The sequence below is a fragment of the Streptomyces sp. NPDC058326 genome (assembly GCF_042879855.1).
Taxonomy (GTDB): Bacteria; Actinomycetota; Actinomycetes; order Streptomycetales; family Streptomycetaceae; genus Streptomyces.
The window spans coordinates 1-54,812 of sequence record NZ_JBHVZO010000023.1 but is presented as its reverse complement, the minus strand read 5'-3'; the positions used below and the strand labels follow the sequence as shown (position 1 = coordinate 54,812).

The window sequence follows — 54,812 nt, the reverse complement described above, 5'->3', positions numbered from 1 at the left end:
CACCCGCAGATCAAGATCGGCCGGGAGCTCCGACCGCCCCTGCTGCGTCTGTCGACCACCCACGACCGTCAGCCGGGCACCAGCAGTAGCGACGCCGTCTGCCTGCTCCTGCTCGTCGCCCGGTGCCTCCTTCGGCTTTTCACCGCGAAGCGGGTCGGCCTTGGCCACCGAGCTCCCGGCCTCGGCAACGCCGGTCTCGCCGTCGGCGGCCTGGTCCTCGCGCACGCACGCGCGTCCCGGCCGACGGCCGTCAGCTTCACGGCCTTCGCCGGAAAAGCCACCAGCGAGCGAGAGATCAACGACGGGAGTAACCACAGAAGCGTGGTCGGCGTGGAGCTCTGCACCATCGGGACGCTCCTGAACCACAGCATCCCCGGCCCCCTCAGCACCCCCGACCCCAGACGTACCAAGGGCAGCAGCATCATCGACCGGACCAAGATCTCCGAACGCACCATCGGGACGCACCGAAAATGAGGGCTTGGGCTCCTGAACGGCCTCCAGGAAACGGGGGCGGCGGCCGTAGGCGCGGGCGACCGGCAGGAGCATGACCCTGCCCTTGCCGCGCATCCACGTCACCGTGTCCCGGTGCTGCCGCGCCACGACCCCGGCCTCCGTCAGCCGCGCCAACACCTTCCGGGCCCCGGACGGCGAGCAGCCCAGCAGGCGCGCCAGCGTCGCCGCCCCGCGCCCCTCCTTCGCCTTCACCGACCCGCCGCACAGCTGCAGCCAGCCCGACGCCGGGGTGGACAGCACCATCAACAGCAGCCCGAGCCGGTCAGTCGCCGCGCCCTTGCCCCTACGGCCGGCCAGCAGCCCCGGCGGCGTCGGCTCCTTGCCCTCCGGCGTCCAGCCGTGCCCGAACAGCGCCTCGATGAGGCGCAGCAGCGTCGCCAGCTCCGCCTTCGACAGGGCCAGAGGATGCGCGGGCCCGCCGTCCTTACGGGCACGCCACAGGGGCATGACCAGGCAGTCCAGGCCGGTCGGGTGACCCTGCGCGTCCGTCACCACCTTCGTGTGCAGCCCGTCCGTGGCACGCATCGGGGCCAGCACGTTGCGGTGGACAGTCGACTCGCCCACCCCCAACCAGCGGCCCAGCTCCGCGACCCAGATCGACGTCTGGTTATCGTTCTTCGCACCCTTCGGCGCCCGTGACTTCGCGTACAGCACCACGGCCGCCAGCTTCGGCGCGTCCTTCAGCCCGGCGATCGACGGGTCCGCCAGCAGCGCCTGGACCGCGGCAAGCAGCCGCCGCCGCATCGGCCGGCCCAAACGCAGCGGGTCGTCCGGGCCGCCGTCACCCGGCTGTCCGGAGGCCGGCACCGACCGCAGCGCGGCCCGCTGCCGAGGAAGAACTGCGGAACTGTCCACGGAGTCGGCAGGGTCCAGCCGCATCGCGTCGAGCGTCGCCCTCGGCATCACAGGGACACACCCCCGTCCACGCAGCACACGGGGGTGAACGGGAACCTGCCGCCGAACGAATCGTTGTGCGGGACATGGCAGCCAAGAAGAAGGGCCCCGCAGCCCGCCGAGCCCGAGAGTCCGCCCGGAGGGCAGCCGCCGCACAGCGGATCGGCCCCCGCCCAGCTCGGACTCCCCGGCCCCGTCAGCCCAAGAGCCTCTACGACATGAAGCCGCCCGGCGTCTTCTACGAGGACTGGGAACGCCCGGTCGGCTCCGACAACGAGGTGATGAGCAAAATCGCCACAGCCTTCGGGCCCGAGTCGGGCGAAGCCCGCACCATGCAGCTCCTCCTGGACTACCGCCGCATCTACGGGCCGAACATCCCGCTTGGCGCCGCAGGCCATCTCGACCTGATCCTCGAGGACACCAGCCTGGCCACTGACCTGGCCGAGTCCATGGGCTCCGCACAGACCGAGGCCCGTGACACTCTGCACTCCCTCCATGCGCAGGGACTGCTCCTGATCGCTGACGACGGCTCCCTGTGGACGACCGCGCCTCCAGGCACACCACTCTCGGCCACGGACGACCAGTGGACCTTCGTGGAGAAGAAGGCGGACGCACCCGTCGACTGAACGACGCACCGCCAGTGGCCGCGGCTGGAAACGGCGCGCGCGCCGCTGGCGCTGCCGGGCATAGGAACTGCTTGTCTGAGTCATGGGGCAGGTGTACGCGTCAGAGCGGACACCCCCTTCGGGGGCGAAGCGAGGGCTGGGTACAGCGGCGCGAGAAGTGATCACCTCGGCAGCCTGAACCGGCTGGCCTGCGGACAGAGACCGTCGAACCCCGATTGCCCCCAGCGCTCCCGCACGTCGGGCAGAAACCTCGGAGCGCGTCCCGCCACACGGGACGACCTCCTCGATGACGCCCCTGACGGAGCTGTTGCGGACGCGGGCGGGCACCAACCGGACAGACCCTGCCGGGTTGTGGCTTCCTACAGGAAAACCCTCTTCCTGGCCAAAAGTGATGAAAGGTGAGGATTCGGGCATCGATCCCGCCGCGCGGAACGCGCTAATGAGGCGAACCACAATGAAACGGTCACTGCTCGGCTTTTCAGGGGACACTAGATCGGGCACTATGAGGACGTCCGCCTCTCTGTATCACTCGGCGTATCGCCGGATGGATGTTTCAGCAGATGGGAGGGCGCGCCCCCTCCGTGAGGAGCGGGCAGACGCCGAACGGGGTGGGGGAGATTTCTCCTCTCTTCTCGGTGGAGTCGCGGAGCCCCTGTGGTGGGGGTCCCGCAGTACTGCAGTGGTCCTGGTTAGGGGGCCGTGTGGTGCGCAGCTGGTGCTGCTGCGGCTGTGGTGGCCGTGGTGAGTGGCCGGGTGTTGCGACTGATTTGGAACTGGCTCGATGAGCCGAGCTCAGGACCGGCGGAGACCGGGATCTGAGTGCCGACACGGATGGTTAGTCCGGTCGGAGCGAAGGGCCGCGCGGCCGCAGTGGGTGGTTAGTCCACTGAATGGCGCGCGCGGCCGGTGGCGGTTATGTCACCCCGACCCCCTCGATACCGAAGGCGGAGTCGGCGTACCCGAAACCGGGAGCTAGGTCAGTCCTCACGCGGACCTCCCTGGGCGACGGTCGGGTGCTCCTTGGCCAGCCTGCGGAGGAACTCCGCGTACCGCAGCCGATTGCTGCGGTGGGGCTGCGAGAGGCCGGCTTCCCACCGGACGATGGCGAGGCGCTTGACGCCGATGACCTCAGCGACTTCCGCCTGGGTCAAGTTCGCGGCGATGCGCAGCTGCTGACGGATGTGCGGCGGAGGCAGCGTGTCAGCATCCACTAGGGCATCTTCTCGACGCAGCGGATCCGACATAGCAGCCTCCATCCCATCTGATGTTCTCCGAAAACATACACCAGATGATCTCGTTTCGGGAAGCAGCCGCAGCGCGAACCCGCCTCCGCCGCAAGCCGGATAGGGTCCGTTCTCGTGGCCCACCTCGCGTTCTTCGACCTGGACAACACATTGGTCGACCGGCAGTCGGCGCTCAGCGACGCCGTGACCGCCCTGTGCCGCTCCCGCGCGCTCTCCCCGGATGCCGAGCGGTGGCTGCGTATCGAACTGGCCGACCGCGCGACCGTCAACGACTTCGCCCGGCTGCGGGACGCCTTCGGCCTGGAGGCATCGGCCACGGACCTGTGGCAGGAGTACGTCGACCTCATGTCGGCAGCCGTCACCTGCCGCCCCGAGGTCCTCGAGGGCCTGGCCCGTCTGCGCGCGGCCGCCTGGACGATCGGCATCATCACCAACGGGGCCGGCGACATCCAGCGAGCCAAACTCGCCGGGACCGGCCTCGCCCCCCTGGCCGACGGCGTCGCTGTCTCGGGCGACCTGGAGATCCGCAAGCCGGACTTGAGGCTCTTCGAGCTCGCGGCGTCCCGGTGCGGCGTCAGCCTCGCGGACGGCGGCTGGATGATCGGCGACAACCCGGCCGGAGACATCGGCGGCGGACACCAGGCCGGCCTGCGCACCATCTGGCTGCGCGGCCGACCGTGGCCCGACGGACTCCCGGCTGCGCACCACGTCGTCGACGACGTCACCGACGCCATCACCATCCTGCTCAACGAGACGGAGTAGCACCGTGGTCAAGCCGACCGTCGGCATCCTCCACCCCGGCAGCATGGGCGCCGCCGTCGCCGCCTGTGCCACGAGTAACACGGCCGCGGTCCTCTGGTGCGAGACAGGGCGCAGCACCGCGTCTGCGGCGCGCGCCGCCCGGTTCGGCCTGACACCGGTGGCCGAGCTGGCCGAACTGCTGGACCGCAGCGACATCGTCATCAGCCTCTGTCCGCCAGCGGCTGCCGAGGACTTGGCCCGCGACGTCGTCGCGCACCGCTTCGCCGGGGTGTACGTGGAGGCGAACGCCATCAATCCCGAGCGGGCACAGCGGATCGCCGCGCTGCTCGAACCGGCCGCCACCGTCGTGGACGGCGGCGTGGTCGGCTCCCCGCCGGTGCGCGGCAAGACGCCGACCTTGTACTTGTCCGGCCCGGTCGGCGAGACCGAGCGCATCGAAGCGCTGTTCGCAGACACCGCCGTCCAGACGGTGGTGCTGGGTACGAAGGTGGGGCAGGCGTCCGCGCTGAAGCTGTCGTACGCCGCGTTCCAGAAGACTTCGCGGGTGCTGGTGGCGCTCGCGGTCGGCATGGCGCGCGAGCACGGCGTCGACCAGGAGCTCATCGAGGTCGCTTCCCGGCGCACCGACTCGTACCTTGCGGAACCGGAGTACGTGGCCAAGACGGCGGCACGTGCCTGGCGCTGGGGCCCGGAGCTGGAGGAGGCCGCCGACACCCTCGCGGCCGCCGGCCTTCCGCCGGAGATGCTGCGCGCGGCCGCGTCCACGCTGGCACGGTGGGACGACGCCAAGGACGACAGCGAGCTCACGCTCACCGACGCCCTGGACCAACTCGCCCAGCCGTAGCCGACGCTCATGCCGACGCCGCTCCCGCCCGCTGCGTCAGCAACTGGTCGATGAGCCGCGCCGCATCCTGCGGGGACGCCTCCGTGGTGTCGATCGTCAGATCCCAGGCCATGCTCGGGTGTGCGTCCAGGTCCTCGCGGGTCGCGTCCCACGCCGCCAGACGCGCTGCGGTGTCACTGTCGCCGCGTCCCACCGACCGCTGCTCGGTCGCCTCGCGAGAGCACCACAGCAGCACCGCCGACCAGTCGGCCGGGTAGCCGTCGACCAGCGCGCGGACGCCATCGACCTGTCCGAGGTGCACCACGGGCACCCCGGTCGCGAACGCCGCGTCGACACCCGGCCGGTCGATCGCGTACGTGTTGCCGTATCGGGAGTTCGCGTAGACGACATCACACGCGGCCTCGAGCTCGTGCAGCTGCTCCGGTGTACCCATCCGGTAGCCGGTTGCCTTGCCGGCCCCCACCTTGAGCCGCGCGAACTGCGCGTACCTGGGGTCGAGGTCGCTGAGCGCGGCGGTGACGGTGTCCTTGCCCGAGGCCGGCGGGCCGTACAGGATCACGCCCTGCTTCTGGTTCACGCGTACATCGCCCCCATCGCCTGCCGGGCCTGGTCTGCGAGCGTCACCGCGGTGCCCAGCCGGTTGTCCACCACCAGGTGCGGCACCGCCGGGCGCAGCTCCAGGTCGATGGTCGCCATGTACTCGTCCCAGCGCGCCAGCTTCCACGCGTCGCGGGCTGCGGACCGGAAGCCGATGTACTCGCGCATCGACTCTTCGTCGCAACGCACCCACACGGGGAAGACGTCGACCCCCATTGAGCCGGCCCGGTTGGTAAGGCGCTGCATCCAGGCCGGGTCCGTCATCTCGGCAATCAACGGCGCGGTGAGCACGGTGGAGATGCCGCACTTGATGTTGGCCATCGCCGACTGCATCAGGCAGTCGTACTCCACCGGCCGGACCTGCTCGCGGTAGAGGTCGGTGTGCCGGTCGTTCGGGTCGCCGCCCAGGGCGACCAGGAGGCGTTCCACGAGCGGGCGGGTGAGCGGGTCCTTGTCGAGCAGCGGCCAGCCGGTCAACTGGACGAAAAAGCGGGCGAGCTCGGTCTTGCCGCTGCCAGCGAAGCCGCCGACCAGGATGAGCACGGGACGGTGGGGGTCGCCGCCGGTGTGCCGTCGCTTCCACGCGTCGATGATCCGCTGCTGCAGGTCGAAGTGGTCGGCCTCGTCCGAGCCCGGCGCGATGCGGTGAATAGCGCGCTCAACAGCCAGGACGTGTGATCCGTTGAGGCGGTCGTCCAGCGGCGTGAGCTTGAAGGAGGACTCCTCCCCGGGCAGGGCCGCACGGAATCCCAAGTCAGGCTCGGTGGCCCGGTAGAGGAGGCAGTAGGCCCGCCGGTAGTGGGGGCCGGGGTAGACCTCGCCCTGCTCGTGCTGCCACAGGGTCTGCGGATTCGCAGCGGGAATGCCCTTGAGCTTCGCTTGCTCGGCAACCGCCCGAAGGCGTTCGCCGGCCTTCTCCAGGGTCAGGCCGTGGGCCTCACGCTGCTCCCGCAGCCGGTCCGGCCTCCATCCTGCGCGCTGCTTCCCCACCCTCTGCCCCTCCGTCATCGTCATGGCCGCGAGCCTAGGGCTCGGGCTGCAAATCGCATGTATACGCGGATGTTGAAAACGCGTGAATGGCGGTGCGTACGAGCTTGGACAAGCCCCTGTGATGGTTCGTCCTGCCCGACCCGAGTGTGATGGCCCTCACGAGGTCAGCCGACGGGAGGGACACCATGACACGTGAGGTTCTGTCAGTTGTCGTCGTCACCATCTCCGTCGTCATCAGCGAGCCGAGCGCTCGCATGGCGTCGGATGGAGTAGCCGATCTCGAACTCCTCGGCGCTCATCCGGGTGTCGTTGAGTTCAACGACCGTGCCGTCGGGGCCTGCTGTGACTCGGACGACGCGCAGGAGCGGAACGCCGACGTCGGCCGGGAGGTTCAGCGCCTCCGCCTCTTCCGGGGAGGGCATGCGGGCGGAGACGCCTTCACTCCATCGGAGCGGGCGGTGTCCCATCTCCTCCAGGCGGTCGTAGATGCCCCCGGGTCCCGTGTCCGCTTCTGCGAGCCGGGTACCGCGGGCGATGTCGGCCGGCAGGTAGCTGGTTGCCAGCTGCTTCGGCTTCCTCGACTCGGGATCACCCATCACTCGGTCACGGATGAGCACCTCGGCGCCCGTGTCGAGACCCATGAGCCCCGCCAGGTCGACCGGGATGACGCCCCAGCGGATGGCCGGGGCCTCCAGCGCCACCCATGGCTGGGCAGTCTGGTCGAAGAAGTAGCCGATCTCGTCGCGGTAGACCTGCCGCGACCGGGTGATGCGCCTCTTCTCTGGGCGCTCGCGCACGATGGTTCCCCTGCGGCGCACCGCGACGACCAAGCCCTCCTGCTCCAGCAGGGTGATGGCGCTGCGCACCGTCTGGTAGCCGGCGCCGTACTGCTCCTGAAGCTCGGTCAGCATCGGCAGCTTGTCGCCCGGCAGGTACCGCCCCTCGCTGATCTGCTGCCGCAGGTCAGCGGCGATGTCGCGGTACGAGACGGGCATCGTAGCCACCTTTCTGAATGCTGCTCGGATCTGATTCTAGGGCTAGCTCTATCAGGCGGTGGTGAGCGAGCACAAGCGACCGACACGAATAGAGCTATCGCTATTGACTCGGGGGTGCTCCATGACCTCTACTAGGCGATAGCGATAGCCCTAACGCTCCGTTGAGCAGGGGTTACGCACCTCAGCACGACCGCAGGAAGCCCCTTCCCCTTACGGGGAGGGCCGGGGTTGATAGCTCCACCAAATCCCCCGGACCAGTCACCTGGCTGGTGTGGCTCCCGCATTGCACGTCGCAGCGCAGATGCGCTGTCCGTCCATCAGGACGCCGGGATCGACCCGTGCGGCCTGACGGGCGGAGAGAGCACCGCGACGCACCCGCCCCTCCGACCACGAGGAGTCCCCATGATCACGACGCCCGCGATGCCGAAGGCCAGCAAGCGCCGCCGCAAGACCCGCACCTCGAACGTCAACCACCGCCCGCCGGTCATCGCCTCCCAGCTCAAGGTCACCGAGATCGACCTGACCCCCGGCAAGGAGCACCTGGTCTGCCCCGACTGCTCCACGTGGGTTCCGATCACCGGCGTGCTGGGCACGCCGAAGCTGGTGCCCCACCACACCGGCCGGGCCAAGACCGCCGAGCGGCGCCGCTGCACGGCTGGCAGCAACCGCCAGGTCACCATCGACGTCCAGGCCGACGCCGTGCGTACCCGGCTGATCGAGGGGGCCCCGACCGCCGCCTCTCGGCGTGCCACCAAGGTGCTGCCGAAGCCGAAGGTGAAGCCGGCCCCGGCCGCCAGCCAGGTCAAGCCCGCCCCGCTCAGCGCGGAGCAGGTCCGCCGGGTGTTCCGTCAGCACCAGCAGCAGTGCCTGGCCTGCAAGGGCGAGGTCAAGAACCAAGACGGGCAGCTGCTGCCCTGCCCCGACGGTGAGCGCCTGGCCGTCACCTTCCTCCGGCTGCTCCGCCAGGAGCCCAAGCGTCAGGCCGTCCGCGAGTTTTTCGCCCGGGAGCGCCGGCGCTTCGACCGTCAGTACGCCGAGGCGGCCCCCGCGAAGCGGGTGTCCGAGTGGGCCGCGGTGCTGCCGAAGGTGAAGGACGCCGACACCCGACGCTCGCAGGTTCCCGTCGGCGCCAGGCCGACCGAGGCCCGCGGCGTGCCGCTCGCCCCGGGTGACGAGGAGGCGTTCGACCAGCGGCAGGCCGAGCTGGGCCGCCGGTACGCGGCGAGCATGGCGGCCGCCTGACCCGCACGAACGACCACGGCCCCGGCCACCCCTCGCGGGGGTGGCCGGGGCCGTGGCTGCTCGTACGACCAGCCGAGTTGACCTCCAGCATGAAGGGACAGCCGCATGAAGCTGCCGTTTGTACGACGCACGACCGCCGACGCGTTACGCGACAAGCTCGCCCGCGCCGAGCAGGAGGTCACCGCCCAGGCCGCGAGCGCCGAGGCGAAGGACGCCGAGGTGAAGCGCCTGACCGGCGAACTGAACGAGGCTCGCCTCGCTCGGAAGTCGGCACTGGCCGCGTACGAGATCGCCAACTCCCGGGCAAGCACTGCCGAGGAAAAGGTCGCCGGGCTGGAAGCCCGCCTTCGGGCGGTCCAGGAGCAGCCGGATGCGGGTGAGACCAGCACGGCCGAGCCCCAGGCGGAGGACAGGGACTACGCCTTGCACTTCCTCAACCTCGTGCTTCCGCAGTTCGCCGACGCCGTCGCGCAGAACGGCGGGGCCCTCCCGGAGGACCACTACGAGGCCCTGTCGAACTACGTGAACGGTGCTGCGCGGTACGGCCTCAGCGACGCGGAGGTCGAGGAGCTCCGAGCGCGGCACGGCCTTCCCGCCCCGATCTTCCAGAGGGCGAAGGACTTCGTTCCCCGCGCTCTTCCGACCGGCGCTGCCTGACCCACCTTCCGGACGAACGACCACGGCTCCGGCCACCCCGACGAAACCGGGGTGGCCGGAGCCGTGGCTGCTCGTACAGCGGCCGACTCCCCAATCGGGGAGTGAACGCGACAGCCCCAGGGATTAGGGCCCCGGGGCTGTCCAGGACCTGACTCGGAGGACCTGATGCTCAGCATGATGACACGTCCCCTTCCCGCCGCTCCGTCGGCCGGCCTCTACAGCGACATGGAGGAAGAGGACAACCAGCGCGGCCCGGAGCGGGACGAGACCGACACCTTCTACCAGCTGGTCCGCCCCCTGATGGCCGACGACCCCGCCGAGCTGAGCCGGAAGCTCGCCGAGGTCAACAAGCGCTCCTCGCAGGGCAGCGGCCGATGACCGCCCGCCCGACCGACGACCTGTACGTCCGCTACATGAAGTCCTTCGAGGACTCCACCACCCACCTCGGTGGCTGCGCGGCCTGCCAGGCCGAGGAGCAGTGCGAAGCCGGGACACCGATCCACGAGCGGTTCGCCCGCCTCCAGGACGCCTACCTCGCACGACAGAACAAGCAGCGCTGAACCCGGCCCTGCCCGTCGTCCCCGCGCCTTCCCGGCCGGGGCCGGCGGAGAGCGCCGGGAGCTCCCGCCCGCTCCGGCCGTCCGGCCGCCACGACACGCAACAGCCCCGGGGTGGCCGCCCCGGGGCTGACTTCTGCACTGGACCTTCTGGGAGGCCCTGATGAATCGCAGCTACATCGTAAACGCCAGCTACGCCCCCGCCGCCGACCTGCCGGTGAACACGAACTGGCGGGAGCGCAGCGCGTGCCGGGAGGAAGACCCCGAGCTGTTCTTCCCAATCGGCAACACCGGCCCGGCGCTGCTGCAGATCGAGGAGGCCAAGGCCGTCTGCCGTCGCTGCCCCGTGATGGAGACCTGCCTCCGGTGGGCGATGGAGCACGGCGAGGACGGCGGCGTCTGGGGCGGCCTGAGCGAGGACGAGCGCCGCGCCATGAAGCGCCGCGCCGCCCGCCAGCGGGCCCGCAACGCCTCCTGACCTGGTCTGCAGGCTGCCTGATCCGCCCGCACCGACCGCCGACCACGGCGGCCGGGACGAGCGGTGAAGGGGAGCCGGACAGCCCGGACCGCACAGTCGAGGGAGGCCCTCATGGCCACGACGATGACCCCGCTCCAGCCCGGCACGGAAGCCGCCGCCCAGGCCGCCGCATTCGCGATCTTCGGCAGCGACGTCCCCCCGATCGACCCCGAGGACTACGACGGCAGCTGGCGCACCACCCTCCACGTCATCGCGGAGGAGTGGGTGGGCGAGGGCCGCCTCGAGCGGCACGCCGCCCACACCGCGACCGCGATCAACGACCTGCTGAACACCCAGCGGCTGTTCGGCGAGGGATCGCCCGAGGCGCGCACCGCCGGCACCGCGCTCAAGCCGCTGATCGACAAGTGCCGGATCTACGGCATCACCACCGACGACCTCCGCCGCCACGGCGCGCAGCTCCACACGAGCTGACTTCGCGCCCGCCCGGCGGGAGCCGATCCCAGTTTCGAGCCCGCCCCGTGACGCTTCGCGAGTACGGCCGCCCGCCCCCCGGGCCGCCGGCCTTTTCGTGCGCACGGAGCGGGTAGAGCCGGTGTCCGGTTCGCAAGCAACCGTCCGCACCACGGGCCGTTTCGGGAACGCCTCGCCGCGTTTCGGGAGCAGCCCCCGCCGTTTCGCGCACACCCGAACAACCCCTCTCGGAGGCCCCCATGACGATCACCGACATGCCGCAGACCGCGGCTCCCGACACCCCCGCTTCGCGCCCGCCGGGCCGCGCTTCGGGCGCACCCGAGAAGGTTTCGGGTACGGCCCGAGGCGTTTCGAGCCCGGACAAGCGGAAGACGATCAAGCCCACCCGCGACCGGCTGATGACCGCGCTGTCGCTCGTCGCCGCGGTCGGCGGAACACTGGTCGGCGTCATCGGCTTCGCGATGTCCTACAGCACCCTGGCCAAGGTCGCCCTGAGCTGGGGATTCAGCCAGGAACTGGCCCCGTGGTTCCCGGTCGGCGTGGACGCGTCGATCATCGCGTTCCTCGCGCTCGACCTGTACCTGATCCGCAAGAACACCGCGTGGCCGCTCCTGCGGATGGCCGCGCACGCCATGACCGGCGCGACGATCTGGTTCAACGCCAGCTCACAGGGCCAGATCGCCGCCGACCCGGTGAAGGCCGCCAGCCACGGCGTCATGCCGGTCCTGTTCGTGATCGGCGTGGAGGCCGCCCGCCGCCTGATCATCCAAAAGGCCAGGCTGGAGGCCGGGACGGTCACCGACCGGATCCCGCTGCACCGCTGGCTCCTCTCCCCCGTCGCCACCCCGCGGTTCTACCGCCGGATGCGCCTGCACAACGTCACCTCCTACCCGGAGATGATCCAGCGCCAGCAGGAGCTCATCGCCTACGAGCAGTGGCTCAAGCGCAAGTACAAGGGCGACATCGCCAAGGCCAGCGAGGACGAGCTGCTGCCGATGAAGATGGCCCCGTACGGCTACACCGTCGCCCAGGCCCTGGCCATGCCCGACGACCAGGAGCGGGCGGCCCAGGAGCGCAAGGCGGAGGCCGAGCGGCGCCGCCTGGAGGCGGAGACCCGCAGCGAGGTCGCCAAGGCCAAGGCGGAGGCCGAGCGGCTGCGCGCCAAGGGCGAGGTCGACCTGGTCCAGGCGGAGGTCGAAGGCCAGACCGGCCAGGCCCGAGCTCATGCCCGAGCCCAGGTCAGCGCCGCAGAGCGGGCCGCTGAGCTGGAGCTGGAAGCCCTGGACAAGGCCGTGGTCGCCGAGGCCCGCGCCCGCGAGGCCGAGGCGGAGCGCCTGGAGGCCGAGGAGCGCAAGGCGGCGGCCGAGGCGGACCTGGCGAAGGCCGAGCTGGAGCGGAAGGCGGCCGAGCAGCGCAGGGTGGCGGCGGAGGCGGACAAGGTCGCGGCGGCGGAGGCCGGCGCGATCGAGACCGAGCGGATCGCCCAGGCGCGCAAGGCGGCGGCTGCCGCCGACCTGGAGGCGGCCGAGCTGGAGCGCCAGGCAGCCGCGAAGCGGAAGGAAGCGGCGGAGGCCGACCGGGTCGCCGCGGCGGAGGCTCAGGCCATCGAGACCCAGGCCATCGCCGAGGCCCGCGAGGCCGCTGCCGAAGCGGACCGGGTCGCTGCCGAAACGGAGAAGGCCGCTGCCGAAACGCGGCGCGCCGCTGCCGAAGTCGACCGCAAGAAGGCGGAGGAGGACAGCCGCCGGGAGGCCGCTCTCGCCGACGCCGCGCGCTCCCGCGAGGCCGCTGCCGAAGCGGACCGGCGTGCTGCCGAAACGCGGCGGGCCGCCGCCGAAATCGAGCGGCGCGCGGTCGAAGCCGAGGACGCCGCGAAGCTCTCCCCGCGCGAGCGGGCGGTCCGCAAGGTCGCCCGGCTGATCCTCCAGAAGGCCGGCGGCGTCGCGGTCAACCTGCCGCTCTCCGACATCCAGCGCGAGCTCGAAGTCTCGCCCGGCACGGCCTCGGAGTACCGCCAGGAGGCGGCCGAGCTGCTCGCCAGCGGCTACCGCCCCTGATCCACCGTCCGGCACACACCAGTGAGGGCCAGCCCGAAGGAAGCGGGCTGGCCCTCGCTGCGACTGCCGGAAGCAGTCACAGCCCCATCAGTACACCAGGAGGGAATCCCTGCCGTGAACAGCAACAACGACCCGAACTACTCCCCCCTGCGCGACGTCGCGCAGAGCCCGGAGGCCACCGCCCGGTACCTGGCCGACGTCCAGCGGGTCCTGCTGGACATCGGCAAGAACCTGGAGACCCTCGCCCACGAGACCCGCGTCCACCTGCGCGACACCCACGTGGAGGGCGACCGCTGGTACCACGCCAGGCTGCGCGCCATGCCCGTGGAAAAGGCCCTCGGGCAGGTGCTCAAGAACCTCAACAACCTGACCGCCGGCCTGGAAAAGAGCGCCTACAAGCGCCGGGCCCACGACGAGGCCGTGGTGAATACGGCCAAGGAAAGGAAGGAAAAGGAGCTGGAAAAGCACCGCAAGAAGAACCCGCCGGTCCTCCAGGCCGCGCCGAATCCGCCGCAGGAGGGTGCGCAGCCGCAGAATTCCGGGTACAGTGCCCCTAAGTCGATTTACGACCTCGGTCGGGAGTCGGCGTGACGCGCCCCCTCAGCAGCATCGAACGCTCCATTCAAGGGCGGAACGGCTGGCTGCAGGAAGAAGAGCGCAAGGCGATCGAAAGTCGCGGAGAGACCGGCCGGATGGAATTCTGGCTCCGAGTCACCCGGACTGAAATCACCCGGGAAGTGAAAGCCGGTCGCAGCGATGTCCTCGCCGCATTCACGCTGGTCTGCCGCCTCTTCAAGCTGGTGCTGGAGAAGCGGCAGGCGGGCAACCCGCGGCTGTTCGACCACCTCATGCAGTACGCGGACACCGTCCTGAAGCAGCACGGCCCGCGTAACTGACCGTCACCAACGAAGGCCCCGCCGGGCTCCGGCGGGGCCTCGCGCGCGTAAAGCGTGCACACGTGCACGTGCACGCGCGTGCACACGAGACCCCACTGTCTGTCAAGTCCCCAGGAGGGGAGGTGCCCCGTGTCCGACGAGTCCGACGAGACCGACGGCGGGACCTTGGTCCACGGCCCGTGGAGCGGTGATTCCACCTACGAGCTGCCGCCGATCCCGGATTTCATCGACACCATTCCGCCGCCGGAAGACGTCCCGGAGGCTCCCCCGGAAACCCCGGAGGAGACCACCATGGAACTCCCCGCAGTTCCGGCGGCTCCGGACCCCGCACTGGCGATGCGTTCCGAAGGAATCGCCCCGCCGGTAGTCGAGGAATCCGAAGGCGAATACGAGGAAGGCGAATACGAGCAGCGCCGCTCTCTCGCCGACCGCCTCGGTGACTGGCTGGAATTCCGGCTGGAAATGGCGCGGGCCAATCACGAAAGCGAAGCGCCTTTCCGTGAGGCTGAAATAGCGCGGCAGGCTGCGCTGATCGAGGGTCGCACCGCGCAGGAAGTCGCGATGATGGAGCAGAACGGAAAGCTCCACGCCGCGATGATGAGAGCGAAGGGCGACAAGGCGGCGGCGCGCGGAAAGGCCGACGCCGACCGCACGAAGGCGTCCGGCTCGGCGTCCGGCTCCGGGATGGGGACGGACAAGGGCCGCTCGAAGGCCGGCGGCGGTGGCGGCTCCTCGCGCGGCGGAGGCGGTGGCGGGCCCTCCCGCACCAATTCCGGCGCCGGGCCGAACCGGACCGGGCCGTCGCGCGGCTCCAACTCCGGCGGCCCTGGTGGCCGTTCGGGGGCCGGAGTGACCGGGGGCGGCGGAGGCGGCAAGGGCGGCGCGAAGGGCTCCGAACGGGGCTCTGGCGGCCGCGCAGCCGGTTCCGGGCGCGACGGGTCGTCCGGGGGATCGAAAGGCTCTCAGACGGGCTCTGGCGGCTCCGGTCGCAGCGGCAACTCCAAGGCCGACGGCGGCGGTCCGGCGTCCAGCCCCCGTGCCGAGCGGGCCCGCGGCCGCCAGGAGCGCGCCGGGGCCCGGCAGGCCGGGCGGCAGGAACGGCGCACCGCCGGGCACGCCGCCGACGTCGCGGACCGGTCCAAGGACCGCGACCAGGCTCGCTCCCAGAAGCAGCAGGCGTGGGAGGACCGCCGCGCCAAGAGGGCGGCGCGGGCGGATGCGCGGAAGGCGAAGCGGGAAGCTGCGGCGTCGGCCGACCCGGGCCGCACCACGCTGGGCCAGGCCCTGGGCGAGGAAGCCCAGCGCCGCTTCGACAAGCGCCGCGCCGACGCGAAGGCCGCGGCCGAAGCGAAGGACGCCAAGGCGGCCGGGGCGGAGAAGGTCAGCCTGACCAAGGAGAAGGACACCAAGGACTCCAAGGCCAAGGGCACCGACGGGAAGGACTCCAAGACGGCCAAGGACGGCCCTGACGGGGCCTCTGGCGCCGCGAAGGACGGCAAGTCGGGCGACGAGCCGGACAAGGATTCCAAGGCCGGTGACGGGGCGTCTGACGGCGCGAAGAAGCGGCGTCGGTTCCGGCGCCGGCGCACCGCCGGAACGGGCCGGGCCGGACGGCGCGGACGTACGAGCCGAGCCGGTCGCACCGGCCGGGCGGGACGCGGTCGTACGGGACGCTCCGGTCGTTCCGGCCGCAGGTCGGACAGCCCGTTCGGCGCGGAGGACTCCACGCCGACGGTGGAGTGGCCCGACCGTCCCACCCGCCCGCCGCGCACCGGCACCACGAGCGGCGAGGACGACATCGTCGACGCCGACATCGTCCCCGACGGACCCGCGGCCGTCACGACCGGCGTGCGGGGCCTGCCGCCCGCGCCGGAGCCGCACACCGCCCGGCCCGGCACCAGCCGGCCGACAGTCACGGAAGGGAGCAGCGTGAGCAGTTCGCAGGTCAGCAGGCCGTCCGGCAGCGGCGGCCTGGCCGCCCAGCACCGCACGGACATCACGTTCGACGAGTACCTGATGGAGATGGCGAACATCGCCATCCAGGCCGCCTCCGACCAGGAGCGGGCCGAAGCCCTCGCGGAGGCCCTGGACCAGGTCGCCGACGCCCTGCGGGACATGGCCACCGACCTGGTCGGCGACCACAACGTCAGCACCCAGGTCACCGAGCTGATCTCGGACCTGGCCGACTCCGCGGCCCGCATGAAGCAGCAGGCCGAACGGTGCGCGTCCGAGTGCGGGCTGGCCCTGGAGGCCGCCAAGCTCGCGGCCGGCATGGTCGCCCGCGTGTACGGCGAGGACATGGCCGCCAAGGAAGACGCGGGCCTGACGTACGCGTCGGCCGCCGCTCACCACGACTAGAAGCAAGGAGGACACCCGCCAATGAGTGATCTCGCACCCAACACCGGCGGCTCGGCGCCCGCTGTCGCCGACGGCGACAACCGCTACAAGGCCGTCCAGGCCAAGCTCGACGCCCTCGGGCGCGCGCTCGACGACGCCGGGCTCGGCCTCGAGGAGCTCGTGCGCAGCGTCCGGAGGAACGCCAAGCGGGCCGAGGACGTGGCCCGCGACATCGACAACGCCGGACTGGACGCGAAGTTCGTGGAGCTGACCAGCAACGTCGCCGTCGCCCTTGGCGGCGCCGGGGTGCAGGTCAAGAAGCTCTCCGACACCGCGCAGGAGACCGCCGAGCTCACCCACCAGACCCGGCGCACCCACGCCCGGCTCTACGGCGCGCTGGACGACATCCGCTCCGGCCGGCGCGAGAAGACGCCCCGGCCCGGGTTCTTCAACCGCTGACCCCTACTCCCCCACCCCGCCACGGGCGGCCCCGCACACCAGCGGGGCCGCCCGTGCCCGTTCCCCCTGAAGGAGAAGCTCGGTGGCCACGCCGCGCAGTGTCACGCTCGAACGCCTCGCCTACACCCTCGCCGCGCCCGTGCTGGCCGTGGCCCCGAACCTCTACCCCGACAGCCCCGTCAACCAGGTCGTGCAGCTCGCCGGCGCGGCCGGGATCGGCGGCTGGGTGCTCGCCGCCAAGAGCGACGAGACCGGCGCCGGACGCAAGATCCTGCGCTGGACGCCGCTGGTCCTGGCCGCCGCCGTCGACGTCGCCGCCAAGAACACGATCGGCTGGGGGCCGTACGGGATGGACGGGCTGCTCGCCGCCGGATGGGCGGCGCTCGGCCTGCTGGTGCTGCCCTACTCCCGGCACTCCCGCCGCCGCCACCGTCCCGCCCTCGCCGCTCCCGCCCCGCAGCCGGCGCCCGCCGAAGTCCCTGAGCCGGTGGCCCCGCCGGTGGTGGACGACGGCGCGGACCTGCTCACCCGCGAGGTGCGGATGCTGTGGGAGAACGCCGGGATGCCCGGCCGCACCCACGTCGTCAAGGCCACCCGGCACCCCGGGCAGCGGCACGACCTGACGATCCTGCTGCGCGCCTCGGAGACCGGACGGCCGATCACCGGCCTCACCGAGGCCGCGGTCGCCGCCCCGTTCGCGGTGCCCTCCAGCGACGTCGTGCTCTCCGAGGTCGCCATCCAGCCCGGCCGCCAGGGCGGCCCCGGCTGGATGGAGGCCCACATCACCCCCGACGCCAACCAGCGACGTCGCACCAAGCCGACCGACCAGGAGAAGTGGACGGACAAGGTCGGCTCGCCCAAGGGCGGCGCCCCCGGCTCCGAGCTGGTCCACACCACCCGCGACAACGAGCGCGGGGTGACGTTCTACCGGGCGCGGATGGCCGACTCCACCGAGACTCCGCGCATCGACCTGTCCAAGGTCTGCCGCGGCCTGGGCCTGCCCGATGACGACAGCCGCGTCTTCGTCCTGGTCGAAGGGTCCGAGTTCCTGATCAGCGTGTTCGACACCCCGCCGCTGTCCCCGAAGTTCCCCGCCACCCGCGAGCTGCTCACCCCTAACGCCAAGGGCATGTACGTGTGCGGGTTCAGCATCACCGGCCAGCCGGTGCACAACTTCGTGTTCCAGCACGACAAGAACGCCGCCAAGCACGGCCTGGTCCTCGGCGTCACCCGCGGCGGCAAGACGCAGTTCTTCGCCGTCACCATGGTGGCCGAGTCCAACGCCGGACAGATCGTGTGGCTCTCGTCCTGCTTCAAGGACGAGAAGACCACCGCCCTGGGTGAGTTCATCGACCGCCAGGGCATCACCCCGCTCTACATGGCCCGCCAGCTGCGCGCGGCCAAGGCCCTGTGCCAGATCCGGGCGGAGATGCCCTGGGCGCACGACGGCAAACCGCACGACTACAAGCCCGGCGACCCGCGCTGCCCCTACAAGCAGCTCAACGTCTACGCGGACGAGTTCATGACCGCGAGCCAGGACCCCGAGTACGGCGAGTTCATCCAGGCCGACGGCGACGCCCTGACCGTCATGGGCCTCAAGTACGGCATCGGCTTCAACCCGGCCGGGCAGTCGCCGTTCGCGCACAACGGCTTCTCCACGGAGATGAAGGACAACCTCCGGCAGAACTCGAGGCCGGTCATCTTCAACATGGGATCGCCCGGCGCCACCCGCAAGGCGGCGGAGGGCACCATGGAGAACGCCTACGACGTCCCGACCATCCCCGCCCGCTACGCCCCCAAGGAAGGCAGCGCGATCGAGCGGGCCATGGCCGGCGAGGCCGAGCCCGAGAACGGCGTCTCCACCGGTGGCGTCGCGGTCGTGGTCCTCGACAACGGGCGGGCCGTCCTGATGAAGGCCCTGTACGTGGACTTCGACGAGGACCTGGGCGACCTGTTCCCCAGCGAGGTCCACCGGCTCACCGACTACGAGACCGAGGAGCTGACCAAGCTCGGCCTGTGGTTCGACTGGAGCGAGCCCGAGCCGCGGCCCGGCGAGTTCTGGCCCGAGCCCGACGAGGACGACGACGGCGACGGCAAGCCCCGCCGGCGTGGAGGCGGCGGCAAGGGCGGAGGCGGGCGCGGCTCCAAGAGCGCCCGCCGCGCCGAGCCGAAGGTCACCTCGCCCCGCCAGGCGCTGGAGGCCATCAAGAGCCTCACCGACGCCTGAACCACCCCGCCCATCACCCCGGGGCCGGCCCGCCCGAACGGCGGCCGGCCCCCCCCGTTCTTCGCGAAGGAGTACCCAGCCCGTGGCCCTGTCCATCTCCGCCGCCGCGCTGCTCGCCATCATCGTCGTCGTCCTGGTCAAGGGCGGACATGTCCGCTTCGGCCCCGCGCTGACCTGCACGCTGTTCGGCTTCACCCTCGCCGCGACCGGCCTGGCCCCGGCCATCAACACCGGCCTGGCCGGGATCGCCGGACTGCTCGCCAGCTTCTGACCTACGCCTCGGTCCACGGAGGGTCGGGCGTGTAGTTGAGCCCCTCGCAGAAGCGGCAGTCCCACTCCGACGGGATCTCCCACTTGTCGACCCAGAAGCCGACCTGCCTGCCGACGAAGTAGTTGTCCCCGCCGCACCAACCGCAATCGAAGACGAACTCCACCCGAATCCCTCCACCGCGCTGCCGGATCGAGGATGCCCGGGGCGCCGGGCGGTGACTACCCACCCGCCAGCCACAAACCACCTGCTGCACAACGCCGAAGGGCGCCGCCGGACACCACTTCCGGCGACGCCCTTCCCCGCTGCGCGCGACCACTCCCCCACGCGCCCTCCCCGCCACCACGGCCCGGGAGGGCGCGCCCCTTTCCCGCGTGATCGGAGACCCCCTGATGGACCCCCTGCACACCACCCAGTCCGGCCTGCCCGAGTCCGAAGCCGCCGCCGAAGCCCGCCGCCTGCTCGACGAGTGGGCGGGCAAGCCCGTCCGGCAGCACCCCACCTCCTACCGCGACGACACCACGCCGCCGGCCTTCGGTACCACCCCGCCCGTGCCGCAGCCCGACCACCGGATCGTCCCGGCCTGGGCGGCCGGGATCGCCGTCGCGAGCATCGGCGTGGGCGCCGGGATCACCGGCATCGGCTGCGGCGCCTGGCTCGTCCTGCAGGGCCTGGCCTCCGTCAGCCTCGCCGGGGTCCTCATGGTCACCCTGCCGTTCGCGGGCCTGGCCATGGCCGCCACCGCCATCGGCGGCGCGATCAGCAAGGCCCGCGCGGCCGTCACCAAGAACGTCTACGAGGGCCCGGTCACCCACCACACCGAGATCCACAACAACAGCACCACCCGCGGCGCGTTCTTCGCCCGCACCCGCAACAACATCCACTGACCCGCCCACCATCACCCGCCTTCCGGCAGAGGAGCAGCCCCACCATGACCCACAACGACAAGCAGCCGGTCAACGGCCAGGACAACCCGAACTTCTTCGACCTGTTCAACCAGCTGCCGCCCGTGCCGCCGGCCCCCGAACTCGACAGCCAGCACGGCACGGGGCGCTTCGGGTGGCTGCGCGCCGCGTGGAAGACGTCCTGGAGGGAGGGCGGCTTTCTCTACGAGCGGTGGGAGGAGGTCGGCCAGGCCCGGCACGTCAGCTGGCACGAGGCCGCCAACTGGATCAAGGCCGCCCTCCTGTTCGGCGGGCTCAGCCTCATCGTGCTGATGCTGGACGCCGCCGGCGACATCACCTCCGCCACGCTCAAGGCCCTGTCCGACGTCCCGGCGTCCGGTGCCGGAGAGGGCAGCGGCCTGTGGGGCACGGTCGACCACCCGATCAGGGTGTTCCTCGCCGACCAGGCCGCGCACCTGCCGGTCGCCCCGGCCGCCCTGTACGCGTTCTGGCAGCTGACCGGGCTGCTCGGCCTGGTCGGCGGGTTCTTCGGCAACGCCGGAGCCCGCATCGCCTGGCTGCTGTTCGGGATCGGATCCCTCGCCATGATCTGGTCCGCGACCCCGGCGGGAGGTCGCGCCGCCGCCACCGGGCTCGCCGCCCTTATGTGGGCGCTCGCCAGCATCTTCGCCCTGCGCGGCCTGAGCCTGCGGCCGATCGTCCACAACCACCCGCCGCAGTACCAGTTCAACCCGGCGGTCCACCTCCACGCCACGATCCCCGCCCCCGCCCCGGCTGGTGACGACTACGGCGACGAACCGGACAACGTCCACCCGCTCCAGCGCTGAACCCCGCTTGCCGCACCGAACTGACGAAGGGACATCCCATGCAGTTGAAGGACACCGAGTTCCGCATCGGCACCTTCCACGGACGCCACGACGGCGCCCCGGTGAAGATCACCGCCGTGCGCGACGGCACCCGCCCCGAGCCGTACTTCTGGCTGTGCAGCTGTGGCGCCGGACGCTCGTTCCCCACCGAGGAGGGCGTGTTCCCCAGCGCCTGGCGGCACACCCACCCCACGCGCCTCGACCGGCTGCGGCAGTGGACCGCCCGCCGACTGCGCACCCGCCGCGCCCGCTGACCTGACGCTCTGCCTGGCCCTCGCCCGCCCCGTCCCGCACGGGGTCGGGCGAGGACCGGACAGGCCGCCCGGCCGCACGCACCATCCCAACCGCGAGCGACAAGGAGACCCCGTCTTGGCGAAAGCCCCGACCGTCATAGGCGTGCTCACCGAGCCCCCGGCCCCGACCTGGTGGAAAGCCAACCGCCACAAGGTCTTCGGCATCGGCGGGCTGCTGATCGGCTACCTGATCGGCACCCACCTGCACGGCGCCCCTCCGGACCAGTCGGAGACGCCCCGGCCGGGCCGCACCGCGCCCGCAGAGCACCGCACGGCGCACGGCCTCGCCGCATAACCCGCCCGTCCGCACCACCCGCCGCGCCCCGCCGACACCAGCACCACGTCGGCGGGGCGCAGCGCTGCCCGCCCGACGACTGGAGGAGACCGCTCGTGCTCATCCCCCGACCGCGCCGCCGGATCGGCCGGCCCCGCCCGCAGCGCCCCGGACCCCGCTACCCGCAGCGCCCCGCCCAGCTGCCCGGCGCCTGGAGCAGGTGATGGACGACCAGGACCAGGACCTGGTCGACGTCGACCTCTACGACCCCGGCGACGGCTCTCTACCGGTCTACCGGTGGAAGCAGGCCGGGCGCGCGAACCTCGCGACCCGCCGCCAGCTGCGCGAGATGGGACTTCGCCCGGGAGGAGCGGAGCCCGTCGCCCGGATCGAATGCCGTGGCGGCAAGCGCTTCGCGTGGCTGTACCGGATCGACCTGGCGAAGCCCAAGTTCCCGATGACCCTCGCGAAGGAAGCCGCGCTCGACAAGGCGATGGCTGCTCGCCAGACGTGTCCCGGCCCCTGTGGCCGGCGCTATTTCCACTGCCTTCCCTTACGGACCTTGGGCTCGTGCCTGGAGTGCTACGACGGCACGCCCGCCGACCCCGCCTCCTACACCGCTCCCCCGGCCCCGCACCTTCTGGCCGCCTGAACCGAGAGGACCACCTCATGCAGGCTCACCGTCTCGCCGTCTTCGCCGCCCTGCTCGGACTGACCCGCGCCGCCAGCGCCGCCGGCGACTTCTGGGTGCAGAGCGACTTCTGCGCCCGGGTGAAGGGCGCGTCCGACGACCACCCGGTCACCTACGTCGACCCGGCCACCGAGGAGAAGACCACCCACGGCACGGCCGACGGCCGTAAGGCGTGCCTGGAGCACTGCCTGACCTACGTGGCCACGCAGGCGATCGTCGCCGGGCTCGGCGCCCGCGCGCTCGGCATCAAGGTCCACCCGGCCGCGGCCGCGACCGCCCTCGCCATCTCCTTCGGCACCCACTACGCCGCGGACCGGCGCGTCCCGGGCGAGGGCCTGCTGGAGAAGCTCGCCACCAAGACCGGCAAGGGCGGCTTCTACAAGCTCGCCGACTTCGGCATGAACGGCGCCTTCCACTTGGACTCCGCCTGGCACCACGGCTGGGAGACGGTCGCCGCCCTGGTCGCCACCTCCGGCGCGAAGTCCCGGTAGCCGGCCGCCCCGCACGCTCCCCCGTCCGCGCCGCCCGGCCGGGCATCACGAACCACCTTGCTGAACCGGCCCGCTGCCTGGCGGGCCGCCCTCACCCATCCCGAAGGGAACCCGCTGTGCGCGCTTCCGTACGCCGCTCCATCCAGGCCCTGCTCGACGGCGCCGACATGGTCACCATGCTGGCCGGTGCCGTCAGCGGCGCCGTGGTCGGATACACCTACTACCCGGCCACCCTCGACGCCGACCTGCGCCTGGCCGCCACCGGCGCCGTCGCGCTCGGCGGCACCTTCCTCTTCACCACGGTCGTCGACGCGCTGCTCGCCCCGCTGCGCCGCCGCTTCGCCCAGGCCGACGTCGCCGAGATGCGGGTCGCCGCCCAGACCCGCGCGGCCGAGGCCCGCGGCGTCGCCGTACCGGGCGGCCTGAGCGAGGCGCTCGACCAGGTCACCGCAGCCGCCGAGGACGACGCCGCACGCCGCGCCGCCCAGGCCGCCTACCGCATCGACCTCAGCGACCAGCTGCTAAGCAACCCCGGCCGGTGGCGCGGCTACACCAACGGCGAGGCCACCTACTACCTCGCCCCCGGCACGGTCCTGCACTACAGCCGCGAGGAGAGCGAGCGCGGCATCGCCGAGCCCCGCTACACGCTCCTGACCGCCGACGACCCGACGCCGGTCCCTGTCACCAACGTCCGGGACATCCTTGACGACCTCGTCCCGCGCGCCCGCAAGACGGCCGAGGCCCTCGACGCGGTGGCGCCGAGCACGGTCTGACGGCTCCCTGTGCCGCCCCTGGCCCGCGTACCACGCGGAGTTCGGGGCGGTGCGGAGGACCGGACAGCCCGGCCCTGGCCGCCACATCGGCCTCGCTCACCGTGCAGGAGACGACGATGACCGCCACCGTGCTCACCGCCGAGACCCTCATCCGCCGCTACGCCGACGACATCGCCTACGTCGCGCAGCAGCCCCCGGCCACCGACCTCGCCGCCTTCATCAGCCAGCTCGACACCGCCGCCCCGCGCTACGAGGCGGCCGGCATCAACGGCCACGAGGACCTGGAGACCGCCTCGTCCTACCTCGACGAGGCCCTCAACAGCACCGACGACACCGCCCGCAACGTGTTCCTGAACCGGGCCCACGAGCTCCTGCGCCCGCTCGTGTGGGACATGACGCAGGAGTACCGCACCGACGTCGGCGACTGACCCGAACCACCCCGGCCCGCTCCGCGTGCGCCCCGCCTCCCCCACGCCTGGACGGGCGGGGCGCACCGGCCGGCGGCCTCCCTCCTCACCGCTGCCCTCGCTCTCTGCCTTCCGGCGCTCGCACCCCGCCCTCGCGACAGGAGAACTCGCGCTCATGGCCCGTACCTTCACCGCCACCCTGCAGCCGCTCGACACGACCCTCCCCGACCCCGCGCTGATCGTCCTGATCGGGGCCGCCGGCTCCGGCAAGTCGACCTTCGCCTCCACCTGGCCCAGCACCCAGGTGCTGGAGCTCGACGCGTTCCGGGCGGTGGTCTCGGACGAAGCCGGCGACCAGGCCGCCACGGCCGACGCGGTCGCCGCCCTGCGGACCGTCCTGGAAGCCCGCCTGACCCGCAAGAAGACGACCGTCGTCGACGCGACGCATTGTGAGCGCGCCGTGAGGGCGGGTCTGGTGCAGGCCGCGCGCCGCCACGGCGTCCCGACGGTCGCGGTCCTCATGGGCACCCCGGTCTCCCTGTGCGTCATCCGGCAGACCGCCCGCACCCCCGACCGCGCCGTGCCCGCCGACACCGTCCGCGCCCAGCACGCCGCCGCCGTCACCGCGTTCCCCGGCCTCCGGGGCGAGGGCTTCGACCACGTCGTCTTCGCCGACCAGCTTCACCGCCTGGAGCCGCTGCTCCAGCGGGCCAGCGACGCCCGCCGCGCCGACCTCGGCTGGGACGGCCACCGGGGCCTCGGCTCCCTCCTCCTCGTCCGTCGGATCTTCGGGGACGCGGTCCTGCCGCTGTGGCGGTGGGTGGAGGGCTCCACGCTCGCCGGCGGCGACCGCGTCGCCGAGATCACCCTCGGCGCCGACCGCCTCCAGCTCGCCCTGCGCACGGACATCGACAGCGAGGGCGACTACGGCTTCGACCTGCTGACCGCCTGCCCCGTCGACGACGAGTGCACCGCCCCGGCCTGGACCCCCGCCCACTCCGTCACCACGCTCCTCGACGCGCTCACCGGCTCCCTCACCGACGCGGACACCGTCTGCACCGTCCACGGCGGCGACCAGGACGACCAGGACGACGACCTCGAGGACCTGGCCGCGCCGTACACGGACGCGATCCGCGCCTGAGCCGCGCCCCAACACCTCGCCGGACAACCACAACCCGCCGCGCCCCGGCCACGCCGGGCGCCCGCCGTTCATCAGGGAAGGACCCCCGGGCATGAGCATCACGATCACGAACACCTACGGCACCCCGCACAACGTCAGCGAGACCAACCCCACCTACGTCACCAGCTGCGACCGGTACCGGCTGCCCCTCGTCGGCACCATCGCCCCGGGCACCCCCGGCTACGAGGACATGGTCGAGATGCTGCGGGAGAACGACCACGACACCCGCCCCGAGGGGTACGGGCTGATCTTCCTGGAGTCCGAGGAGTTCTCCGCGATCTACTTCGGATCGATCGAGCAGATCGAGCAGTACAAGCGCGACAACGCCAGCGGCACCGCGTCCTTCGACCCCTCGCAGGGCGTCACGTACGGGAAGTGGCCCCACGGCAAGGGCTGGGACGACTTCATCCCCCGCACCTTCTGGAACGTCAAGGCCCGCGGCGGCATCGCGGACGGCGTCGGCCTCGTCACCGCCTTCGCCCACACCGAGATCCAGGGTGCCGAGGTCGTCGTCTACGAGTTCGAGGGCACGTGGAGCCGCGGCGGTGAGCCGCAGCAGATGGTCACCTACCACTGCACCGCCTGCCACCTCGACACCTTCCACAGCGGTGGCGACGTGCACGAGAACACCGGCCCCAGCAGCCGCCGCTGGGCCGCCCGCCAGGCCCGCCAGCACATCGTCAGCGCCCATCGCAACGGCGTGGGCACCACCAACAGCGCCTGCCGCCCCAACAACGGCGAGATCCTGCGCGCCGTCAACGCGGTCGCCCGCGACATGTGGGGCACCCAGGGCAACGCCCTGCCGGACACCGACGACGCGTACTGCGCCACCAAGGGCCCCTGCTCGATCATCCGCGAGCTCCGCGCCGGCAGCCGCCCGCCCGTCTACCGCGCCTGACGGACACACCGCCCCCGCTCCGCCCTCTCCTTCCGGCTCTCGCCGGGCCGGGCCCCCTCCACCAGGCCCGGCCCGCTCTTCTCCCGCGTGAGGAACACCCACATGCACCTCGCCCCCGCCGCCGACCGGCTGCCCGAGATCCGCGCCCGCCTCGCCGCCCTGCCCGACACCGCCTGGCGCCAGCGCCCCGGCGACTGCGGCCTGATCGAAGACCACACCGGACAGCCGGTCGCCGTCCTCGGCACCAGCGGCGACGTCCCGCTCCCCGCCGGGGAGTTCATCGCCCACGCCCCGGCCGACATCGCCTGGCTCCTCGCCGAGGTCACCCGGCTGCGCTGCCGGGACGCCATGGTCACCGCGCTCCACCAGCAGCTCGACCGCTCCGGCCACCTGCTCTCCACCCGGCAGATCGCCACCCTCATCGGCCACCCCGGCAGCCCCCACCACCAAGCCCCCACCGCCGCCGACAGGAGCGCCCGATGACGTACCGCACCGACAGCGCCGAACCGGACCGGGACGACTACGACCTGGCCCGCCGCCTGGTCTGGGAGCGCGGCTTCGCCAAGTACGACGCCGACCCCGAGGCCGAACTGGAGCGCCGCGTCCACAAGCTCTTCACCGAGGACGAGCACCGCCGGGCGCTGGCCTACCTCGCGGCCAGCGAGCAGGACACCGACCGCCTCACCGCGATCGAGGCCGCGCTCGGCGAGGACACCACCAGCGACACCGCCTGGCTCGTCGGACAGCTCCGCATCGCCTGGGCCCGCCTCGACGAGCTCCGCGACCGGATCGACAACTCCGGCACCCTGATCGACCTCCACTACATGGCCGAAGGCATCAACTACGTCCGCGGCTCCCGCGTCCAGAACGAACTCAAGGACACCGTCCGATGACCACCACCGACACCGACCCGACCATGCGGCCCGACCCGCTGGAGCGCCTCGGCGCCGTCCTGATCGAGCGCCTGGGCGGGGCCTGGGTGCCCGACACCCGGCCCGGCGACCGGGCGGTCGCCCTCGTGCACACCGTCACAGACCGCAGGGTCGGCGCCGACCCCTACCAGGGCCAGATCCTCCTGCAGGCGTGGACGAAGGGCACCACCGCTTTCACGCCGACCGGCGCCTACACCCCGCCCCTGACCGGCCAGGAGGACCTGGAGGGCTGGCTGTCGACCGGCGACCTCACCGAGGCGAGCGCCGTGATGGCCGCCGTGGTCCACCAGCTCCTCGCGCAGCTGCCCGCCGAACCCGGTGACGCGGCGGCCGAGGAGGTCCTCGCGACCAAGGCGAGCGAGCTCGCCGAGAAGGCGACCGAGTTCGCCGCCCAGCTGATCCACCGGCAGCCCGTCCGGGCCGCCGCGCGCGAGATCTACCGCCTGGTCGCCCAGATGGTGGAGACGGCCGACGTCGTCGACGACCGCCGCGGCTACTGAGCACGTGAGAGCACTCCGTGCCGCCCTCCCCCGAGCCGACGTGGCTCCGGGGCGGGGCGGACGCGATGGCCCCTCACGGCCTGTTCAGCACACCGCCGGACCACCGGCACCCAGACACAGAAGTACCCCGAGGCAGACGTCATGGCGTCCAAACCGGCGCCTGCCCCGGGGCTGAGCCCGTCCCGTACACGACGAGAGGGAGACCCCAGTATGGACCCCGTCACACAGCTGCGGACCCGGACGACCCGGATCGGGACCCGCGTACTCCTGCTGACCACCGCCGCCGTGCCGCTCACCGGCTGGGCCGTCCACGCCACCGCCCTGCACCGGCGCCTGGCCGCCACGAAGCGCGACCCGCTGACCGGCCTGCTGCGCCGCGACGCCTACACCCACCGCGCCCGCCGCCTCCTGGCCCGGCACGGCGACAACGCGGTCGTGGCCATGGTCGACGCGGACCATGTTGACCGGACTAGTGGCAAGCAACGATCGGCTCGGTCACGCGGCCGGCGACAGCGTGCTCGCCGCGTTCGGGGCCCGCCTCGCCGCGTGGGCCGGTCCGGCCGCCGCTGTCGGGCGTTTGGGTGGCGACGAGTTCGCGCTTGTTCTGGAGCTGCCCGCCGCTCGCTGCGTCCAGCGCCTGGAGCAGCTGGTGCGGATGCTGCACACCCCGGTCGTCCTCGACGACGGCCGGACCGTCGGCGTTGCCGCTTCGGTCGGCGTCGCCACCCCGGCCGCGGTCGCCTCCCGCGACCTGAGCCTGCTTCAGCGGGCCGCTGACACCGCGCTGTACGAGGGCAAGCACTCCGGCCGGGCACACTTCGCCACCGCCGCGCACGCCTCCGTGCCGTCCGTCAACGGCCGCCGCGCCGGGCGCCCGGGAACGGCTTCGTGGGGACGGGCCGCATGAGCACTGCCTCTCTCCCCGAAGGCGACTGGATCCGGGGCATCACCATCAGGCAGCCCTGGACGGCCGCGATCCTGGCCGGACACAAGACGATCGAGAACCGCCCCCGGCCCTGGCGGCCGGGCTGGGTCCTGCTGCACGCCGGCGGGCAGATCGACCGCCGGGCCCGGCGGGACCCGCTCGTCGCCCACGCGGTCCGCGGCCGCGAGCTGGTGACCGGCGCCGTCCTCGGCATCGCCCGCATCGCCGCCCTGCACCAGGACCCCGACGGCGCGGCCCCCTGCACGCCGTGGTCGCTCCCCGGGGCCTGGCACCTCGAGCTCCGGGACGTCCAGGAGCTCGCCCTGCCGGTCCCCGCGACCGGACAACTCGGCCCCTGGCGCCCGACGCCGGACCTCCTGGAACGCGTCCTCGACCAGCTCCCCGGCTTCCGGCCATGACCACCCGCCGCACGACACCCGCACCGCCCGAGCCGCCCGCCGCGCCGGTTCACCTCCTGGACTGGCGCGACGCGTCGCACTTCGCCCGGCCCGAGCGGTGCGTGCTGTGCCGCCAGTTCACCCCGCTGCGCTCCCACGATGGCGAGCCCGTGCACAAGACGTGCGCGGAGAGCTGGAACGCCGCCAACCCGGGCGCAGCCCGGTTCGTCTCCGACCCGCCCAAGAGCGGCAAGGGCAAGGACCACGCCTGACTTTCCCCCTCCACCGACTGGAGGCACCTGTGAGCGACACCGACCACTCCGTCGACCACGCCCTGGCCTACCCCGAGCCGCCGGCCTCGCCGCTGTGGCACCGCGACGGCCCCCGGCCCCGCCGGCTCACCCCCGAGCAGCAGCGCCGTAACCGCGAGCTCCTCCTCCTCGCCCAGCGCCGCCCGCGCCCGACCACCACCGCCGAGGCCGCGTAGGAGGCCGCCGTGTTCGACGACTTCGCCGAAAGCGCCAAGGCCCAAACCCTGGCCCTGAACGCCAACACCGACGACGAACAGGGCGCCGCCGCCCGCACCGTCGCCCGCCGAGCCCACGACAAGGACGACCTGGCCCAGCTCCTGAACGTCCTCGGTCTGCCTGACGACCCCGACACCCTCACCGACCTCTTCCCTCTCCTCCCGGAAACTAGAGACGCACCCATGAACATCAACCCCACCACCGCCGGTTCGACCCGCTCCGCGCACAAGGCCGTCGCGCTGTCGATGCACGCCGACGGCGCCAGCGAGGAGGCCATCCGCGAGGCCACCGGCCTGAGTGAGACCGAGCTGAGCGACCTCATCGCCGACAAGGTCCTCGACCTGCCCCGCGCCGACGCCTTGGTGCTGGGTCGGCTCTGTTCGCGGAACAGCTCTCCTCATCCCTGCTGGTCGCCCTGGGCATACCCGGCGCAACCTAGCCTCCCAAGCCAGGACCTGGGGAATTACGTGAACTTACCCCTGGGGAATAACGCGATCGTCCACAGTGCGGTCATGGCTTCGCCGTAGCGGTGCGTCGGGTCCGGAAGGCGGCGCGCGTCGGGGCTGTCCTACTCGGCCGGCAGACGGAGCATCGGTTCGAAGGCCGTGTCCTCCTCGCCCTCGACCGACGGGAGGAAGCCGTCCGGGACGGTGCGGGCGGCCGTGGTGAGGAGGCGGGCCAGGACCTCGGGCTCGGTGGCCGGGGGGAGGCGGAGGGCGGCGAGGAGGCGGTCGCGGACCTCGGGGTGGTCCGGGTTGTCCTCAAGGTAGTCGGCGTTGAGCGCGGGGGGACGGAAGCCGGCCAGGGCGTCGTGCCAGGAGGGGAGGACGATGGCCAGGGTCAGGGCCTCGGCGAGGGACTCCGCGATGAGGGAAGCCTGGCCCTCGGAGTCGGTGTAGAGGACGGGGCGGACACGGTCGGAGCCGGCCGGGCCGCAGAGGTAGTGGGTGCCCCCCGCGTTGCAGCCGGCCACGGGCTCCACCGGGAGACCGGCCGGCAGGGCGATCGACTCGATGGGGTCGGTCCGCGTGAGGTCGAACTCGCCGTCGCAGGCAAGGTACGCCTCGGCCTCGGGGTCGGCGGCGATCCGGCGGAGCAGGGCCTCGTCGGAGAGGGCGGCCGGATTGAGGCCGCGGGCGGTCTCGGGGGTCAGGGGGTGGCCCGCGAGGACGTGACGGACGATGTCGAGGGGGACGGGCCGCCCGTAGTCCTCCTCGAAGTGCGCCTGGACGGTCTCGGAGGAACGGTCGGTGAGGAGGCGGAAGAGGTGCCCAGAGCCGTCCGGGTCCGGGCTGCCCGCGGGGAACTCGATGTCCGAGCCGGTGCGCCAGGCGCTGCCGCCGGTCTCCCACCACAGGCAGGCGGTGACCCGCGGGGCGCCGAGGCCCTCGTCGACGAAGGCCGGGTCCTCCAGGAGCGGGCGCAGCGCGGCGGGCACCTCGTCGATGACACCGGGCCAGACCTGTTCGTCATCCGTGCCGTACGGGCTCATCTCCGACTCGTGGTCGAAGCCGCGGACGAGCACACCGGCCGGGGTGAAGAGGATGGAGAAGTCGTCACCCGACCCGTTGTCCATCAGGGCCGCCTCCGTCCCAGGCCCCCAGGTGGTGGAGAAGGAGTAGCGGGAGAACCGCGGGTCGCGGCAGATCGCCTGGTCCAGCACGGCCAGCGCGCGCAGGTGTGCGCGGAGCTCGGCGGGGTCCGGGAGGAGGGCGGCGGTCGTGTGCACGGTGTCCATGGGCTCATGTAAGCAGTCGGCACTGACACGCCCCGCATCCTCGGGGGGCGCCGGCCTTTTCGCGTTTCAAAGCCCCGCCTCCCTGCTGTCGGCGCCCGAAGTGGACTCCCCGACTGAGGGGCAACGCCCTCACCCGGGAGTGCGGGGCCCCTCTGCGTTTCGGCGGCTCCGAGCGGGGGCTATCACGGCGTGATAGGTCTACGTGTCCTCTGGCCCGAGTAGGGGGTTATCACGGCGTGATAGGGCCACGTGCCCACTGTTCCCAGTGAGGGGCTATCACGGCGTGATAGGACTGGGAGAGTTCGTAACTTTGGTTACGTGTCGATGGCTGAAGATGATCTAAGTCGTTAGTAGAGTGACGGCCATGACGTCACCTGAAACGGGCGGCGACCGGCTGAAGGTCGTCACCAAACTCACGAGCAGCCTCCGGCAGGAACTCAAAGTCCGAGCTGCCCTCCACGGCCTCGACATGCAATACGCCGTCGAAGCGGGCATCATCGCTTGGCGCGGACTCGGTTCGAACCTTCCGCCCGTCGACACCACAGGCTCGGAGACGTACTCCACCTTCCTCCCCGAAGAGCTGTGGAACGGCTTCCGAAGTGACGTCAGGACCCGCGGTGTATCCCTCACCCAAGGCCTGTCCCAGGCAATCACCCTCTGGCTCGACACTAACCCCGTTCCCGAGGTGAAGCGGCCCGCGATCGTCCGACGCATCGTCGTCTGCAACCAGAAGGGCGGCGTCGGCAAGACCGCCATCACCGCTGGTCTCGGCGAAGCCCTCGCCGAAGACCCTGCCGCCCTCGTCCCGGTCCGCGTCTCCAAGCACTTCGCCGCGCTCCTCGAGGACGAAGACAGCACCAACGACCCGCTCGCGCTGGAAGACCTCCCCGGTCTCGGACAGCGAGTCCTTCTGGTCGACTTCGACCCCCAAGGCCACCTCACCAAGCAGCTCGGTCACGAACCGCTCGCCATGGACGGCGACTCTCTCACCAACCACATGGCCGGCGATGCCAAGGGCGAACTGAGCGACCTCATCGTTGCCGTAGGCGAGAACCATTTCGGCGACAGGCTCCACCTCTTGCCCGCATGCACCGACGCCTTCCTGCTCGACGTCCGCCTCGCCTCCGTACGAGCCCGCGAGTCCGCCCTCGAGCGCGCACTGCGAGCCGTCGAAGCCGACTACGACGTCATCCTGATCGACTGCCCGCCGAGCCTCGGACTCAGCATGGACGCCGCGTCCTACTACGGCCGACGCCGCGACAACGAGGCAGCCGGCAACTCGGGAGTCCTCATCGTTGTCCAGGCCGAGGACAGCAGCGCCGACGCCTACGGCCTGCTCACCTCCCAAATCGAGGACATGCGAGGCGACCTCGCCATCGACATCGACTACCTCGGCCTCGTCGTCAACCACTACGACGCCCGCCGCGGATACATCGCCACGTCCTCCCTTCAGTCCTGGATGGACATAAAGGATCCCCGCATCGTCGGCGTCATCGGGGACCTCAAGGAGCAGAAGGAAGCCGTCCGCGCCAAGCGCCCCCTCCTCGCCTATGCACCCCGCTGCGAGCAGTCCGTCGCCCTCCGAGCTCTCGCACGGGAGATCAGCAAGTGAGCAAGGCCAAGAACCTCGGCGCCGGCGTCTCCTTCGCACAAGCACGCCCCATCAGCGCCCGTCGCGCAGCAATCGGCGCCGCGACCGACGCACCCACGGCCGGAGTACCCGACCCCACCGAGCTCCCGCTCCACCTCATCAGCCAGAACCCTGACAACCCACGCGAGGAACTCCGCGACCTCGACGGCCTCACCGACAGCGTCCGCGAGATCGGCCTCGTCAACTCCATCACCATCGCCACGATCGAGGCCTACCTAGCAGCCCGCCCCGACCGCGCAGAGAGGATCGACGAAGGCGCCCGCTACATCGTCGTCGACGGCCACCGCCGCCTCGAAGCCGCACGACGAGCCGGTGCGCAGGTCATCCGGGTCAGCGTCAACAACGACCTGGTCGCCACCGACGAAACCCTCCTCGAAGCCGCGTTCGTCGCCAACGTTCACCGCGACGACATGAACCCCATCGAGCAAGCCCACGCGCTCAAGCAGCTCGTCAAGTTCTACGGTTCCCAGAACAAGGCAGCCAAGAGGCTCGGCATCGGGCAATCCACCATCTCCTCCAAGCTGTCCATCCTCGACCTCGCCCCAGCGCTCCAGTCCGACCTCGTCGAAGGACGCCGGACGATAGAGCACGTCCGCAACCTCGCCAAGCTCTCCCCCGAGGAACAGCAGGCCAAGGCCGACGCCCGAGCTGCGGCTGCCGAGAAGAAAGCCACGGCCAAGCGGGAGCTATCACGCCGTGATAACTCCCCCACAGAGGAGTCCGCTGCGAGCACGACGCCATCACCGAGGAACGAGACGGCGGCAGACCTATCACGCCGTGATAACCCCAGGAGCGCACACACCACGGGCGACGACCTCCCCGCTCAGAGAAGCGGCGCGGATCTTCAGGAGGGGGCTTCTCAGCAGGTCTCCGTCCAGCCCGCGGTCAACACCTCCCCGGATCCCTTCCAGGGCGGCGAGGTGCCGTGGCATGACGGAGCGGCCCTCATGGACATTGCGTTTGGCCGCCTTGAACCCGCCCAGCGCAGCAAATTCATCCTGCGCTACTTCCGGCGGATCTCCGGAGTTGAGGCCGTCATCGCAGACATGAGGGGAACCCTTCCCGCTGAAGCCCGCTCCTCTCTCGCGGCGATTCTTCAGCAGGTCTCCAAGGGGCTTCTGGAGGACGCGTAACCCGTCGCAGAGACCCCTGCTCACCACCGCGAGTGTGGAGAGCAGGGGCCCGGGGGGTGCAGAGTTCTACCGCTTGCTGCGCCCGGGGCGACCAGTTTCCTGTGCGACTCCGCGCTCGGCGATGTCCCGGCCGACGAAGTGCCACGTGGGCTCCGGCCTGCCGTCCATGGCGGGGCGTCCCATGAGGCCGGCCACCAGGTCCAGTGCCTCCTGGGTGACGTATCGATCGGGGTCGGGGGACTGGAGGTGACGGCGCAGCAGATCCGGATCGATGCCCTGCTCCTGGAGGTAGACGGCGACTGCACCTACGAGCAGGAAGTTGTAGGCCAGGGCGTCCGTGAGGGAGTAGAGAACCAAGCGATTCCACTCGCTGGGGCGGTCGGCGTTCCGACGGGTCCTTTCGACGGCTTCGTCGAGGTGCTTGTGCCCTGAGCGCGTCATCGACTGCACGAGCGCGATCAGCTCTCCCGGTACAACTACCGGAGCCGGACCGGCGGACGAAGTCGGAAACCCGCTTCGCGCGCGCGGCGCGGGTGGGAGAGTGTCGCGAATCGCCTGGAGGGCTGCACGGCGGTTCAACCCGGACAGCTCCTGGTGCTGGCGAGCATCGTTCTTACGTGCGTGGGGCGGCATACCCGGTCCTTCCTCGCGCCATCCCATGAACGGGCGCTGACCGTGGTCAACTACGAGCTGATCTGCTGCGATGACGCGGAGCGTCTAGGGCCTACCAGTCCCCTGCTCATGGGGGCAGGAACACTCAGCCGGGCACCGTCGCGGCAGAAGTCCTGCGGCACCAGGCACCCCAACGAGTTCACCGGACCTGTGGTCACGGTTCTGCACCGAGACCGGGGCTCAGGCCACCCACGCGACCGGCTGACAGCACCCCCGCCTGACGGCGCTGGCTCAAGGGCTGGGGGAACGCGGCGACGGAGAGGCAGATCAGCGAACGCCCCTTGCCAGCGCGACGGAAGGGAAGACTGCAGGGTATGGAGAGTTTCTTCGCGAGGGTGAGCCGTTCTGGCCAGCGGGCCGTAGTGATCTGCACTGGCACATCCTGCCGACCTCGGGCTGAGGCCGACGCCCTCGGCCTCCTTGCCCATCACGCTCTACAACCCCAAGTCCGAAGCCGCCATGGCCTACGTCAAGGTCGGCAGGGCGATGAAGCTCTACGGCTGACCCGTCTTTACGGCGTAAAGAACCCGGTCCCTCGGCGGGCCGGGTTTCTCCCTTTCGTCAGCCCACTCAGGGTCAGACCAGGATGATGTCGGGGGAGGGCATCGCGTCGGCTGAGGAGCACGGCCAGGGCCTGCGCCTCGGGGGCGTCCAGCGTCACGCGCGTCCTGTGGGGCCGGTGCCCCGGGACCAGGTCAGTTCGTAGACGCCCGGTGCTCGCTGGATGCGCATCGCCGAGGCCGGGTCTTCCTCGCCGCCGAGTGGGCGTAGTTCCAGGAGATCACCGGCCCTGCCGACGGAGGCGGCCGCCCCGAAGGCACTCGAGGACTCCACCGCGCACAACGCGTTCCTGGCCGACCGAGAGCGCGGTCGCGGAGTGCCGCCGCCGGTATGCGCCGGTGATCCTGGGCCGCGGGCAAGGAGGCCGAGGCTACAGCCGGCAGGTGTACGCCACCGAGCGCGGCAAGCCGGGGTACCAGTCCATGCCCGATGGCGACGCGCAGCCCTGCGTGCCGCGACCGAGGCCGCCGCGAAGGCGTCGAAAGACCTACAGCTGCTGCTGGATCAGGTAGAAGGCCAGGCCGACGAGGCCAGCGCCTGTGGCGTAGGCGCCGCCGCGCAGGGCGCTGGAGAGCAGGGCGGTTCGGCGGCGGGCCATCCACCGCTGGGCACGGGTGATTCGTCGGGCGGGGCTGGTGTCGTGGTCCGTGCCGCGGTCGAAGTACGCGACAGCCGCAGGTCGCCGGCGTCGGCCCCGGCTCCCGTGGAAGCGGGGTCGGTCGCCGCGAGGGGGAGGCGGTGGGGGTGTGGCGTTGGGCATGGGAAGTTCCTTTCTGTGGGCATGGCGAAGGGAGCCCTTGTGGGTGGTCACTGTGGACCCCCTCGAGGGCTCCCTTTTGTGTAGAGATCTTCGGTTGGGCCTCCGGAGCTACCGGGGGCAGGAGCTGTGGCTTGTTGGGGTGGTGTCCCTACCGGTGGGGCGCGGGGGACCGGAAGGGGTGGTGGGGGCGGTTCACCGGGCGAGTTCCTTCGGCAGTCGGGCGGAGCCCAAGAAGACCCTCATGTCCCAGGGCATCTCGCGGGCGAAGCCCTCGGCGATCTCGGTGCTGCGCCGTACGGGCTGTGGTAGGTGGTGGTCGGCGAAGCCGAGCATCTGCGCGCTGGCCCTCCACACCCGGGCGTCCGGGCTCTGTCCGACGGCGGCGTGGTGGGCTGCGAGCAGGTGGGCGGCCAGGGGGTCTCCGGCTCCGGCGGCGAAGCGCCACCAGTACAGGGCGCTCTCGCGGCGGTCGATGCTGTAGAGGAGGCAGGCGAAGGTGCGGGCGCCGGCCTCGTCGTAGTCGGCGGCGAAGTCGGCGAGGGTGTCGATGTCGTCGGAGCGCAGGACGTTCTCGCACAGCACCTGCACATAGGCCAGGACGGCGAACTGTGACGCGGCCGGGTCGGAGGTGATGATCGGGGTGGGGCGGCGGCGGACCCTGCGGTGTCCGGGGCGGATCGATCCGCGCGGGTGGGTGGTGAAGGCGCCGGGCCCTTGGGCCGGCGGCGGCAGCTGGGCCGTGGGCCGTACGAGGGTGTCGGTGTCACGACATTCCGCCTCGCGGCGCTGGGTGGTCTCGGCCGCGGCGTACGAGACGCGGGCAGGACGGCGGGTCTCGTGAGCGATGCGGGTGGCCAGCCGGTCCATGAAGTCGTCGGTGTCGTGCTGGTCCGCCTGTTCTCGCAGGTAGCGAACCTGCCTCGCGAGGAGGTCTTCCAGCATCAGCAGTCTCCTTTCTCGGTGTCCAACGGCTCGGCGAGGAGCTCCTTGAGCTTTCTGTGGCCCCGGGAGGCCGCGGTCTTCGCCGCGCCGTAGCTGATGTCCAGCTCCCTGGCGATGTCCTCGTAGCTCTCACCGAGAAGCTTGTGCATCTCCCAGCAGAACGCCTGCTGCGGCGAGATCTTCCGCAGCGCCTCCAGGGCCCGGTCGAGCCGGTCCTGGTCGCGCAGCTCGATGAAATATGCCGCGTCAGGGCGGTCCGTGAAGGCCATCTCGCGCCCGGCGTGGCGGGCCTGAGCCCGGTAGAAGTCAGTGATCTTGTTGTCGAGGATCCGTAGGACCATGGCCATGGGATTCGCGTGGGCCAGGATGCGCTCCCACTTGCGGTACATGATCAGCGCGGCGTCGCTGAGGGCCTCGTCGGCGTCGCGCCGGTCGACGAGCCGGTTGAGTGCGATCCGGAAGAAGCGGTCCTTGTTCTGGCGGAAGAAGGCATCGAACGCCACGTTGAGACCGGCGCGTTCGGGGTCGGGCTCGATCAAGTCGGGCCCCTGGCCGAAGGGATCGTTCACGGCTGTGCCCACCCTTCCCCAGGGTGGGCTCCGGACGGCTGAGCCCAGACAAGCAGCGGGAAGATGCTGCAGTCCGGGAGGGCCGGCTGATCCGTGCTGGACTGGGGCGGCTCGGTAGCCCCCTGCCGGGCGATGGGGGTGGTTTGCCGTACGACGGCTTCGAAGCACACCGCGATCATCCGGTAGACGCCGACGACTATCGCCGGCGCGTACCAGGGCCAGTGGAGCTCCATGAAGCCTCCTTCATCAGACAGTTGAAGTCCGGAGGCTGCGACTCTGCAGCCCTCGAACAGAACACAACGTGTTCTCACCCTTACTCACCGAGACGGAGTCCCCTCCGAGTTACCTCTGGGACGCACGTTCTCCCTGGAGGGTGCCAGTCCGATTACTCACAGTGCCCATGACCTGCACTTCTACGTCGAATGAGTGAGGCACATCACAGTCCCTTCCGGTTTGATCGCCATCGCACGCCACCGGCGCACCACCCCTTCAACCAGCTTGTGGGAGCGAGACTCTTCCCCGGCCCCCTCGACCGCGCTCCCGCGCACGCCCCCTGCCTCGACCGCGTGGGTCAGTCCGCCGCGGGCTCACTGATCCTGTCTGCGGAGCCTGCGTATCCCTCGGCCGCGGCTCCTGGTGCCGCCACACCGTGCGGGCATGAGGCACGTCGTGGTCGTTCACGGTGAGAGCCCGGTGAACGCTTCTCGTTCGCTGGTGCCGGGCGCCGGTTCAGTGCGTTTCCCTCAGGAAACAGCTTCTTGACCTGAATCAGCCGTGTCAGCGACGCGGCGTCACCAGGGCGAGCCACCGCGCGCGGACGGTTGCCTCTTCGCTCGCCCACTGCACCGCCGTCGCAGCGGGAAGTGTCCGGCCAGCGAGGTGGTGGGCGATGTCGCGGTAGTAGGCGTAGTCGCCGGTCCGGGTGAGTTCGGTCAGCCGGGCGAGTCCTTCGCGGATCTCGGCTTCGTCATCGAGGACGGCGTGGTGGAAGACGACGGCGAGTTCGAGCAGGAGCGCGGCGGCGGTGATGCCACTGGCGCCGATTTCCGCCCGAAGGCTGTCTGCGCGGCTAATGACGTCGCGTCCGTCACAGCCGGCGTGCCGAATGAGGTCGGCAACCTGGGCGGTGAACATGGTGGCCCGCTGGTCGAGCCCGGCCAGCAGCTGCTCGGCGTACGCGACCTCGCTCTCGGCACGGACGGGGTCGGTGTACGCAAGGGTGAGGGCGAGGTGGGCCTGGGCGATGGCCCGCTCGCCCGCGTTTCCGTGCTCTTCTGCCTCCGTGCGGGCGGCGGTGTACGCGGCGGCGGCTCCCGTCATGTCGCCGTGGGCGAACGTGATGTCGCCGAGGACGCGGTGTCCCCGGCCGGGCCAGCCGAGGGACTGGGCGGTGGTGAGCGCGGTGGGGAAGTCCCCGGCCGCGCGGGCGAGGTGAGCGAGTCCCCGGGCGGCGTCGGGGGCGTACCGGCCGCCGCTGGCGGCGACCTGCTGCATGCCGTCGCGGGAGGCGACGCTCTCGCCGAGGTCGCGGTGTGCCTTGGCCCGGAAGTACAGGGCCATCTCGGTGAGCTCGGCGGGCAGGTGGCCGGTGTCGAGGACGGCGGTGAGGCGTTCGACGGTGCGGGAGCGGTGTTCGTGCTGGCGGCGTGCGAGCGTGGCGAGGAGCTCGGCGAGCGCGTCCGCGGCGGTGGCCGGCCCGTCGGCGGCGTCGGGGAGGGGGAGGGGTTCCCAGACGTAGTCGTCGGTGTACGCGTGCGCGGCGTCGGTGAGCCAGCCGAGGTCGAGGCGGTGGTCGCGGGCGAGCGCGAGGCCCTGGCGCAGGCAGCCGACGAGGAGGCGCCGGTCCGGTCCGGCCGCCGCTCGCCACTGCTCGCCGAGCGCGGCCAGAGCCCGGGTGGCGGCCGCCGTCCAGTCGGCATCGGTCCACCGGTCGTCGGTTGCGTCGTCCGCAGTACGCAAGGTGCTTCGGATGAGGGCGTGCAAGTTGTACGACCACAGTGCGAAGGGGTCGTGCCGGACGAAGGGACGCTCGATGAGCCGGGCGGCGGCGGCCTGGTGGGTGAGGCCGGCCGTGCGGGTGGCGAGCTCCAGGTCGAAGGCGTCGAACAGACTGACCGAGCGCAGGATGTGCCGCTCGTCCGGGGTCAGGTCGGCGACCGTACGGGTGATGAGCGCGGGGAAGTCGGCGTCGAAGTCCTCGGGGGCGGGGGTGCGCCCGGCGCGGCGCAGTTCGAGGAAGCGCATGACGGAGAGGTCGAGGTAGAGGGGCAGGCCGTGGGAGCGGGCGGTGATGACGGCCCGCAGCTCGGGCCCGATCAGGGGCTGGCCGTCCTTGACGAGACGGCGGGCGAGGTAGTCGTCGCAGTCGTCCGCGCTGAAGTCGCCGATGAGGACCTGCCGCCCGCCGGTGGTGGTGCCGGCGGTGCGCGGGGCGGGGACGGCCTGTTCGGCGAGTCCGGGCCAGGCCGCGGGGCCGGTGAAGTCGAGTTGCCCTTCGAGGGCGGGGTCGGCCCACTGAAGACGGCTGCGGCCGGTGACGATGAAGAACGCGCCCGGCATAAGCCATACCAGCCGCTGCAGCAGGCGTTCCAAGTCGCGGTGGGTGCGGGTTCCGGTGTCCTCGAAGGTGTCGAGCAGGATCACCGGCACCACCTGCTTGTCGGCGGGGAGCTGGGCGAGCTCCCAGGCGAGCAAGTGCGGGTAGTACGACAGGGCGTCGACGTCCGGTTCGGCCTCGAGGAGGTCAGCGAGCCGGGCGCAGCCGGCCAGGGCCCGTACGGTCTGCCGCCGCTCGCGCAGGGCCTGGGTGAGCGCGCCGGTGAGCTGGCCGACGGCGCCGCCGATGCTGCCCGGCAGCATGAGCGCCTGGGCGACGTCGCCGAGCGCGGCCTGCACCTGCTGCGGCAGGGCCTTGCCGAACCGCCCGGCGAGCCCTCCGCGGGCGAGGTACTCCTCCAGGCTCTCGCCCGGGTGCTGGTGCTCCCAGTAGCGGCGCAGCGCGATGTCGAAGGCGGGCAGTGGCCGGCCGAGGTGCGCGGCGAGCGCGAGGCGGATGGTGAGCAGGACGCGCTCGAAGTCGGTGCCGGCGGAGCGTGCGAGGTCGATTCGTACGGGCAGCAAAGCGGGCCGGGCCGGCCAGGAAGGCTCGCCCCACCTCGCGGGACGTCCGTCGGCACCGGCGAGCGCCGCCTCCAGGGTCCGCGACAGCGTTGACTTGCCGATCCCGCCGACTCCGTAGAAAGCGATCACGTTCGTACGGGGAGCCTCCAGGTCCTCCACGTCGAAGTTCGGCGCGGTGACGCGGGCCAGATGTTCAGCGAGCGCGGTCTGGACGAATTGCCACTGCCCGTGCCGGTCGGTGAACGCCTCGCCGGCCTCCATCTGCCGGTCGTTGGTGCTGAACAGCGCGCGCAGGTCCCGTGCCATGGAAAACCCCCTGGTGATCGACTCGTCCCCCAACCTATGTCCGGTCGCCGGCAGGTGAAGCCGCGTCACGGACAATGGCCGGTCAAGCACTCAGCACGACCCGAAGGTGGTACCCGACGTGACCGGCCCCCTGACCCCCGAAGACCCCACTCCGGAGTCCCTCTACCGCCCCAGTGCGGACGCCGAGCAGGCCGAGGACGCGGTGAAGCAGGTGATCGACTGGTACAACACCCGCCTCACCGCCGCCCGGACCAGCGACCAGAATCCAGACCAGGTAGCCGCGTGGCGTACCGCCCGGGACCAGGCAGCCGACGATCTGGACCGGCTGGAGGACGCCGACGAGGACGAGACCGTGCAGATCGCCCTCGTCTACGCCGCCCGGCTCAAGGAGCTCACGGAGTCCTGAGCGAGGCGGCGAGCAGCAACGGCCGTGCGGGCCCGGGCCGGTGCTCCACCGGCCGGGCCTGCCACCGGGCGGGCATCAGCGGTCGGGCCTGCGCCGTGATGTCGTTCAGCTCCTCGCGCATCCGCGGCAGCACCCCGTGCAGGGCGTGCTGGGCGGCGTGGAAGCGGGCGGCCTCCCGCTCGGTGTAGGGGCGCAGAGTCTCGGCGGTCAGCGCCCACGGCGCCGCGTGGTCGCGGCCGAGCGCCTGGAGGTCGGCGTCGAGCACGGTGACGGCGGCGATGTCCGGGTCGGCGGCCGCAGCCGCCGTGATTTCGGCGGCTACCCGGCGGGACCGGGCGTGCGCGGCCGGGGTCGGCAGCGTGGTCATCACGTCGAGCTCCAGGGCGCGGGCGTGGCGGATGAACGTGCTCTGCCTGCTGTCCGCCGCCTGGCTGGCGAGGGCGACGACCTCGATCCGGTAGCGGGCACGCGCGAACCGGGCCGCGCTGAGACGGAAGTCGTCGACAGTGAGGTAGTCGGCCTCGATGGTGGCGTCGCTGCGCTGCTCGCGGACGTACGCCTCGGCCTCGGCCTGCCACTCGTCCGCGTCGGGGCGGACCAGTTCGTCGGCGATGCGGGGGCTGTCACTGACGAGCTGGAAGTGGTCCGGGTGCGCGCCGCGCAGGCGGTCCGGCTCGATGCGCACGGGGCGGGGGCGCATCGCCCGCCGCACCATCCGGCCTGCCATCAGCTGCCCGGCCCCGTACTCCCCGACCAGATAGACGACGACCGGATCCGGACGGAAGACCGCACGCCGTAGCTGGGTCGGGGCGATCAGCTCGTCGAAGGCCCACCGGTGCTCGGCCGCGCCGAGGCGGTGGTAGCCGGTTCCGGGCGGGCCCGGCAACGGATGAGCGATCCGGCGCACCGGTTCGGCGGCCGCGGCTGCGCGCTCCGCGTCCCGCGACACCGCGAGCCGAGCGTCGGCCGGCAGCCGCTCGTCGTGGACGAGCACCTCGGCACGCGTCAGTTCCCGGCGGAACACCCGGCTCTGCCGCGCGCCCCACGGGCGTAACTGCTCGGTCCTCGCCGTTTTGGCCGCAGCCGCCGGTCGCGTCCAGATGCCCTCGCGGGTGAGCTCGTTGTCGTATAGCGAATCCATGCCCCGCCGCACCACGGCCACCCGGTCCGCCAACTGCTCCGCCTCGATCACCGCGAGCGTGCGCAACATGCCCTCGGTGCAGGTGTCCTGGTTCCCCCACGACACATAGCGGAGCTCCCCGGTGAGGAAGCGGGCCAGGACACCGAGCTGGGCCAGCGCCCTCGCGGTCGCGACCGCCACAACGTCGATCCGGTGACCCGAGCCCCGATACGCGGCCGACAGGGCACGGAACTCGTCCACGTCAGCGAGCGCGGACTCGACCACCGCGTCGAACCGGTGCGCCCGGACGTACTCCTCGACCTCGGCCTGCCAGCGGATCGTGTCCGGGCGGACCTGCACCCCGGCGGTGCGGACGTCCGCTTCTAAGAGGGCGGGGTAGTGGCGGTGGACGGGCTTGTAGAGGTCGCGGCCGACGCGTACGGCGCCGCCCCGGCGGTCGAGGGCTGCCTGGACCAGGTCGCCGACCTCGCTCTTCCCCGCGCCGGACGGCCCGCTCACGACCACCACCACCGGCCTCTCCTGCGGCACGGCGTTGCGTGTGGCCGCCGGGAGGATCAGCCGGTGCAGCACGTCCTGGTGCTCTTCCTCACTCAGCACCGCCGAGGCGACGTGCTCTTTCAACCGGCCCTCCCTGTACGGCTGTTCGCGTCTTCCGCGTTCCTCTGGCGCCACGCTAGCAGATCCTTCGGACGGGTTAAATGTTCGAGCTAAATACCTAGATAAAAGTCTGCTACTGTTCAGGCTGGAGGTAGAGACTCATGGCATCCGAGGAAGAGCTGTTCGCGTCCATCGACGCCCTGCTGGAGGAGGAGCCGCAGCTCCCGCCCCCGGCGGAGCGCGCCCGACTGCGCGAGGCCGCCGGCATCACCCAGGCCCGCCTCGCGGAGGCCCTGAAGCTGAAGTCGACGCAGAGCATCAAGAACTGGGAGAACGGCAGGAGCGAGCCGACTGGCACGCGCCTGTCGGCGTACCAGCGGCTGTTGAAGGGCTGGGCGGCGAAGTACCCGGCGCCCGGCACCCCCGCTGCCGTCCCGGCCGCTCCGGCCCCGGCGGCCGCGCCGCAGCCGGAGGTGCCCGAGACGTTCACCGGCCCGGCCGCCCCCGAGCCGCAGGCGGAGACCGCCGCGCCGGTCCAGGCTCCGGCCGCCGCCGAGCGTCCCGCCCGTCCGACAGCGCGCCCGGCGACGTCGTCCCGGCGCCCGGCAAAGAAGGCCGCCCCGCCCGCCGTCGACCCACGCTTCCCCCACGGCCCGCTCGCCGTCCTCGATGGCGACGGCTCCGCGTACGGCGTCAACGGCCTGGTGCTGGACTGCCCGGCGACCACGGCGGTGGAGCTGGTGGAGTGGACGCTGCGGGAGTCCGGCCTCGGTGCACCGAAGCTGCACCGTCACGGCAAGGACGCCGATCCGCTGATCGTCCTCACGGCGGCCGCGGCCGCGCGGCTCGGGCTGCCCGAGCGCCTGGAGGACCGGCGGGGCCTGCGCCTGCCGGAGGACCACCCGGTCGTCAAGCAGGTGTTGAAGGCGAAGTGGCAGCTCACCCAGCGCGGGTTCGGGCCGTGGGCCCGGATCTACCGCAAGGCGCAGGGACGGGAGCGGCAGTGCGTGCAGCTGGCGATCCTGCCGTGGGACGCGCTCGACTCCCGGTCCTGGCCCGGCGTGAGCGAGATGGAGCCGGCCGACGTCGCCCGCGTGCTCGGCGTGTACGCCCAGCGGGTCATCACCCCGCGCGGCGGCACGGCGGTCAATGGCCTGGAGCTGATGACCGCGCTGCGCCCGCCGACCCGGCCGGTGCGCGATGAGGAGACCGGCAACTGGGTGTCCGGACTCAACCCCGGTTCGCTGGGCACGGAGCCGATGGACCCGGCGCCACCGGAGGGCCAGCCCGAGCACCCCGCGATCCACCGGCTCGGCTGGACGGGCGGCTTCCTCCACGAGGAGGCGTACCAATGGGTGCGGTCGGTGGACACGCTCACCGATGAGGAGTGCCTGCTGCCCTACGCGGTGGGCCTGGACCTGAACACGGCCTTCCTCGCCGCCGCGGCCCGCTTGGTCGTCGGCCTGTCGGAGCCCGAGCACTTCGTACGCCCGAAGTTCTACCCGAAGGTTCCCGGCTCCTGGCTGGTCGACCTCTCCCACATCGACCTGGACCCGCGCCTGCCGTCGCCGTTCACGCCGACCGGCGAGCGCCCGACGGGCCCGGCCTGGTACCAGACGCACACCGTCGCCTACGCCCAGGAGCTCGGCTTCAACGTCGAGATCTTGGAGGCGTACCTGCGCAAGGAGACCGGCGCGTACCTGGACCCGTGGCACGACCGGCTCAGGACCGCGTACGTCGACACCCTCGCCGACCTCGGCGTCACCAAGGACCTCACGGATGTCGAGTTCCTGGCGGCGATGGAGCGGCACAAGGACGTCGACCCGGCGATGGCCGCGGTGCTGGCCGCGATCAAGGCGACGGTGAAGGGCGGCATCGGGAAGCTGTTCGAGAACCCGCAGGGCAAGAACTACAAGGACGGCGATCCGTGGCCGGCCATGATGCGGTCGACCTGGCGCCCGGACATCCGTGCCGCCGTCATCTCGAAGGCGCGGGTCAACATGCACCGCAAGCTGCTGAACATGTCCCGGATGACGGGCCTGTTCCCGCTCGCCGTGCTGTCCGACTGCGTCGTTTACCCGAGCCCCGGTAGCAGCCCGCTGGACTTCCTGCCGTACGCGGCCTCGGGCAAGCCTCAGCCCGGCGGGTTCCGCCTCGGGTCGACGCCGGGCCTGGCCAAGCTGGAGGGCGTCCAGTCGATGCTGTGGGCGGTCGAGCTGATGGAGCAGGGCCTCAACCCGGCCCGGCACATCAAGGGCGGCGACGCGGTCCTGGACGAAGGGGAGTAGGCCGTGACGGACATCCACGACGCGATCGAGCGCGCCGACCAGGAGGCGTTCACCAAGGACCCGCCCAAGACCCTCAAGGGCCAGGTCGGCTTCCTGCGCAAGTACCTCAGTGCCCAGGAGATCGGCGAGGAGGCCGGAGTCACGGCCGACTCCGTCAACCGCTACCGGCGCGGGGCCCGCAAGCACGCCCGCCCGGACGTCGCCGCGAAGATCGAGGCGATGGTGCGCGAGCGCTGGCAGCCGCTGGTGCGCAAGCGCCGACAGCAGAAGGCCGCCACCACCGGCGGGATCACGGTGGAGACCCGGGCCCGGTTCGGCTACACGGCGCCGGTCGGCACGACCGACGACGGACGGTTCCGGCGGCTCACCGTGCACCTCCCTCCGACGTACGCGCAGCGCCTGTTCGACGCCCGCGAGGCGGGTGCCAGCGACCAGCAGATGCGCGGAATCATCGCCGAGGGGTTTAAGGAAGTGTATTTTCAGGACGGCGGAGGGCGCGCTATGGGACTGTCGGACGTTGAAATCAACGAAATCGACTATTTGGACCTGGACTACTGATTTCGGAGCCTTTGATGGCGAGCATCAATTACCCGCAGAGGCAGGGACGCGCGTGGCTCGCCTAGTTACCGGGGGGCCGGCGGGGGCCTTCCTCAAGGCTGCTCAGGTTGGCCAGGCCGCCCTGCTCCACGGTTGGTTGGCCGTTCCGGCACTCGACGCCAAGGCCCACGTGCCGGATGCCGTGGCCCATGTCGATGTGGCGACTGTGAAGCTCAGAGAGCGGCTCCGGGAACTCCTCCTGGACGCGTCCCCGAACGAGGAAGAGACAGCGCAGGCACTCTACGCAGCCGTACGGGCCGCCGCGGACGCTCAGTTCGAGCTCCACCTCCACCACTACGGAAATCCGGCACGGCTCGCTGCCCTTGACCCCGTAGCGTTCGCTCAGCACAGCAGCACCGTGGACGACGCGGTCACCGCCTTCATCTGGGCGGTCCGCAGGGAGGGATTGACGGTGACAGCAGCGACATCCGACCGAGCCAAAGCAGGTCGGATCCTCGAAGCCCTCCCAGCCGCCGCGCCCTGGTTGAACACGCTTTCCCGTCGGCTCCCTCTGCACCGCGTTCCCCTCGCGGTCTCACACGGCGTCGAGGATGCCCGGGACGCTCTGCTCCGGGACGTCGTCGATTTCGTAGCCCCCGAACTCGCGGAGGCCCATCAGGCCCTCCTTGACGCGCTCGAACGCCTCGTGGACGAGTTCGCGGGCACGTTTCCGCCGGACAGCGACGGACCACCCCGGTATACCGAAGTGCCCCCCGAATGGAAGCGAATCGACCGCGCCCGGTATGACCAGACGCTGCGTGACCTGTCCCAGGCCCGCGATGCCGTGCTCGACCGATACAAGGAGCTGATGAACGTCATGAGTCAAAGCGGCCACGTGCCGGCCCCGCAGGACCAGCCCGCCGGGCAGTCCTTCCACCTCAACACCGGAGACAACTCGCCCGTCACCGTGAACGCTCCGTACGCCCACGCCACCGGCGGATCCACCGCCACGGCTGGCGTGCCGCAGACGCTCCCAAGCCCCTCGACCGACCCGGCGCCCCGGTCTCCCTGGTACCGCAACATCGTCGTCTGGACCGCCATTGCTGCAGTAGCCGGTGTCGGCGCGGCCATCGGCGCCTTCGTCAAGTGATCTGGCCGCGCCGCCGCGAGCTCCAGCCGTTGGACCGGCTGGAGCAAGGGGTCCTGGACGACACAACACCGCTCGCCAACCTCCTGCGCCATGTCCTGGTCATCGGCGGCCAAGCATCCTCACAACCGTTGCAGACATGGGCACTCAACGAACTCAAGGGCTACGGCGGCCTTCCCGAGACGACCGTTCCCGACTACCGCCGGATCAGGGCGCCGATTCAGGCAGACTCCCATTCACCCTTCTGGCAGAGGCAAGGAGAGACCATCAGCGCTCTCCACCTCCCGGACTTCACCCGTGGCAAGATCACGGAGGACATCGGGATCTACTTCGGCGTCGGCCAACTGGAGAACATGGTCTCCAGAACCCCACATGGGCAACCAGTTCGCCTCAGCCTGCATGGAGCCGCCGAACTCCGGACGCTGATGAGTGCTACGGAGAAGTACCGCAGCCGCGGCATTGTCATCGACGACCTCTACTGGGCTGCATCACCGGTCGCTCTCCACGACATCGTTGACCAGATCCGCACCCGTCTCACTCAGTTCGTCGCCGAGCTCCGCTCCACCATGCCGTCGAGCCTGGACCGGCCCACACCGGAACAGGTCCACCAGGCAGTGCAGAGCATCAACATCATCACCGGCGACAACTCCCCTGTGACCCTCACCGCCCCGGTGGCGTACGCCGAAGCTGGCGGCACGGCCGATGTAACAGCTGCGGCAGAACCGGGCCGCTGGTGGCGGCGCCGGCACTAGCGTGGAACGAACAGAACTCCCCGGAAATCAACACCAGCCACCAGGTGATCATGAACGGCCCCAGCTACCGCCCGAACAAGCGCCCCAGGAACACGGCCGACAAAACGCACTAGAGTCCGCCACCGCGGCTTCCCACGCCAGCGTCTCAGGATCACAAGCTGGCTTGTCAGAGGCATCCGCTAGCTTGCTGACCATGGGAAACTCAGGCGGATCATTGACAACCCGCTCCACGGGGGAACTGCACCAGCTCATGCGGGCAGCCGGGTTCACGGGCATTGAAGACACGGAGGCGTTGGCGGAGGGCTGGCAGGTGACGGACTTCGCCGACGCCGGTCGGCGCAGCCTGGCGAACCTCGTCCAGAGCGCAGGGACACCGGCCGTCATGGTGTCCTTCCTGGACAGCGACGTCGGTTTCGTCGAGGCCCTCACGCCGGACGGCAGCAGCTGGGAGGGCCTGCTCAACCGCGAGATGGCGAAGAGCTACGAGATCCCGCTGGAGCACTTCCCCATCGAACCTGCCGTCGCCGGCACACTCGCCTGGTCGGCCGCTGCCGGACTGACGCCCGATGAGGAAGCCATCCGGCAGACGCTCACCGGGTCGGCTCTGTTCGCGGAACAGCTCTCCTCATCCCTGCTGGTCGCCCTGGGCATACCCGGCGCAACCTAGCCTCCCAAGCCAGGACCTGGGGAATTACGTGAACTTACCCCTGGGGAATAACGCGATCGTCCACACCCGGAGCAGCTCGCCGCCGACGGCCTGGTGACCCTCCACGACGGCTACCGCCTCTACAGCGTCGGCACGACGAACCCGACTGAGCGCGCCTACCGGCTGATGCGGACCGCGATCCACCGCACCTACGAGCCCGGCGAACGGTTCATGACTCGCGACCAGATCGCCCAGACGTTCGGGATCGGCATCAAGGAGGCCGCAGCCGCCGTACGCCAGCTGGTCGCCGAAGGGCTGCTGACCGGGCCGCGCGGGTAGTACGTCAACCCGTACAGCCCGCAGCAACAGCGCCGCCGCGTCCGGCAGCTGCGGGAGCGTCCCAGCGACCTGCGCCGCGAGGCCCTCGAACTGATGCGGACCGCCCGGGAGATCGAACAGGAATTGCCCACCGGCGGCGACTCCAAGGACACGTAGCCGCACCGGCTCAGGCCTGCGGGCCGGTGTCACGCACCTGCTGTCACGTCAGCCCGAACCTGTGAGATCTGTAAGGCTCACAGGTCGTTTCCCCAGGTCAACATGCGTGCTGAGAGCTGTGAGGCGGGACGCGCGCCCTACTGCCCACGGCAGCGCCGTACGGCTACAGCCCGGCCGGACGGCCGACCTGCACGTTGCTGCGCCCGAGTTGCCACCGTCCGGGCTCGGCCTGGTGGAACGCGGGGAAGCGGTGCAGGAGTCGGCCGAGCCCGTCCATCTGCCGCCGGTGTGGCTCCGCCGGCGGCGAGGACAGCTTCTGGAGGATCGCGGTCCGGGTCAGCGGCTCCGGCGATCGGGCGAGCGTACGGGCGACCTGGGAGAGCAGGTCGGTGCCCGGCGCACCGTGTTCGACCTCCTTCCACGCCGCCTCATGTTTCTCGTGCTCGACAAAGGGCATACCGAACGCCGTCGCCAGGGTCTTGCCGGCCTCCGCCCACGCCGCGCGGGTCTCCGGCTTGAGCCGCCCTCGGAGGCGGTGCGCACCTATACCGACCGCGGCCGCGGCGACCGCCGCAGCAACGGGGTGCGCCTGGGCGAGGCGGGCCAGCTGGGCCACTCCGCCACCGGCGTGCAGGGTGAGCGTGATGTTGACCCGGACCTTGCTCTCGGCGCCACCGAGCTTGCCCAGCCCGGCCCGCACCTTCCTCCAGTCCTGGGCCGCGATGCCGTGCCGGACCAGGTCCCGGTCCTCGGCGAGCAGCACCACGGGCCCGATCAGGCCCGTGAGCTGGGCGGCGCCGATGTCGCTGAGGTCCTCGTGGGCGATCCTGTCGGCGGCCGGGGTCATCGGAAGGCCGGTGGTGGGCACGACGTGCAGCAACGGTATGTACTCCCGCCACCACAGGGCCTCGGCGGCACGAAAGTCGAACGCCCCGCCTTCCCTCCTCCGGTCGGCGAGCACGCGGGGCACCTCCGCCCAGACGTAGTGCGGGATGAAGCCGCGCAGCGTGCCGTGCTGCATCCCGGCCAGGATCGAGGACGGCTCGCCCCTGCCGAGGGCCGAGATGACGTCGGAGGTGAGGACCGACGTGTCGAAGACGCCCAGCCGGAACGATCCGGTGAGAGGCGGGGTGACCTGGCTGTTCATGACCGGAGAGTAGAACCTTGGTGAGCCCAGTGGTGAGCGTGTTCCACACGGACGCTCCACGGCACGCTCTGCAGGGGCCCTACTCCGGAGAGCTGTTCGCAGGTGGAGTCGGTCCGCCGCCCGTCATCTTGTCGATGATCTTCTCGGCGGCTGCCGTGGCCACGCCTGTCAGGATGATCTCCGCGCCCTTCTGTACGGCGGGGTTGGCAACGACGTCCTGCAGGAGTTGGAGGCCCGCGCTGCCGGTGATCGTGCCGCCAGGCTGTACGTCGGCCGCAGCGCCCTCTAGGGCTCCGTCTGAGGTCATGGCGGCCATGTTCCTCGGCCTGTGGCCCGGTCCGCTACGGCCGAACGGGCGAGCTCAGAGAGGGGTACCAAGCGGTTGTCAGTCCGCCGCCTTACGCTCCCGGCCATGCAGAGGTCTCTCACAGACGAGCAGGCGCTTTGGGCCCTGGAGCAGTACCGGTCCGGCGCAATGACGCAGACTCAAATATCCGAAGCGCTGGGCGCCACGCTGTCCCGCATCAACCAGTTGGTGAACGGCAAGACCTACAAGCATCTGCACGGTACCGCCGGCCAACGGGTCACAGACGGCGGCGTGCTCTACGGCCTTGTCGAGACCCTCGAGCGGCGCCGATTTCGCGAGGCCCGAGTGTGGAGTCGCATCGACCGTTCCGCGGGTCAGGATGCCTGCTGGCCGTGGACCGGGACCTTCCGCAGCGGCTACGGGTGGATCCCTGCTGGCACGAACTTGGTCGGCTCACCGTCGGCCCACGTGGTGGCGTACACGCTTGCCCGCGGACTTACCGAGGCACCGCCGAACCTTCTACTGCGGCACCTGTGTGACAACCGCTCCTGCTGCAACCCTGCACACCTCCGGTCAGGAACCCAGGCCGAAAACAACCGTGACGTCGCGAGGGCACGGCTGGAAGGCCGCATGAACGGCGCCACGGTGCCACGCCTCGTGGACGATCCCGAGGTGTCACCGTCCACAGGCTGGCGCATCCCCGACAAGATCGATTTGCGGACGCTGGAGCGGGTGGCCAGGATCTCGGAGTTCCACGCTCAGGTGGACAGCTTGGGCGGCCCGGATGCGTGCTGGCCGTGGATCGGCAAGCCACGTAACCTCTTCGGCTACGGCTTCATGCGGTTCGACGGCCAGAACACGCCCCCAGCCCACCGGATCGCCTACGTGATCGCCCGGGGGATCACGCTCGCGGACATCAAGGGCCAGCACGTGCTTCACAAATGCCCAGACGGAGCACTTCGAAACAATTGCAACAATCCCGCACATTTGAAGCTCGGCACCCAAGCTGAAAACATGGCGGACAAGAAGTCACACGGCACCATGCCCCTCGGCGAGAAGCACCACCTGGGTCAGCGATACCCGGACGAGCTGATCGCGGGTCTGCGGCTGCGGTACTGGCGTCCGGAAGGTCCCCGTCCCACGATCACGGCGCTCGCGAACGAATCGGGCGCGGCGGTTGCCGTGGTGAGCCGGTGGCTGAGTGGGAAGCACCGCCTCGAAGCCGGAGGCCCCACCGGCCCGGAGACGCCCGTGCTGTAGCGCCATGCCGTCGCTGCTCCTGACTGTTGCCCGGTCTGCCTTCAGCTCCTGCCCGAGTACACATGCCACTCGTTGTGAGGCGGAGCTCGTGCCCACGCTTTCGTACGCCCTGGCCGGACCTGCCCGCCCGGAGGACGATGGAGTCGTGGGCGAGCACGACGAGGACCAGGACCCCGGCGCCGAACCGGCGCGCACGCCGCTCACCGCAGCCCGCGCCCGGAAGATGACGGCCGGGCTGCGCGAGGCGATGGACGACGTCCGGCGCTCCGTGGCGGTCCTCGCCGCCCAGGTCCGCGACGCGCACGCCGCCCACGTCTGGCAGCCGCTGGGCCACGCCTCGTGGGAGTCGTACTGCGAGGCGGAGTTCGATATCAGCCGCGCACAGGCGTACCGGCTCCTCGACGTCGCCCGCGCCCTGGCCGCGATCCACGGCGCCGTCGCCGCCGGCACCGAGACGTCTCGCACGCGAGACACCGGCCCGGCGGCCACGGCCGCGCTCGACTACGGCCTGTCCCAGCGCGCCCTGATCGCCGTCTCCGCCCGCAGCGGCGACGTCGCGGAGATGATCACCCGCCGACTCGCCGCGCTCGCCCACAGCGGCCTCCAGGCCCTCGATGAGCCGACCGTGCGCGCCGTGGTCCGCCAGGCCGTCCGCGACGTCCGCACCGCGCCGCCTCCACCGCCCGCCGAAACGCCGGCGGACCCGAACGTCGCCGCGCTGCGCGCCGTCGTCGACGACCTCGCCGCCAGCACCCACGCGATCGGGGAGCTCATGCTCGAAGTCGCCCCGGCCTACCTCTCCGACACCGACGCCGCCGACGTCCTGGCCCCGCTGTGCGAGGCGATCGGCGAGAACCTCGAGGACGGCCTCGCCGCTCGGCGCTACGCCCTGTCCGGGGACCGCCGCGCCCTGCACGGCACCGTCCTCTGACCGTCACCGCTTCCCGCAGCCCGGCTCCTACTGTGAGCCACACACCCCGTTCTCCCTGGTGGGCGGGGTGCGCTGTGAGGCTGTCAGGTGTGAGGCGAGGGCCTGCAGCGAGGACCTGGTGCTGCTCCTGGTGGTGGTTGTCGGAGAGCAGCAGAGCGGCGTCGTGGATGCAGCGCAGCATTTGCCTGGCCCGCGTAGCACAAGGCTGCTGCACGGGTCGAAAGCCGGCCGCGGCAGTGCACAGACGGGCCCTGTCTGTTCTGCTGCACCAGAACGATCCGGTTTACCTGGTGCTACCGCCGCGCTGCTCCGGTCCCAGCCGGGAACGACGACGGCGCCCTCCCGGATCGGGGGGCGCCGTGGTGGGTGCGGGACGGGCGGCGGTTCAGCCGGCTAGCCGGAGGGCGGGCCGGGCCTCCGGAGCGGGTACGTCCTCGCCGCCGTCCGGGTCGGGGTCGAAGTCGGTGCCGACGCGGGCATCTCGGGCCCTGGGGGGCCGGATGTCGCCGGTGGGGAAGTTCAGCGGCCACACGAACGTGTCGGGGCTCTTGAGGTGGTTGACCATGTGGGAGAGCGACTCGTAGGCGGCCAGAAGCGGGTGGATCAGCACCTCACCCTTGCGCTGGCGCTCGCTGAGGATGCCCTTGTCTCGCAGCTGGCCGATCGCGCGGGAGACGACGGACTGGGTGAGCCCGAGGCGTTCGGCGATGTCCTGCTGCCGGATGCGGACCAGGCCGCCGGGCTCCTGGCGGGCGGTGAGGACGTCGAAGACGTCGCGGGCCGTCGGCGACAGGCAGGCGTTCGGCAGGACCTCGAAGATCTCCGGGTTGTGGAAACCAGGGACAGGGGCGGAGCTCATCGCGTGGCCTCGTTCCTCACAGTCGGGATGACGATTTCGTGCGCGAGCAACGTCTTCTCCAGCGACTTCACCAGCCGCCGCTGCTTCACGCTGCCCCACCGATAAGCGTAGAGCGGGTGGAGCCGGTAGACGCCCCGGCGCTCCTTCCAGGTGAAGTTGTGGTGGCTGAGCTGGGCGATGGCCCTGGAGACCTTCGACTGGGAGCAGCCGAACTTCACGGCGAGCTTGCTCTGGGTCATCTCCACCAGGGCCTGGTCGTCGTGGTTGGTCTTCAGGTGGTCCAGGACGTTGCGGGACATCGCGGTGAGCTCGAACTTCCACAGGTTGTCCTCGATCACCTGGGACATGCTCAGGTGCTGGGTGCCGTAGAAGACGTACGGCTTGCGCTCGGGGTCCGTGGTGAACGTGCCGCCGGTCTTCGCGAGCTTCTCGAACCGCTTCAGCAGCTGCTGCGCGGACTCCATGCCGTTGACGGCATCGGCCGGAGGCGGTGCGGGAGCCAGCCGAGACACCTTCGCCGGCGCCTCCGCGCTGCGCCTCAAGGGCTGGGCCACGGGCTCTCCTTCATGATCGTTGGTGGCGCATAACATAGCAGATCTGCGATGTTATGCAGTGGATCCATTCACGCGGCGGGCGTGTCCCTGGACAGGAACGATCTAGTCACCTACGTGCATACATCTCGCCGCCCGCGACCACGATCTATGCACCCAGGGTGAATGCATCTCTCGCGTTTTCGCAGGTCACAGCGTTGCGCCTATCTGATCTTTAGAGGCGCGCCCCCCACGGCCCGCGCCTCGCCCTCCAGCCGCTGCATGCAACGGCGAGGCAGGCGGCCAGGCGGCGGAGGCCGCGGATGCATCCGCCGGCGGGCCGCCAGCTGCTGCGCGTCAGCCTCCGGACGCTGGCTGAGGCGGCTTCGCGTGCGGCTCCGTGGGACCGGTGCGGACCGTAGGCGGCACCAGCGGAGCTGCGTCTCGGGTGGTACCGACCGTGACGCTCAAAAGCACGGAAGCGTGGCCGGTGCCGGTGGCGGGTTGCGCCGCCCGGCCTAGCGGCCGATCGGCTAAGGTGCCTCCGCACATTGAATTCCAGCTCTCGCATATCGGGCTTCCGTTCTGTGGCTGAGGCATTCAACGCCGCGCAATTCTGAATTCTGCGGGGAGTTTTGGAGCGGGGGCCAGGGGTGGCGCTGCCAGGACCCAAACGCTACACAGCCCGTCTCCGTGATGCATCATCCTCGAAGCGCGTTCGCTCTCTCCGGTGATGCATCACCGGATTTCGTCCCCCAGTTGTGGGTTGGCGTGTATGCTGGCCGGGTATTGGTGAGCTTGACCGGACGGCTTCGAGGGTGGGGGAGGGGTCAGGGTGGAGCGCAGCGGAACCCGTCACTGCGGTGTTGGTCGGTACTCCGTCAGGCCGATGGTCCGTCACCTCCGTTGCAGGGGTGGTGGCTGGGATTCCCAAGCCCTACACAGTGCCGCGCGTGATGCACGCCCCCCGTAGCCAGCCCCGGTGACCGCGCTTGCGCGGTCACGTCCAATTCGCGCTTGCGCGAATTACATTCCGTTCGGAATTCCGTTTACGGAATTCCATTCCCCCGCTTGCGGGGGAATCTGAATTGCGCTTGCGCAATTCGCGCTCTATGCCCCGGCTTGCCGGGGCATATCCCGCTC

General features: G+C 70.9%; 62 protein-coding genes (1 of these 62 running past the window's edge). 45 read left to right on the top strand and 17 right to left on the bottom strand.

Annotated features, from left to right (window positions below):
* Positions 1–1,392 carry the 5' portion of a hypothetical protein gene (locus tag ACFVYX_RS31390; protein ID WP_389684867.1) on the bottom strand. Its footprint begins 1,185 nt before the window's first position, so the window shows 1,392 of its 2,577 coding nt (coding positions 1–1,392); it begins with the start codon at positions 1,390–1,392; the stop codon falls past the left edge of the window.
* 233 nt (positions 1,393–1,625) lie between these two features.
* On the opposite strand from ACFVYX_RS31390, the gene ACFVYX_RS31385 reads away from it, so the two are divergent.
* Complete coding sequence (locus ACFVYX_RS31385; protein WP_389684866.1) at positions 1,626–2,033, top strand: hypothetical protein; 408 nt, start codon at positions 1,626–1,628, stop codon at positions 2,031–2,033.
* 977 nt (positions 2,034–3,010) lie between these two features.
* On the opposite strand, the gene ACFVYX_RS31380 is transcribed toward ACFVYX_RS31385, so the two are convergent.
* On the bottom strand, positions 3,011–3,244 hold the full coding sequence (locus ACFVYX_RS31380) for a helix-turn-helix transcriptional regulator (protein WP_389684865.1): 234 nt from the start codon (positions 3,242–3,244) through the stop codon (positions 3,011–3,013).
* Between the two features lie 147 nt (positions 3,245–3,391).
* Between ACFVYX_RS31380 and ACFVYX_RS31375 the strand changes: the two genes are divergently transcribed.
* Both ACFVYX_RS31375 and ACFVYX_RS31370 read left to right on the top strand, forming a co-directional pair.
* Entirely contained in the window at positions 3,392–4,039 is a 648-nt protein-coding gene (locus tag ACFVYX_RS31375; RefSeq protein ID WP_389684864.1) for an HAD family hydrolase, read from the top strand.
* A gap of 4 nt (positions 4,040–4,043) precedes the next feature.
* Positions 4,044–4,883 (top strand): DUF1932 domain-containing protein, encoded by an 840-nt coding sequence (locus ACFVYX_RS31370; protein ID WP_389684863.1) that lies wholly within the window; start codon positions 4,044–4,046, stop codon positions 4,881–4,883.
* Positions 4,884–4,890: 7 nt separating this feature from the next.
* Here the strand turns inward: ACFVYX_RS31370 and ACFVYX_RS31365 are convergent, their stop codons facing one another.
* The 3 genes from ACFVYX_RS31365 to ACFVYX_RS31355 all read right to left on the bottom strand — a co-directional run bounded on the left by ACFVYX_RS31365 (position 4,891) and on the right by ACFVYX_RS31355 (position 7,465).
* Positions 4,891–5,460 (bottom strand): guanylate kinase, encoded by a 570-nt coding sequence (locus ACFVYX_RS31365; RefSeq protein ID WP_389684862.1) that lies wholly within the window; start codon positions 5,458–5,460, stop codon positions 4,891–4,893.
* Positions 5,457–6,494, bottom strand: a complete 1,038-nt coding sequence (locus tag ACFVYX_RS31360; protein WP_389684861.1) for an AAA family ATPase — start codon at positions 6,492–6,494, stop codon at positions 5,457–5,459. Before ACFVYX_RS31360 ends, ACFVYX_RS31365 begins: the two co-directional genes overlap by 4 nt.
* A 179-nt stretch (positions 6,495–6,673) precedes the next feature.
* Positions 6,674–7,465, bottom strand: a complete 792-nt coding sequence (locus ACFVYX_RS31355; protein ID WP_389684860.1) for a GntR family transcriptional regulator — start codon at positions 7,463–7,465, stop codon at positions 6,674–6,676.
* Between the two features lie 402 nt (positions 7,466–7,867).
* Here ACFVYX_RS31355 and ACFVYX_RS31350 point away from each other — a divergent pair, with 402 nt between their 5' ends.
* The 13 genes from ACFVYX_RS31350 to ACFVYX_RS31290 all read left to right on the top strand — a co-directional run bounded on the left by ACFVYX_RS31350 (position 7,868) and on the right by ACFVYX_RS31290 (position 19,117).
* Positions 7,868–8,707, top strand: coding sequence for a hypothetical protein (locus tag ACFVYX_RS31350; protein WP_389684859.1), 840 nt, complete (start codon positions 7,868–7,870; stop codon positions 8,705–8,707).
* Positions 8,708–8,812: 105 nt separating this feature from the next.
* Positions 8,813–9,364 (top strand): hypothetical protein, encoded by a 552-nt coding sequence (locus tag ACFVYX_RS31345; protein ID WP_389684858.1) that lies wholly within the window; start codon positions 8,813–8,815, stop codon positions 9,362–9,364.
* Between the two features lie 177 nt (positions 9,365–9,541).
* The gene (locus tag ACFVYX_RS31340) at positions 9,542–9,742 is read left to right on the top strand and encodes a hypothetical protein (protein ID WP_389684857.1); all 201 of its coding nucleotides are present in this window, start codon (positions 9,542–9,544) and stop codon (positions 9,740–9,742) included.
* Positions 9,739–9,924: a hypothetical protein gene (locus tag ACFVYX_RS31335; protein ID WP_389684856.1), complete on the top strand. Its 186-nt coding sequence runs from the start codon at positions 9,739–9,741 to the stop codon at positions 9,922–9,924. The genes ACFVYX_RS31340 and ACFVYX_RS31335 overlap by 4 nt, the downstream gene beginning before the upstream one ends.
* Positions 9,925–10,084: 160 nt before the next feature.
* Positions 10,085–10,399, top strand: coding sequence for a WhiB family transcriptional regulator (locus ACFVYX_RS31330; RefSeq protein WP_389684855.1), 315 nt, complete (start codon positions 10,085–10,087; stop codon positions 10,397–10,399).
* Between the two features lie 111 nt (positions 10,400–10,510).
* Positions 10,511–10,870, top strand: coding sequence for a hypothetical protein (locus ACFVYX_RS31325; RefSeq protein ID WP_389684854.1), 360 nt, complete (start codon positions 10,511–10,513; stop codon positions 10,868–10,870).
* A gap of 239 nt (positions 10,871–11,109) precedes the next feature.
* Positions 11,110–12,927, top strand: coding sequence for a DUF2637 domain-containing protein (locus tag ACFVYX_RS31320; protein WP_389684853.1), 1,818 nt, complete (start codon positions 11,110–11,112; stop codon positions 12,925–12,927).
* Between the two features lie 114 nt (positions 12,928–13,041).
* The gene (locus ACFVYX_RS31315) at positions 13,042–13,518 is read left to right on the top strand and encodes a hypothetical protein (protein ID WP_236246896.1); all 477 of its coding nucleotides are present in this window, start codon (positions 13,042–13,044) and stop codon (positions 13,516–13,518) included.
* A complete protein-coding gene (locus tag ACFVYX_RS31310) occupies positions 13,515–13,823 on the top strand; it encodes a hypothetical protein (RefSeq protein WP_389684852.1) in 309 nt (102 codons plus the stop codon). Before ACFVYX_RS31315 ends, ACFVYX_RS31310 begins: the two co-directional genes overlap by 4 nt.
* Positions 13,824–13,952: 129 nt before the next feature.
* On the top strand, positions 13,953–16,181 hold the full coding sequence (locus ACFVYX_RS31305) for an ATP/GTP-binding protein (protein ID WP_389684851.1): 2,229 nt from the start codon (positions 13,953–13,955) through the stop codon (positions 16,179–16,181).
* A gap of 21 nt (positions 16,182–16,202) precedes the next feature.
* The gene (locus ACFVYX_RS31300) at positions 16,203–16,619 is read left to right on the top strand and encodes a conjugal transfer protein TraB (RefSeq protein WP_389684850.1); all 417 of its coding nucleotides are present in this window, start codon (positions 16,203–16,205) and stop codon (positions 16,617–16,619) included.
* An 82-nt stretch (positions 16,620–16,701) separates the two neighbouring features.
* Entirely contained in the window at positions 16,702–18,846 is a 2,145-nt protein-coding gene (locus ACFVYX_RS31295) for a chromosome segregation protein ParM (RefSeq protein WP_389684849.1), read from the top strand.
* A gap of 82 nt (positions 18,847–18,928) precedes the next feature.
* Positions 18,929–19,117: a hypothetical protein gene (locus ACFVYX_RS31290; RefSeq protein WP_071908349.1), complete on the top strand. Its 189-nt coding sequence runs from the start codon at positions 18,929–18,931 to the stop codon at positions 19,115–19,117.
* A gap of 1 nt (position 19,118) precedes the next feature.
* Here the strand turns inward: ACFVYX_RS31290 and ACFVYX_RS31285 are convergent, their stop codons facing one another.
* Positions 19,119–19,280, bottom strand: coding sequence for a hypothetical protein (locus ACFVYX_RS31285; RefSeq protein WP_389684848.1), 162 nt, complete (start codon positions 19,278–19,280; stop codon positions 19,119–19,121).
* Between the two features lie 226 nt (positions 19,281–19,506).
* Between ACFVYX_RS31285 and ACFVYX_RS31280 the strand changes: the two genes are divergently transcribed.
* The 18 genes from ACFVYX_RS31280 (at position 19,507) to ACFVYX_RS31195 (ending at position 29,701) form a co-directional block, all read left to right on the top strand.
* Complete coding sequence (locus ACFVYX_RS31280) at positions 19,507–20,001, top strand: hypothetical protein (RefSeq protein ID WP_389684939.1); 495 nt, start codon at positions 19,507–19,509, stop codon at positions 19,999–20,001.
* Positions 20,002–20,045: 44 nt separating this feature from the next.
* Entirely contained in the window at positions 20,046–20,846 is an 801-nt protein-coding gene (locus tag ACFVYX_RS31275; protein ID WP_389684847.1) for a hypothetical protein, read from the top strand.
* A 38-nt stretch (positions 20,847–20,884) separates the two neighbouring features.
* Positions 20,885–21,139, top strand: a complete 255-nt coding sequence (locus ACFVYX_RS31270; RefSeq protein ID WP_389684846.1) for a hypothetical protein — start codon at positions 20,885–20,887, stop codon at positions 21,137–21,139.
* A gap of 115 nt (positions 21,140–21,254) precedes the next feature.
* A complete protein-coding gene (locus ACFVYX_RS31265) occupies positions 21,255–21,473 on the top strand; it encodes a hypothetical protein (RefSeq protein WP_365333675.1) in 219 nt (72 codons plus the stop codon).
* A 202-nt stretch (positions 21,474–21,675) separates the two neighbouring features.
* A complete protein-coding gene (locus ACFVYX_RS31260; RefSeq protein ID WP_389684845.1) occupies positions 21,676–22,104 on the top strand; it encodes an RRQRL motif-containing zinc-binding protein in 429 nt (142 codons plus the stop codon).
* A gap of 17 nt (positions 22,105–22,121) precedes the next feature.
* Positions 22,122–22,634, top strand: a complete 513-nt coding sequence (locus ACFVYX_RS31255) for a hypothetical protein (protein ID WP_389684844.1) — start codon at positions 22,122–22,124, stop codon at positions 22,632–22,634.
* A 116-nt stretch (positions 22,635–22,750) separates the two neighbouring features.
* Entirely contained in the window at positions 22,751–23,407 is a 657-nt protein-coding gene (locus tag ACFVYX_RS31250; protein ID WP_389684843.1) for a hypothetical protein, read from the top strand.
* Positions 23,408–23,523: 116 nt separating this feature from the next.
* Complete coding sequence (locus ACFVYX_RS31245) at positions 23,524–23,835, top strand: hypothetical protein (protein WP_389684842.1); 312 nt, start codon at positions 23,524–23,526, stop codon at positions 23,833–23,835.
* A gap of 154 nt (positions 23,836–23,989) precedes the next feature.
* The gene (locus ACFVYX_RS31240; RefSeq protein WP_389684841.1) at positions 23,990–24,955 is read left to right on the top strand and encodes an AAA family ATPase; all 966 of its coding nucleotides are present in this window, start codon (positions 23,990–23,992) and stop codon (positions 24,953–24,955) included.
* A gap of 91 nt (positions 24,956–25,046) precedes the next feature.
* Complete coding sequence (locus tag ACFVYX_RS31235; RefSeq protein ID WP_389684840.1) at positions 25,047–25,892, top strand: hypothetical protein; 846 nt, start codon at positions 25,047–25,049, stop codon at positions 25,890–25,892.
* Positions 25,893–25,994: 102 nt separating this feature from the next.
* Entirely contained in the window at positions 25,995–26,375 is a 381-nt protein-coding gene (locus ACFVYX_RS31230; RefSeq protein ID WP_389684839.1) for a hypothetical protein, read from the top strand.
* Positions 26,372–26,785, top strand: coding sequence for a hypothetical protein (locus tag ACFVYX_RS31225; RefSeq protein WP_389684838.1), 414 nt, complete (start codon positions 26,372–26,374; stop codon positions 26,783–26,785). Before ACFVYX_RS31230 ends, ACFVYX_RS31225 begins: the two co-directional genes overlap by 4 nt.
* Positions 26,782–27,324 (top strand): hypothetical protein, encoded by a 543-nt coding sequence (locus ACFVYX_RS31220; RefSeq protein WP_389684837.1) that lies wholly within the window; start codon positions 26,782–26,784, stop codon positions 27,322–27,324. Before ACFVYX_RS31225 ends, ACFVYX_RS31220 begins: the two co-directional genes overlap by 4 nt.
* A gap of 472 nt (positions 27,325–27,796) precedes the next feature.
* Positions 27,797–28,231, top strand: a complete 435-nt coding sequence (locus ACFVYX_RS31215; protein ID WP_389684836.1) for a GGDEF domain-containing protein — start codon at positions 27,797–27,799, stop codon at positions 28,229–28,231.
* Positions 28,228–28,668, top strand: a complete 441-nt coding sequence (locus tag ACFVYX_RS31210) for a hypothetical protein (RefSeq protein WP_389684835.1) — start codon at positions 28,228–28,230, stop codon at positions 28,666–28,668. The genes ACFVYX_RS31215 and ACFVYX_RS31210 overlap by 4 nt, the downstream gene beginning before the upstream one ends.
* On the top strand, positions 28,665–28,919 hold the full coding sequence (locus tag ACFVYX_RS31205) for a hypothetical protein (RefSeq protein WP_389684834.1): 255 nt from the start codon (positions 28,665–28,667) through the stop codon (positions 28,917–28,919). The genes ACFVYX_RS31210 and ACFVYX_RS31205 overlap by 4 nt, the downstream gene beginning before the upstream one ends.
* 29 nt (positions 28,920–28,948) lie before the next feature.
* Positions 28,949–29,134 carry a hypothetical protein gene (locus tag ACFVYX_RS31200; RefSeq protein ID WP_389684833.1) on the top strand — a complete coding sequence of 62 codons (186 nt, stop codon included), beginning with the start codon at positions 28,949–28,951 and terminating at the stop codon, positions 29,132–29,134.
* Positions 29,135–29,143: 9 nt separating this feature from the next.
* Positions 29,144–29,701, top strand: coding sequence for a hypothetical protein (locus tag ACFVYX_RS31195; protein ID WP_389684832.1), 558 nt, complete (start codon positions 29,144–29,146; stop codon positions 29,699–29,701).
* Positions 29,702–29,742: 41 nt separating this feature from the next.
* Here ACFVYX_RS31195 and ACFVYX_RS31190 read toward each other — a convergent pair whose 3' ends face one another.
* Positions 29,743–30,912: a hypothetical protein gene (locus tag ACFVYX_RS31190; RefSeq protein ID WP_389684831.1), complete on the bottom strand. Its 1,170-nt coding sequence runs from the start codon at positions 30,910–30,912 to the stop codon at positions 29,743–29,745.
* Positions 30,913–31,276: 364 nt separating this feature from the next.
* Here ACFVYX_RS31190 and ACFVYX_RS31185 point away from each other — a divergent pair, with 364 nt between their 5' ends.
* Together ACFVYX_RS31185 and ACFVYX_RS31180 are read left to right on the top strand one after the other, a co-directional pair.
* Positions 31,277–32,524 (top strand): ParA family protein, encoded by a 1,248-nt coding sequence (locus ACFVYX_RS31185; RefSeq protein ID WP_389684830.1) that lies wholly within the window; start codon positions 31,277–31,279, stop codon positions 32,522–32,524.
* A complete protein-coding gene (locus ACFVYX_RS31180) occupies positions 32,521–33,696 on the top strand; it encodes a ParB/RepB/Spo0J family partition protein (RefSeq protein WP_389684829.1) in 1,176 nt (391 codons plus the stop codon). The genes ACFVYX_RS31185 and ACFVYX_RS31180 overlap by 4 nt, the downstream gene beginning before the upstream one ends.
* Positions 33,697–33,762: 66 nt before the next feature.
* Here ACFVYX_RS31180 and ACFVYX_RS31175 read toward each other — a convergent pair whose 3' ends face one another.
* From ACFVYX_RS31175 to ACFVYX_RS31155, 5 genes are all read right to left on the bottom strand, one after another.
* On the bottom strand, positions 33,763–34,053 hold the full coding sequence (locus ACFVYX_RS31175) for a hypothetical protein (protein WP_389684828.1): 291 nt from the start codon (positions 34,051–34,053) through the stop codon (positions 33,763–33,765).
* Positions 34,054–35,025: 972 nt separating this feature from the next.
* Entirely contained in the window at positions 35,026–35,202 is a 177-nt protein-coding gene (locus ACFVYX_RS31170; RefSeq protein WP_389684827.1) for a hypothetical protein, read from the bottom strand.
* 679 nt (positions 35,203–35,881) lie between these two features.
* Positions 35,882–36,631 (bottom strand): hypothetical protein, encoded by a 750-nt coding sequence (locus ACFVYX_RS31165; RefSeq protein WP_389684826.1) that lies wholly within the window; start codon positions 36,629–36,631, stop codon positions 35,882–35,884.
* A complete protein-coding gene (locus tag ACFVYX_RS31160; RefSeq protein WP_389684825.1) occupies positions 36,631–37,200 on the bottom strand; it encodes an RNA polymerase sigma factor in 570 nt (189 codons plus the stop codon). Before ACFVYX_RS31160 ends, ACFVYX_RS31165 begins: the two co-directional genes overlap by 1 nt.
* A gap of 777 nt (positions 37,201–37,977) precedes the next feature.
* The gene (locus tag ACFVYX_RS31155) at positions 37,978–40,626 is read right to left on the bottom strand and encodes an ATP/GTP-binding protein (RefSeq protein WP_389684824.1); all 2,649 of its coding nucleotides are present in this window, start codon (positions 40,624–40,626) and stop codon (positions 37,978–37,980) included.
* Between the two features lie 118 nt (positions 40,627–40,744).
* Here ACFVYX_RS31155 and ACFVYX_RS31150 point away from each other — a divergent pair, with 118 nt between their 5' ends.
* Complete coding sequence (locus ACFVYX_RS31150) at positions 40,745–41,032, top strand: hypothetical protein (RefSeq protein ID WP_389684823.1); 288 nt, start codon at positions 40,745–40,747, stop codon at positions 41,030–41,032.
* Here the strand turns inward: ACFVYX_RS31150 and ACFVYX_RS31145 are convergent.
* The gene (locus ACFVYX_RS31145; protein ID WP_389684822.1) at positions 41,019–42,794 is read right to left on the bottom strand and encodes a zeta toxin family protein; all 1,776 of its coding nucleotides are present in this window, start codon (positions 42,792–42,794) and stop codon (positions 41,019–41,021) included. The two genes, ACFVYX_RS31150 and ACFVYX_RS31145, sit on opposite strands and share 14 nt — an antisense overlap.
* 137 nt (positions 42,795–42,931) lie before the next feature.
* On the opposite strand from ACFVYX_RS31145, the gene tap reads away from it, so the two are divergent.
* From tap to ACFVYX_RS31115, 6 genes are all read left to right on the top strand, one after another.
* Positions 42,932–45,058 carry a telomere-associated protein Tap gene (gene tap / locus ACFVYX_RS31140; RefSeq protein WP_389684821.1) on the top strand — a complete coding sequence of 709 codons (2,127 nt, stop codon included), beginning with the start codon at positions 42,932–42,934 and terminating at the stop codon, positions 45,056–45,058.
* A 3-nt stretch (positions 45,059–45,061) separates the two neighbouring features.
* Complete coding sequence (gene tpg / locus ACFVYX_RS31135; protein ID WP_389684820.1) at positions 45,062–45,616, top strand: telomere-protecting terminal protein Tpg; 555 nt, start codon at positions 45,062–45,064, stop codon at positions 45,614–45,616.
* A gap of 196 nt (positions 45,617–45,812) precedes the next feature.
* A complete protein-coding gene (locus ACFVYX_RS31130) occupies positions 45,813–46,745 on the top strand; it encodes a hypothetical protein (protein WP_389684819.1) in 933 nt (310 codons plus the stop codon).
* Entirely contained in the window at positions 46,742–47,494 is a 753-nt protein-coding gene (locus tag ACFVYX_RS31125) for a hypothetical protein (protein ID WP_389684818.1), read from the top strand. The genes ACFVYX_RS31130 and ACFVYX_RS31125 overlap by 4 nt, the downstream gene beginning before the upstream one ends.
* A 193-nt stretch (positions 47,495–47,687) precedes the next feature.
* Positions 47,688–48,161 carry a hypothetical protein gene (locus tag ACFVYX_RS31120; RefSeq protein WP_389684817.1) on the top strand — a complete coding sequence of 158 codons (474 nt, stop codon included), beginning with the start codon at positions 47,688–47,690 and terminating at the stop codon, positions 48,159–48,161.
* Between the two features lie 93 nt (positions 48,162–48,254).
* A complete protein-coding gene (locus ACFVYX_RS31115; RefSeq protein ID WP_389684816.1) occupies positions 48,255–48,479 on the top strand; it encodes a hypothetical protein in 225 nt (74 codons plus the stop codon).
* A gap of 319 nt (positions 48,480–48,798) precedes the next feature.
* Here ACFVYX_RS31115 and ACFVYX_RS31110 read toward each other — a convergent pair whose 3' ends face one another.
* Both ACFVYX_RS31110 and ACFVYX_RS31105 read right to left on the bottom strand, forming a co-directional pair.
* Positions 48,799–49,782: a PIN domain-containing protein gene (locus tag ACFVYX_RS31110; protein WP_389684815.1), complete on the bottom strand. Its 984-nt coding sequence runs from the start codon at positions 49,780–49,782 to the stop codon at positions 48,799–48,801.
* 79 nt (positions 49,783–49,861) lie between these two features.
* Positions 49,862–50,089, bottom strand: coding sequence for a hypothetical protein (locus ACFVYX_RS31105; RefSeq protein WP_389684814.1), 228 nt, complete (start codon positions 50,087–50,089; stop codon positions 49,862–49,864).
* A 105-nt stretch (positions 50,090–50,194) separates the two neighbouring features.
* On the opposite strand from ACFVYX_RS31105, the gene ACFVYX_RS31100 reads away from it, so the two are divergent.
* Complete coding sequence (locus tag ACFVYX_RS31100) at positions 50,195–51,349, top strand: HNH endonuclease signature motif containing protein (RefSeq protein ID WP_389684813.1); 1,155 nt, start codon at positions 50,195–50,197, stop codon at positions 51,347–51,349.
* Between the two features lie 145 nt (positions 51,350–51,494).
* Positions 51,495–52,280 (top strand): hypothetical protein, encoded by a 786-nt coding sequence (locus tag ACFVYX_RS31095; RefSeq protein WP_389684812.1) that lies wholly within the window; start codon positions 51,495–51,497, stop codon positions 52,278–52,280.
* 385 nt (positions 52,281–52,665) lie between these two features.
* Here the strand turns inward: ACFVYX_RS31095 and ACFVYX_RS31090 are convergent, their stop codons facing one another.
* Both ACFVYX_RS31090 and ACFVYX_RS31085 read right to left on the bottom strand, forming a co-directional pair.
* Positions 52,666–53,139, bottom strand: a complete 474-nt coding sequence (locus ACFVYX_RS31090; RefSeq protein WP_389684811.1) for a helix-turn-helix transcriptional regulator — start codon at positions 53,137–53,139, stop codon at positions 52,666–52,668.
* Positions 53,136–53,693, bottom strand: a complete 558-nt coding sequence (locus ACFVYX_RS31085) for a hypothetical protein (protein WP_389684810.1) — start codon at positions 53,691–53,693, stop codon at positions 53,136–53,138. The genes ACFVYX_RS31090 and ACFVYX_RS31085 overlap by 4 nt, the downstream gene beginning before the upstream one ends.
* Between the last annotated feature and the right edge of the window lie 1,119 nt (positions 53,694–54,812).

What these genes read in the sequence shown, in the direction of transcription:
- ACFVYX_RS31385 (WP_389684866.1), top strand. Translation starts at nt 1,626, where the DNA reads ATGAAGCCGCCCGGCGTCTTCTACGAGGACTGGGAACGCCCGGTCGGC.
- ACFVYX_RS31360 (WP_389684861.1), bottom strand. Translation starts at nt 6,494, where the DNA reads ATGACGATGACGGAGGGGCAGAGGGTGGGGAAGCAGCGCGCAGGATGG.
- ACFVYX_RS31355 (WP_389684860.1), bottom strand. Translation starts at nt 7,465, where the DNA reads ATGCCCGTCTCGTACCGCGACATCGCCGCTGACCTGCGGCAGCAGATC.
- ACFVYX_RS31350 (WP_389684859.1), top strand. Translation starts at nt 7,868, where the DNA reads ATGATCACGACGCCCGCGATGCCGAAGGCCAGCAAGCGCCGCCGCAAG.
- ACFVYX_RS31345 (WP_389684858.1), top strand. Translation starts at nt 8,813, where the DNA reads ATGAAGCTGCCGTTTGTACGACGCACGACCGCCGACGCGTTACGCGAC.
- ACFVYX_RS31340 (WP_389684857.1), top strand. Translation starts at nt 9,542, where the DNA reads ATGACACGTCCCCTTCCCGCCGCTCCGTCGGCCGGCCTCTACAGCGAC.
- ACFVYX_RS31335 (WP_389684856.1), top strand. Translation starts at nt 9,739, where the DNA reads ATGACCGCCCGCCCGACCGACGACCTGTACGTCCGCTACATGAAGTCC.
- ACFVYX_RS31330 (WP_389684855.1), top strand. Translation starts at nt 10,085, where the DNA reads ATGAATCGCAGCTACATCGTAAACGCCAGCTACGCCCCCGCCGCCGAC.
- ACFVYX_RS31325 (WP_389684854.1), top strand. Translation starts at nt 10,511, where the DNA reads ATGGCCACGACGATGACCCCGCTCCAGCCCGGCACGGAAGCCGCCGCC.
- ACFVYX_RS31320 (WP_389684853.1), top strand. Translation starts at nt 11,110, where the DNA reads ATGACGATCACCGACATGCCGCAGACCGCGGCTCCCGACACCCCCGCT.
- ACFVYX_RS31300 (WP_389684850.1), top strand. Translation starts at nt 16,203, where the DNA reads ATGAGTGATCTCGCACCCAACACCGGCGGCTCGGCGCCCGCTGTCGCC.
- ACFVYX_RS31280 (WP_389684939.1), top strand. Translation starts at nt 19,507, where the DNA reads ATGGACCCCCTGCACACCACCCAGTCCGGCCTGCCCGAGTCCGAAGCC.
- ACFVYX_RS31275 (WP_389684847.1), top strand. Translation starts at nt 20,046, where the DNA reads ATGACCCACAACGACAAGCAGCCGGTCAACGGCCAGGACAACCCGAAC.
- ACFVYX_RS31270 (WP_389684846.1), top strand. Translation starts at nt 20,885, where the DNA reads ATGCAGTTGAAGGACACCGAGTTCCGCATCGGCACCTTCCACGGACGC.
- ACFVYX_RS31260 (WP_389684845.1), top strand. Translation starts at nt 21,676, where the DNA reads ATGGACGACCAGGACCAGGACCTGGTCGACGTCGACCTCTACGACCCC.
- ACFVYX_RS31255 (WP_389684844.1), top strand. Translation starts at nt 22,122, where the DNA reads ATGCAGGCTCACCGTCTCGCCGTCTTCGCCGCCCTGCTCGGACTGACC.
- ACFVYX_RS31245 (WP_389684842.1), top strand. Translation starts at nt 23,524, where the DNA reads ATGACCGCCACCGTGCTCACCGCCGAGACCCTCATCCGCCGCTACGCC.
- ACFVYX_RS31240 (WP_389684841.1), top strand. Translation starts at nt 23,990, where the DNA reads ATGGCCCGTACCTTCACCGCCACCCTGCAGCCGCTCGACACGACCCTC.
- ACFVYX_RS31235 (WP_389684840.1), top strand. Translation starts at nt 25,047, where the DNA reads ATGAGCATCACGATCACGAACACCTACGGCACCCCGCACAACGTCAGC.
- ACFVYX_RS31230 (WP_389684839.1), top strand. Translation starts at nt 25,995, where the DNA reads ATGCACCTCGCCCCCGCCGCCGACCGGCTGCCCGAGATCCGCGCCCGC.
- ACFVYX_RS31225 (WP_389684838.1), top strand. Translation starts at nt 26,372, where the DNA reads ATGACGTACCGCACCGACAGCGCCGAACCGGACCGGGACGACTACGAC.
- ACFVYX_RS31220 (WP_389684837.1), top strand. Translation starts at nt 26,782, where the DNA reads ATGACCACCACCGACACCGACCCGACCATGCGGCCCGACCCGCTGGAG.
- ACFVYX_RS31210 (WP_389684835.1), top strand. Translation starts at nt 28,228, where the DNA reads ATGAGCACTGCCTCTCTCCCCGAAGGCGACTGGATCCGGGGCATCACC.
- ACFVYX_RS31205 (WP_389684834.1), top strand. Translation starts at nt 28,665, where the DNA reads ATGACCACCCGCCGCACGACACCCGCACCGCCCGAGCCGCCCGCCGCG.
- ACFVYX_RS31190 (WP_389684831.1), bottom strand. Translation starts at nt 30,912, where the DNA reads ATGGACACCGTGCACACGACCGCCGCCCTCCTCCCGGACCCCGCCGAG.
- ACFVYX_RS31185 (WP_389684830.1), top strand. Translation starts at nt 31,277, where the DNA reads ATGACGTCACCTGAAACGGGCGGCGACCGGCTGAAGGTCGTCACCAAA.
- ACFVYX_RS31165 (WP_389684826.1), bottom strand. Translation starts at nt 36,631, where the DNA reads ATGCTGGAAGACCTCCTCGCGAGGCAGGTTCGCTACCTGCGAGAACAG.
- ACFVYX_RS31155 (WP_389684824.1), bottom strand. Translation starts at nt 40,626, where the DNA reads ATGGCACGGGACCTGCGCGCGCTGTTCAGCACCAACGACCGGCAGATG.
- tap (WP_389684821.1), top strand. Translation starts at nt 42,932, where the DNA reads ATGGCATCCGAGGAAGAGCTGTTCGCGTCCATCGACGCCCTGCTGGAG.
- ACFVYX_RS31120 (WP_389684817.1), top strand. Translation starts at nt 47,688, where the DNA reads ATGGGAAACTCAGGCGGATCATTGACAACCCGCTCCACGGGGGAACTG.
- ACFVYX_RS31110 (WP_389684815.1), bottom strand. Translation starts at nt 49,782, where the DNA reads ATGAACAGCCAGGTCACCCCGCCTCTCACCGGATCGTTCCGGCTGGGC.
- ACFVYX_RS31105 (WP_389684814.1), bottom strand. Translation starts at nt 50,089, where the DNA reads ATGACCTCAGACGGAGCCCTAGAGGGCGCTGCGGCCGACGTACAGCCT.
- ACFVYX_RS31100 (WP_389684813.1), top strand. Translation starts at nt 50,195, where the DNA reads ATGCAGAGGTCTCTCACAGACGAGCAGGCGCTTTGGGCCCTGGAGCAG.
- ACFVYX_RS31090 (WP_389684811.1), bottom strand. Translation starts at nt 53,139, where the DNA reads ATGAGCTCCGCCCCTGTCCCTGGTTTCCACAACCCGGAGATCTTCGAG.